This is a genomic window from Pseudomonas viridiflava (genome assembly GCF_900602065.1).
GTDB lineage: Bacteria > Pseudomonadota > Gammaproteobacteria > Pseudomonadales > Pseudomonadaceae > Aquipseudomonas.
In genome coordinates this window covers 169,893-226,864 of record NZ_UWFN01000091.1, presented here as the reverse complement: position 1 = coordinate 226,864, position 56,972 = coordinate 169,893, and the positions used below count along the sequence as shown (strand labels likewise).

Sequence of the window (56,972 nt, the reverse complement as noted above, 5' to 3'; positions counted from 1 at the left end):
GCAGGGATGATCTGCCTGCAAGGCACCAGCTTTGCCTTCCTCGGTGCAGTATTGTCCGCGGGTTTTCTGGTCAAGCAACGCGGCGGTAGCCCGGAGGACATTCTGGCAATGATCTTCGGCGTCTGTTTCTTTGGGGCACTGGTGCAGATTGTCTTGAGCCGCTTCATTGGCCAACTGCGCAGAGTCATCACGCCCCTGGTGACCGGCATCGTGATTACCCTGATCGGCGTCAGCCTGATCAAGGTCGGCGTGACCGACCTTGGCGGAGGCTTCAATGCGCCTGATTTTGGCGAACCACTGAACCTGGCACTTGGCGGCTTCGTGCTGGCCGTGATCATTCTGCTTAACCGCTCGAATATCCCATGGATCCGTTTGTCGGGAATTATCATCGGCCTCGCCGTTGGCAGCCTGGCGGCGTGGTTCAGCGGCAAGCTGGTCCCTCACTCAGTCAGCGACTTACCCCTGATCAGCGTCCCCGTCCCATTCCGGTTTGGCTTTGCCTTTGACTGGACCGCATTCCTGCCGGTCGCGCTTATCTACCTGATCAGTACCATCGAAACAGTGGGCGACCTGACAGCCAACTGCATGCTCGCCAAAAAGCCTATCAGCGGCCCGAGCTACATCGCCAGACTCAAAGGTGGAGTGCTGGGCGATGGAGTCAGCTGCATGATCGCCGCGACTTTCAGCGCATTTCCCAATACGACTTTCGCGCAGAACAACGGGGTCATTCAGCTCACCGGTGTGGCCAGCCGCTATGTCGGCCTGTACATCGGCGCAGTGCTGTTCATGCTCGGGCTGTTCCCGACTATTGGCGCATTGCTGCAGCAGATCCCCAAACCGGTTCTCGGCGGCGCGACGCTGGTGATGTTCGGAAGCGTTGCGGCTGCGGGCGTACGTATTCTGGCCCAGGCACCACTGGACCGACGCAGCATGCTGATTATCGCGACCTCCTTTGGTGTAGGCCTGGGTATCGCCGCACAACCGGCACTGCTGCATCATCTGCCTAAATTGGTACAGAACCTGTTTGACTCGGCGATTACCAGCGGAGGCATCACTGCCATTGTCATGTGCCTTCTACTGCCAGAGGACAAAACCAGTGCCGTCGGTACAAAATCTGCAACCGAAGGCGAACCATCGACGCACTGAATCCTGAAGATGCCGAACGCTTAATGCTTTCCCCTGCCGACACTTGTCGGATCAGCAGGGTTGCGCTATCTGTTCAGCATTGCACCCCATGATCTGTCCGGAACTGCCCCATGATCCTTGAAGTCCCAGCGCACAGTACTCACAGCATAAAGCCGGCCAGCCGCATTCGTCAGAAGAATGAAGAAGCCATTATCAAAGCTGCGGAAGATGAATTCGCCCGTCATGGTTTCAAAGGCACCAGCATGAATACCATCGCGCTGAACGCCGGGCTGCCCAAGGCCAATCTTCATTATTACTTCACTAACAAGCTGGGGCTGTACGTTGCGGTACTCAGCAACATCCTCGAACTGTGGGACAGCACCTTCAACAATCTTACCGTCGAGGACGACCCTGCGCTGGCGCTGAGCCAATACATAAGAGCCAAGATGGAGTTCTCTCGCCGCCAGCCTCAGGCTTCTCGAATCTTCGCGATGGAGATCATCAGCGGTGGCGAATGCCTTAACCAATACTTCAGCCAGGATTACCAAGCCTGGTTTCAAGGTCGAGCCTCGGTTTTCCAGGCGTGGATCGATGCAGGCAAAATGGACCCGGTGGATCCGGTCCACCTGATTTTCCTGCTGTGGGGCAGCACTCAACATTACGCCGACTTTGCCACGCAAATCTGCCAAGTGACCGGGCGCACTCGTTTGACCAAGCAAGATATGGAGGTTGCGGGCGATAATCTCATCCGCATCATTCTCAAGGGTTGCGGCCTCACGCCTCCAGGCGCTTAACTGGCGCAACTGTTTACAGCTGGAACCCACGCATGCCTTTTACTCTGGTTGGCCCTTGTGAATTTCGCGAAGAGATTCGCAAGAGCCGCTTCATTACCCTTGCCGCGCCGATCACCAGTGCCGCCGACGCACAAGCGTTTATCGAGCAGAACAGCGACCTCAACGCGACTCACAATTGCTGGGCCTGGAAACTGGCCGATCAATACCGCAGCAATGACGACGGCGAACCTGGCGGGACGGCAGGCCGACCGATTCTGGCGGCCATCGAGGCTCAGGAATTCGATCAGGTCGTGGTTCTGGTGATTCGATGGTACGGCGGCATTCAACTGGGTACCGGCGGCCTAGCCCGAGCCTACGGTGGCGGAGCGAACAAATGCCTGCAACAGGCTGAACGCCTGCCTCTGATCACTCGCGTACAACTCAATTTGTCCTGCAGCTTCAGCGAATTGGCCTTGGTAAAGCTGCGGCTTGCCGAGCTGAACGGATTGGTCCAGAACGAAGACTTCACCGCTAATGGAGTGGACCTTGCGATTGCGGTTGGACCTGAACAGGTTGAACTGCTGCAGCGGCAATTGGCGGATTTGAGCCGGGGGCGGATTGTTTTAAATACAGAACCTGACTGATACCGCGTTTTTACGCAGCAGAATTGGAGCACCACGGGATTTTCAGTGCTTGCCCGCAAGCTGATATGCGACGTAAATCCTGTGGGACCGAATTCATTCGGGAAGGCGGTATTTCAAACGATAAATAAGCTGCGGATGCGCTGGCCCCTTTCGCGAATGAATTCGCTTCCACCGGGATCAACGCTTGCAGGCAATCTCCCAGAGAGGCCCTACACACAATTACTGTGCATCCGGCTGTGGATAAGCTGAGCACATGCGGCTGAAAGCCTTATGAACTCAGGCTTTCAGCCTATCGATCATTTTTTATACAAATATGTCATATAGCGACAAAAGCCTCTTGAAAACAGCGTGTTACGGCCCGTTATCGCTGGTCGAAACTAACGAGTCGCGGCTTATATCAATGTTTTGACCTTGCGCACATTTACTGTGGAACAACCTGTGGATAACAGGTGCAAGGGTCTCGGCGAGGCCGAAGCAGCCTGACTGAATAGCAACTGTATGTTTTTCGCTCAATCCGGCTGAGCGATATTGCGCCATGTCTACCGAAACACGCCCCGATCTGGTGCTCAAAGAGACTTCGAATCCAGTTTCAATTCCCAACAAAAGTTGAGCTAGAGTCGTTACAACTCAGTAGTTACAAGCGATTGCGAACTGCCTCCCAAAAAACCTGACTGCCTGGCCAGGAAATTGCTATATCCACAAGCGATCCTCTTACCTTGAGCCTGTCATGCCAAACCCTGTGACGCCCGCACGCCTGCAACTTCGTGCCATCAGCAAACGCTATCCCGGTTGCCTGGCCAACGATGCCATTGACCTGAATATTCCGCCCGGAGAAATCCACGCCTTGCTCGGCGAAAACGGCGCAGGCAAAAGCACCCTGATGAAAATCATCTACGGCGTGACGCAGCCCGATTCAGGCGAAATCGTCTGGCAGGGGCAAGCTCTGAAAATGCGCAATCCAGCCCAGGCCCGAAGCTTGGGCATCGGCATGGTGTTCCAGCATTTCTCGTTGTTCGAAACCCTGACGGTCGCCCAGAACATCGCGCTGGCGATGGGCGGCGCGGCTGGCACACCCAAGCAACTGGAACCAAAAATTCGCGAAGTCTCGCAACGCTACGGCATGGCCGTCGAGCCGCAACGACTTGTCCACAGCCTGTCGATCGGCGAGCGGCAGAAAGTCGAGATCATTCGTTGCCTGATGCAGGACATCCGCCTGCTGATTCTTGATGAACCTACTTCGGTGTTGACGCCTCAGGAAGCTGACGAACTATTCGTCACCCTGCGCCGCCTGGCCGAGGAAGGCTGCAGCATTCTGTTTATCAGCCACAAACTGGGTGAGGTCAGGGCCTTATGTCACAGCGCGACCGTACTTCGAGGTGGCAAGGTGTCCGGGCATTGCATCCCGGCACAGTGCTCTGACCTGGAGCTCGCCCGGTTGATGGTCGGTGACGCTGAAGGCTTGACCGCACAGTATCCAAAAGTCACAGGTCAAAAGCCGTTTCTACAAGTGGAAAAGCTCTCTTGGCATAACCCCGATCCCTTCGGATGTTCTCTGGTCAACATCGACCTTGAAGTGCGTAGCGGCGAGATCGTCGGCATCGCAGGTGTGGCAGGTAACGGTCAGGACGAGCTGCTCGCACTGCTCAGCGGCGAACAAACGCTGAGCCATGCGCTGTCCGCGAGTATCCGGTTCGCGGAGGCGAACGTCGGTCATCTGCGTCCGGATGCGCGCCGTAGCAATGGTCTGGCCTTTGTTCCGGCAGAACGACTCGGGCACGGTGCCGTTCCAGATTTGAGCCTTAGTGATAACGCTCTGCTGACTGCCTTTCAACAGGGCCTGGTCAGTAATGGCCTGATCCAGCGCGACAAGGTCAGAAGTCTGGCTGATGAAATCATCAAACGCTTCGCAGTCAAGACACCCGACGCTCAAGCTCCGGCTCGCAGCCTGTCTGGCGGCAACTTGCAGAAATTTATTCTGGGCCGCGAAATCCTGCAGAACCCGAAGTTGTTGGTCGCCGCGCACCCGACCTGGGGAGTCGACGTGGGTGCCGCCGCAGCGATTCATCGTGCGCTGATTGCCTTGCGCGATGCTGGCGCCGCGATCCTGGTGATATCAGAAGACCTCGACGAACTGTTCCAGATCAGCGACCGCCTTGCCGCGCTGAGCAGTGGCAGGCTCTCCCCTCTTGTGCCGACCGGGCAGACCTCGCCCGTGCAGGTCGGCGGCTGGATGGCTGGTGAATTCGATGCACCGCCTGGCACTCAACCTCAATTCCAAGCCGCCGCGCTTAATTAACGGAGTTTCCGATGCTGCTTTCTCTGGAACCGCGCGGGCAACAATCACGAGCCATGTTGTGGTTTTCGCCACTGCTGGCCGCCGTATTGACCCTGATCTGCGGCTCATTACTGTTTCTTGCATTGGGCCTGGACCCTTTGCTTACTCTGCATACTTTGCTGATTGCACCAGTTAGCGACTGGTACGGCGTATCCGAATTAATGGTCAAGGCGCTGCCCATTCTGCTCTGCGCCCTGGGTTTGGCGGTCGCTTATCAAGCGCGGATCTGGAACATCGGTGCCGAAGGTCAGCTGTTGATGGGCGCACTGGCGGGTAGTGCATTGGCGGTCAACATCATTGACATGGAAAGCCGCTGGGCACTGGTGCTGATCCTGCTGGTTGGCACCCTCGGTGGCGCTGCTTGGGCGGGCCTGACCGCGTGGCTGCGCACCCACTTCAACGCCAATGAAATCCTGACCAGCATCATGCTCAATTACATCGCGCTGAACCTCCTTTTGTTTTTCGTGCATGGGCCGCTGAAGGACCCAGCCGGAATGAATTTTCCGGAGTCGGCAATGTTCGGTGACGCCAGCCGCTTACCCCTGCTCAGCGAAGATGGCCGCGTACATGCCGGTGTGTACTTCGCCTTGCTGGCACTGGTTGCCGTTTGGGTTTTGCTGCAACGCAGCTTTGTCGGTTTTCAGATCAAGGTGCTGGGTCTGGATAAACGCGCTGCAGGTTTCGTTGGGTTTCGGGAAAAACGTCTGGTCTGGCTTGCCTTGCTGATCAGCGGCGGCCTCGCAGGATTGGCCGGGGTCAGCGAAGTTGCAGGCCCGATTGGTCAACTGGTCCCGCAAGTGTCGCCGGGTTATGGCTACGCAGCGATTACCGTAGCGTTCCTTGGCCGCCTCAATCCAATCGGTATTTTGTTCGCCAGCTTGCTGATGGCGCTGCTGTACCTGGGCGGAGAAAACGCGCAGATGGCGCTGAATTTACCTCAGGCCATCACTCAGCTGTTTCAAGGGATGATGCTGTTCTTCCTGCTGGCTTGTGATGTGTTGATCCTTTATCGCCCACGCCTGAAAGCGCGCTGGGCAAAACGTCAGATGGCACCCGTTGCCACGGGAGCTGTGTGATGGATATCGATCTGCTGAGCAATATTTTCTTTGCCATGGTGCGCTGCGGAACGCCACTGCTGCTGGTTGCACTGGGCGAACTGATCTGTGAAAAAAGCGGCGTCCTCAATCTTGGGCAAGAAGGCATGATGCTGTTTGGGGCCGTGATCGGCTTCATTATTGCCCTGAGTACCGGCAATCTTTGGCTTGGGGTGTTACTCGCGATGATGGCGGGCATGCTGCTGTCGGGGTTATTCGCGGTGGTGGCGCTGGTCTTCAATGCCAATCAGGTCGCAACAGGGTTGGCGCTGACTATTTTTGGCGTAGGCCTGTCGAGCTTCGTTGGCGCTGCCTGGGTGGGTAAACCCCTGCAAGGTTTCGAGCCGATTCTGATCCCCTACCTGAGCGACATCCCGCTGATCGGCCGCATGCTGTTCGCTCAGGACATTCTGGTTTACCTGTCCTTTGCACTGTTTGCGCTGGTGGTCTGGGCACTGCTGAAAAGCCGCGTGGGCCTGATTATCCAGGCAGTCGGCGAAAACCCGGACGCGGCCAGCGCCATGGGTTTGCCCGTTTTGCGGGTGAGGACCCTGGCAGTATTGTTCGGCGGCGCGATGGCTGGCCTGGCGGGTGCCTATCTGTCGTTGGCGTACACACCGATGTGGGCAGAGAACATGAGCGCCGGCCGCGGCTGGATCGCCCTGGCTCTGGTTGTATTCGCCAGTTGGCGAGTATGGCGTCTGCTGTTGGGCGCGTACCTGTTTGGCCTCGCCAGCATCCTGCATTTGGTTGCACAAGGTATTGGCCTGGCGATCCCTTCCAACCTGCTGGCGATGCTCCCGTATGTAGCGACCATCCTGGTATTGGTGATGCTGTCGCGCAATGCCCTGCGCACCCGGCTGTATGCCCCGGTTTCGCTGGGGCAGCCCTGGCAGGCGGGGCATTAACACAGAGCTGAAAAAATGAGGCTGCAGGAGCGACCGGGGTGGCGCTCCTACAGTTGCTTGTTAATCGAGCGGACCGGTAATAACTGCAACACCGCCCACATCAACTCCATGATCAGAAATCCCGCCAGCAACCACGTCGCTCCTTGCATCAGGGCATATATCTGCCAGGTTGCGAACAGCAAGCGACCCACCGCATCGTAACGTCCGAAAACCCTTTGCGGATCGCGAATCCGTAACACTGACCAGACGCACACAATCGACCCCAGCAAGTTGGCCATCAACATATGCATGGGTTCGAACGGTGGCAGCGTGCCGGGCACATTCCAGGCCTGACTCAAGCTGGATAAAAGCCCATGCAGCGCGACAAAACTCCACGGCGTGACAAATGCTGCAGTAACAATAAGGTCGTACCAGCCGCTGGCCCGGACCACTTGGTGATAGTGTTGCGGTTGCCACATAAAGACGCTCCTGTTGATTGAATGTTTCAACAGGCTAAAGGCTGGAGTACGCTCCATGGTCAACCCCAAGGAACGGAAATATGCGCATTGGTGAACTGGCTCAAGCCACCGACGTCAGCCGCGACACGCTGAGGTTCTATGAGCAGCGCGGTTTGATTGCCGCGCAACGCAGCGCTAATGGCTATCGGCACTATCCTGCAGAGATGGTGCAGCTGGTGCAGTTCATCAAGACAGCACAGCGTCTGGGCTTCAGCCTGAACGAAATCGGCCATAGCGTTGCCGAACTCTGGAAAACACCGGCACCCGATCTGGCGATTACTCAGCTACTGCGGGACAAACTCGCACTGGTCGAAACCCGCATCGCCGAACTCGGCGAATTGCGTAACGAATTACAGGACCGGCTGGGCCAAAGCTGCCCGCTAAATCCCTCATAACGCTGTTCAGGAGAAAATTTTGTCCACTCAAAAAACTGCACTGATCATCGGCGCCTCTCGCGGCATTGGCCTGGGGCTGGTCAAACGACTGACCGAACAAAACTGGAACGTCACCGCAACCGTTCGTGATCCACAGAAAGCGACTGACCTCCAAGCAATCGCTGGCGTCCGTATCGAGACCCTCGATATGGATGACGTAGCGTCTCTCGATGCTTTGAAAAACACGCTGCAAGGACAGGCCTTTGATGTAGTGGTCATCAATGCCGGCATCATGGGACCAAGACCACAAAGCGCCGAGCAGATCACCACAGCTGAACTGACCCAGCTATTCCTCACCAACGCTATTGCCCCTATCCGGCTGGCTGAACGTCTCGTCCAGCAGATCCGTCCAACCACGGGTGTATTGGCTTTCATGAGCTCCAGATTTGGCAGCGTTACCTGTCCGGATGGGGCAGATGCTTCGCTGTACAAAGCGAGCAAAGCGGCCCTGAACTCCCTGACCAACAGCTTCGTGCTGCAGTTGCCGGAGCCTCGGCCAACCGTTTTGTCCTTGCACCCGGGCTGGGTGAAAACCGACATGGGTGGCGAAGCTGCGGCTATCGACGTCGAGACCAGCACTCGCGGGCTAGTGGAACAACTCGTGGCCTACGCGGGTAAAGGCGGGCATTACTTCGTGGACTACAAAGGCGAAACCATTCCGTGGTGAAATAACTATTAGAATCGGAATGTTCTTCTGTAGCAGAGGCCGGGGTGGCGCTCCACCGAGCACCGCGAGGCCTCGATAGCGGATTGCCTGATGCACCGCGTAGAACCTCTCGCCAACAAGTTGGCTCCTACCGGGATCACAGGTAGAATCTCGGCCTCGCCGGCGCTGCAAAGCGCCAGCGACCCTGGATCAGCAGACAGGGCAACACTGAGCTGGCTAACCTGAACCTGTCTTTCAGAGGAGCCGGCACAATGCCCGCGATCCGTATCTGGTTGAAAAATCCCCTTGCTGCTTTCACTGCCAACGACCTTGATACCCGAGGCGGCCTGGTCATTGAAAATGGCCTCATCGCCGAAGTACTCGGCGCTGGTCAGTTACCGTCGAGCCCTTGCGATCAAGTGTTCGACGCCCGCGAGCATGTGCTGCTACCGGGCTCGATCAACACTCATCACCATTTTTATCAAACCCTCACGCGGGCCTGGGCTCCAGTGGTCAACCAGCCATTATTCCCATGGCTGAAAACCTTGTATCCGGTCTGGGCGCGTTTGACTCCAGAGAAACTCGCACTGGCCAGCAAAGTTGCGTTGGTCGAGTTACTACTGTCGGGATGCACCACAGCGGCGGATCATCACTATCTGTTTCCCGACGGCCTGGAAAACGCCATCGATGTGCAGGTTGAGAGCGTCCGTGAATTGGGAATGCGCGCGATGCTCACCCGAGGCTCGATGAGCCTGGGTGTAGACGACGGAGGGTTACCACCGCAACAAACCGTACAGCAAGGTGAGGTCATCCTCGAAGACAGCCAGCGTTTGATCGACCGCTATCACCAGCGCGGCGCAGGCGCTCAGATTCAGATCGCCCTGGCACCCTGCTCCCCGTTTTCGGTCACGCCCGAGATCATGCGTGCAAGCGCTGATCTGGCAGAAAAACTGGATGTCCGCCTGCACACCCATCTGGCCGAAACTCTGGATGAAGAGGACTTCTGCCTGCAGCGCTTCGGCTTGCGCACTGTCGATTATCTGGACAGCGTCGGCTGGCTGGGGCCGCGCACCTGGCTCGCCCACGGCATTCATTTCAACCCTGACGAAATCACCCGACTGGGTTCGGCTGGCACAGGTGTCTGTCACTGCCCAAGCTCGAACATGCGTCTGGCCTCGGGCATTTGCCCGACACTGGATCTGATCTCAGCAGGCGCTCCGCTAGGGCTGGGTGTAGACGGCTCGGCCTCCAACGACGCCTCGAACATGATCCTCGAAACGCGACAGGCGCTGTATCTGCAACGCCTTCGTTACGGAGCAGAAAAAATCACCCCGGAGCTTGTGCTTGGCTGGGCCACAAAAGGATCTGCGCAGTTACTCGGCCGAACCGACATCGGCGAACTGGCAGTCGGCAAACAGGCGGATCTGGCGATGTTCAAACTGGACGAACTGCGTTTCTCCGGCAGCCATGATCCAGTATCGGCACTGCTGCTGTGCGGCGCCGATCGCGCCGATCGAGTCATGATTGGCGGGCAGTGGCGAGTGATTGATGGGCAGGTAGAAGGCCTTGATTTGAAGGGCCTGATTGCCGATCACAGCCAGGCAGCGCGAGCGTTGATTCGCGGTTGATGATTTCTGTACACACCGGCGGACCTTAAACACTGAACCTGTGGGACCGAATTCATCCGGGAAGGCGATATTCCTGACGAAGGTAATACGGCGGCTGTACCGGCCTCTCCCGAATGAATTCGGTCCCACACAGACTGTGTGAAAACGTAGCGAGCGACGGCAAGACAAGGCAAAAACAGGCGAAAAAGCGGAGTCTAGGTGTTCTAAATGAGCATTTTTCGCCTGTTTTTAACGCGGTATTGCCGAGCGCAGTAGTTTTCACACAGTCTGCACAGGTTCATCGTGCGCTTGAGATCATAAGCGGTGCTCCAGCTACAACCCCAACAACGACAACATGATGAATGTCGCAAACAGTACGAAGTGGGTCATGCCCTCTATCGCGTTGGTTTCACCGTCATTGAGGTTGATCGCGCAGACAAGCAAGGTGATGAAAATCATCACGGTCTGCACCGGGGTCATGGCCATCTGGAACGGCTGGCCGCTGTAAAGCGCCATGGCTTCCATGACGGGTACCGTCAGAATCACCGTCGACAGCGAAGCACCAAGAGCGATGTTCACCACTGACTGCATACGGTTTGCCAGCGCGGCACGCAAGGCCGTCAGAATTTCGGGCGCGGCTGAAATGGCTGCCACCAGAATCGCCGTCATGACCGGCGGTGCGCCAGTGCCTTCAAGGCCCAGGTCGACGGTTTTGGACATCACTTCGGCCAGTGCGCCAATGACAACCACACCCAGCACCAGCGTCCCAATCGAAAGCGTCAGATTGACCGGTTCGCTCTGCGCTTCAGGCTGATCCTTGCGCTTCTTTTTCTCTGGATAGCTGTAGCTGAAAAAGTAGCTGTGCGGCCCGACCTGCATACGCAGGAACAAGGTGTAGAGCAAGATCATCGCGCCAATGGTGAACGCCGAATACATCTTCCAGTCGCCTTCAGGGATGAACTCCGGCACGACCATGGAAACGCCCATCGCGGTCAGAATCATCACGCTGTAGGTGCGTGCCGAATCATCGTTGTAGGACTGTTCGCCGTGCTTGATACCGCCCATCAAGGCAGCCAGGCCCAGGATGCCATTGATATCGAGCATCACTGCCGAGTAAATCGTGTCGCGCACCAACGTTGGCGACGGTTCGTTACTCATCATGATCGCCAGGATGACCACTTCCACCAGCACAGCCGAAAGCGTGAGGATCATGGTGCCGTAGGGATCGCCGACTTTTTCAGCAAGCAACTCGGCGTGGTGAGCGACGCGCAAAGACGCGCAGACGATAAATCCAACCAGCGCGATGCCCGCTGTGAGCGCAATGCCCTGCCCGTTGTTGAGGAACCAGTGCTCAAACGGGTAAGCGACGAACGTTGCCAGAATCGCCAGCAGGAGAAATTTTTCTTGCTTGAGTATTGAGCCCATTACCTGCCTTTAAACCTTCACACATGAACCGTCCGGATAACGCGTTCAAGGCGTTGAGAGTGCTGAGTGTAAGCAAAGGTTTCAAAATGGGTGAGATCTGACGTCGCGCATTCCTGTAGGAGCTGCCGAAGGCTGCGAAGCGATCTGCCTGACACGCTGTCATTCGCAGCCTTCGGCAGCTCCTACAGATCATGGGCGCACCAGTTAGCAGCAACGTTGGGCTGGAATGCACCGTCCGGTGTCGTCTGTATCGCGGGAAAACCTATTACAGATGAAGCCCTGCCATTAACTGTCCAGTTGGTCAGTTTTTTGCATTGGTGGAGCAACCCGCTAAGACGGCAGTGCCAACAAGACCATAAGGAGCTAGACCCGATGCACTCCACCACTCACCCGCGTCGCCCCCTGAAAAAATTGCTGTGTGCCATGGCTGCGGTAGTCGGCCTGGGTTCGAGCCTGCTCGCATCGGCGGCAGACCCGTTGAAAGTCGGCTTCGTCTACATCGGTCCGATCGGCGACCACGGCTGGACCTATCAACATGAGCAAGGCCGCAAAGCCATGGTTGAAGCGCTGGGCGACAAGGTCACGACCAGCTATGTCGAGAACGTGCCGGAAGGCGCTGACGCTGAACGGGTGATCCGCAACATGGCCAAGGGTGGCTACGACCTGGTCTTCACCACTTCGTTTGGTTACATGAACCCAACGTTGAAAGTCGCCAAGCAGTTCCCGAAAGTGACTTTCGAACACGCGACCGGCTACAAGCAGGACAAGAACATGGGCACCTACCTGGCGCGCACCTATGAAGGTCGCTACGTCGGTGGGTTCCTGGCGGCAAAAATGACCAAGACCAAAAAGGTCGGTTACGTCGCCTCGTTCCCGATCCCGGAAGTACTGCGTGATATCGATGCCATCCAGTTGGCCTTGAACAAATACAACCCGGGCACCGAGATCAAAGTCGTGTGGGTCAACTCCTGGTTCGATCCGGGCAAAGAAGCTGATGCCGCCAACGCGTTGATCGATCAGGGTGTGGACGTCATGTTCCAGCACACCGACAGCCCGGCGCCGATCCAGACAGCTGAACGCCGCGGTGTCTATGCCGTGGGTTATGCGTCGGACATGGCTCACTTTGGTCCGAAAGCGGTGCTGACCTCCATCGTCAACAACTGGGGACCGCACTACATCCAGGCGACCGAAGGCGTGATCAACGGTACCTGGAAATCTCAGGATTACTGGGGTGGCCTGAAGGAAGGCACGGTTGAACTGCCGATCAGCGATATCGTCCCGGCGGACGTGAAGGCAGAAGCCGAGAAGATCATTGCCGACATCAAAAGTGGCGCATTCCACCCGTTCACCGGCCCGATCAAGGATCAGACCGGCGCAGTGAAAATCCCGGAAGGCAAGGTGGCGACCAATGCAGAACTGGCCTCGATGAACTATTACGTTGAAGGCATCAAGGCGGAATTGCCGAAGTAACCGGGGCGCACCATTGAAACCCTGTGGGACCGAATTTATTCGGGAAGGGGCCGGTACATTCGATAGATATTCATCGGCTGTGAAACCGCCTTCGCGAATGAATTCGCTCCTACAGTTAAAAAATCATAAGGACAGGACACCGTGAACCAACTCCCGATCATCGACATCGCCCCGCTCTACAGCGATGACCAAATCGCATGGCAAGACATTGCCCGGCAAATCGACCAGGCCTGTCGGGAGTGGGGTTTTTTCTATATCAAAGGCCATCCGCTCAGCACCACGCGGATCGAACAGGTGGTCGGCGCGGCGCAGCAATTCTTCGCCCTGCCCCAGGCAGAAAAGCTCAAGATCGACATAACTCAAAGCCGCCATCATCGCGGTTATGGCGCTATCGCGACCGAACAGTTGGACCCGAATATACCGAGCGATCTCAAGGAAACCTTCGACATGGGCTTTCACTTGCCCGCCGATCATCCCGAGGTCCTCGCAGAGAAACCGTTACGCGGCCCCAACCGGCATCCAGACATGCCGGGCTGGCAAGCTCTGATGGAGCAGCACTATCTGGACATGCAGGCGCTCGCACAGAAATTGCTTCAGGCGATCACTGTCGCGCTGGGCATCGAGCGTGACTTCTTCGACAAACGCTTTGTCGCCCCCGTCAGCGTGCTGCGTTTTATCCACTACCCGCCGCGCCATACTGCCACCAGCGCCGAACAACAAGGTGCAGGGGCACACACAGACTATGGCTGTATCACCCTTCTGCATCAGGACTCTGCGGGCGGACTGCAAGTGCGAGATGTGCGCGGCCAGTGGATCGACGCGCCACCCATCGACGGCACATTCGTGGTCAACATCGGCGACATGATGGCGCGCTGGAGTAACGACCGATATGTGTCCACGCCGCATCGAGTGGTCAGCCCACTGGGCGTTGATCGCTATTCGATGCCGTTTTTCGTAGAGCCCAACCCGGACACCGAAATTGAATGCCTGCCCGGATGCCAGAGCGAAACCGAGCCAGCACGCTACCCTGTAACTACTTGCGCCGCGTTCTTGCTGTCACGCTTTGCCGATACCTATGCCTATCGACGGGAGCAAGAGGCCGGGTAAATTGAACCGCTTGGTCAGGTTTTGCCCATCCCGAAGCATGACTCTGTAGAATGCCGGCCATCTGCACCTGATGAGAAAAGCACATGTACGATTGGTTGAACGCCCTGCCAAAGGCAGAACTGCACTTGCACCTGGAGGGTTCTCTGGAGCCCGAGTTGCTCTTCGCACTCGCCGAACGCAATAAGATCGCGCTGCCGTGGAATGACGTCGAAGCCCTGCGCGGAGCTTACGCCTTCAACAACCTGCAGGAATTCCTTGACCTTTATTACCAGGGCGCAGATGTACTGCGTACCGAGCAGGACTTCTACGACCTGACCTGGGCGTATCTGGAGCGCTGCAAGGCCCAGAACGTGATTCACACCGAGCCCTTCTTTGATCCGCAAACCCATACCGACCGGGGTATACCGTTTGAAGTCGTATTGAACGGCATCACTGGCGCACTCAAAGACGGTCAATCGAAACTGGGTATCAGCAGTGGTCTGATCCTCAGCTTCCTGCGTCATTTGAGCGAGGAGGAAGCGGAAAAAACCCTCGACCAGGCGCTACCGTTTCGCGATGCATTCGTCGCCGTGGGTCTGGACAGCTCGGAAATGGGCCATCCACCGAGCAAGTTCAAGCGCGTTTTCGATCGGGCGCGTAACGAAGGCTTCCTGACCGTAGCTCATGCTGGCGAAGAAGGGCCGCCGGAGTACATATGGGAAGCGCTGGACCTGCTTAAAATCCAGCGTATTGATCACGGTGTACGGGCAATCGAAGACGAACGTCTGATGCAGCGTATTATCGACGAGCAGATCCCGCTGACAGTCTGCCCGCTGTCGAACACCAAGCTCTGCGTCTTTGATGACATGGCAAAGCACAACATTCTCGACATGCTTGAGCGTGGTGTGAAGGTTACGGTGAACTCCGACGATCCAGCTTATTTCGGCGGCTACGTCACCGAGAACTTCCATGCGCTGTATACCCACTTGGGCATGACTGAAGACCAGGCAAAGCGTCTGGCGCAAAACAGTCTGGATGCACGTCTGATCAAGCCTTGAGCTGATCGCCCGTCAGGCGGCAGCCGCGATCTTGTCGATCTCGCGCTGCCCGCTGAACGACACCTGCAGGGTGCTGGACTCTTCAGTCGTGCGTAACCAGCCCATCTGAATGAAAAGCTGCAGCAACCCTGCCCCCAGCGCACCACCCAGGTGCGGAGTGAATTCGCCCCTGTCGGCACAGGCGCAGACCGTTTCGCGCTGACGAAGCGCAAGCGCAGGTATGTAAATCCCCCGCTCGGCAAACTTTGCCATACCTACGCTGGTGACCTCCACTCGCTGCTCCTGTTGTTCGATCCACCCCGCCCCCAGAAGCCGTTGATAAAGCTCGGCGGCCATATCGCCCCCCAAGTGATCACAGCAGATACGGGCCTCGCGCAATGGCATGGAAGACGAAGGTTGTGCCACATTCCGGTTGATCTGCGCGGCACTGACAACAGAGGCACATGCCAGCGCTTCAAGTGCTGTCGCCACTTGCGGCCCCGCCAGACGGAAAAAACGTTTGCGGCCTCGCACCTCCTGCTTCAACAGCCCGCCAGATGCCAGGCGCGCCAAATGGGCCCCAGCCGATGATGTCGTCAGGCCCGCAAGCAGAGCCAGTTCATTGGCGGGTCGAGCAGTTCCATCCATCAAGGCCCAAATCATTGCACTACGCTTCGGGTCAGCCAGCAGTGTTGCTACGTGACTGATGCAAGGTGCATATTCCATATGTTCACTCCCTGTTGAAACATCATCTATCGCGATGACATGGCGGCAGCAATCAAGTTGCAATCAAGAAGCCGCGCCGCCAAAGTCGAAGCCGTAATGAGCCAGTAAAACCGCAGCCGTCAAGTGACCAACAGCATCTAACTGCCCGCCCCTCCCGACATCAACTATGAATCCAGATTCGGATAGCCAGTATAAGCCTTGGAACCTTTCACCCGATCAGGCAAAAAACTCATTATCCCGCCGGGATCCAGTTCCTTTTGACTAACCTAGTCCAAGCTTTTACGGCTAGACAACTCCTGGAAAAATCACAAGGGACTCACTTGATCCCTAGATACAACGGCCTGTCGCCCCCTCAGGAGAAAATCCGCAATACTGCACACGGCATCTTCCTACAGCCAAGACACCCAAAAACGCTCAATAAAATAAGACAATTAGTAGAGCGCATGTTCGCAGCTAGTTACCATCAATCATATTTACACTCGTCACTTTCCGAAATATCCGTAGGATAAATCCACGAGGCATGTAGCCAATAACAGCAAATCATTGAAGGAATATGAACCTAGGCTGCCTGGCTTATTATTGACATCTGATAAATAGCTACGCCAACACTTAATGGGCAACAGGTTAATCAGAAGTTGCGGCGGGGGAGTATCTATCGGTGGGTAAACTCCCGCGAAATATTCGCGGGAGCTTCAACGTCAGGCCTGACGGCTCAGTGCATCGCGCTGGTTCTGCAAGCGGCGGGTCAGTACCGAAATGCTGACCGCCAGTGCACCACAGATGCTGATCACCAGCGCCATGGGTACGGCGGTGCCGTCGTGCAGCACGCCAACCATTGCAGCCGCACCCGCCGCCACACTGAACTGCAGGCAACCCAGCATCGCAGACGCACTTCCGGCGCGAGCCCATTGGCCGTTCATTGCGCAGGCCGAGGCATTGGGGATGATGCAGCCCAGGCTGGCAATGCAGATGAACAACGGCACCAGCAAGGGCCAGAGTTGTTCAGTACGCAACCCTGTTACCGCCAGCAGTACCAGAGCCGCGGCGAGGTAGATCCATATAGTCCGCGACAACAGAAACGCTGGCCCTCGCTTCCCTACCAGCCTTGCATTGAGCTGAGCGATCAAGATGAAGCCGGCCGCGTTGGTACCGAATAGCCACCCATAATGCTCTGCGGGTACGCCATAGAGCTTGATGAATACGAAAGGCGAACCTGCGATATAGGAAAACATGCCGGCCATGGCAATACCGCCCGTCAACGCATGCCCAAGGAAAATGCGATCCCCCAACAAACTGCGGTACTGAGTCAGGGCCCCTGCCAGCGGCTGACGTGGATGGCTGGCTGGCATGCTTTCCGGTAACCCGAGCGCCACGGCCAACGAGGCCAGTGCACTGAAGGCTGTGAGGCTGATAAAGATCGACTGCCAGCCATAGAGGTTGACCAGTAATCCGCCCAGCATGGGTGCGAGGATCGGAGCCAGGCCCATCACCAGCATCAATTGCGAGAAAACCTTGGCTGACTGCACGGCATCGCACTTGTCGCTGACAATTGCCCTGGCAATCACCATTCCCGCGCAACCGCCCAGAGCCTGAACGAAGCGCGCGCCGATCAACCATTCCAGATTAGGGGCGAATGCGCAGGCCAACGACGCCAGCGTAAACAGCGTCACACCGAACAGCAGAGGGATGCGCCTGCCGAAACGGTCAGCCACTGGCCCGTAAGCCAACTGGCCAATGGAGAGTCCCAGAAAGTAGGACGCCAGCGTGAGCTGAACGTGTTTCTCGTCAGTGCCAAACGCCAGGGCGATGGCCGGGAAACCAGGCAGGTAAAAATCGATGGCCAAAGGGCCGAAGGCGCTAAGCGCACCGAGAATCAGGATGGTACGAAGGTTCATGAGGCGTCCAGGCAGTGCTCGTGCAGCCAGACAGTTTAACCGCGCCTGTGGAGGCTGAGTGTCAGGAGAAGGTAATTACTTCAAAAAGTTTCAAGTGCTGACTTTGGGATCTCACCATTGACGCGATGTCGCAGAACCTGTGGGAGGCTCTATGCTGGCCTGCAAACACACGTCTCATGGGAGCGAATTCATTCGGGGCCGGTACATCCGCAGCCTGTGTATCGTCTGGAATGCCGCCTTCCCGAATAAATTCGGTCCCACTGGATCGCGGTGAGCCAAGGGCATGGAAATCCCGTGAGAGCTGAGCTTGCTTGCGATACAGGCACTGGGATTTGTCTGGGTAACCGGCGTGCATTTTTCGCGGGCACGCCCGGATTTCATCAAACAACATGCAACCTAATGGATTGAAATGCATTTTCTGTAGGAGCTGCCGAAGGCTGCGAGGCATTTATCCTGACACACCGCGATCGCAGCCTTCGGCAGCTCCTACAGGTCCTGTGCCATGGACACCGGGGCAGCGCCCGCGGGAATCCATGCAACCCCAGCGGTAGCGTTTCAGTGATTAGCCTTGAACCACTTGCGCCTGATACCCCTCCTCGCCAATCAGCCCCACGACTTCCTGAGCGGCCAGGTCGCTTTCGACAATCACCTCGCCAGTCGGCAAATCTATCTGCACCAGAGCACTCGGGTCCCGGTCCTTGATTGCACTGGTCACGGCTTTTACGCAGTGGCCGCAGGTCATGCCTTGAACGTTGAATCGTTGCATGTGCTACTCCTTCAAGCAGGGATGTGAATAACAATGAAGCCATGTTTCACCTTCCCATCGTGGCAAGGTCAAGTTTCTCTGTTCGCTGCCGGGCTGGTATTCGGCGCAAGGCTCGGCCAAGCTGCATCATCACCGTCTACATCAGGAGTATCAGCGATGCGCTGGTCAGCATTGAGCCTCTTCGGCATTCTCGGTCTGTTGGCTGCTTCCCCGGCGGTTCAGGCCGATCAGGATTACGGCGTTCTGATCATTTCCCGCGAGCGACTGGAAGTTGCCACGTCTTGCGAGATCGGCATCTATATTCAGGACCAACTCGCGGGCCGGGTGTTCCAGGAACAATCCGTATCCTTCAACCTGCCAGCCGGTAACGTCGCTATTCGCTTACGCGTGCTGCCGGGTGCGGTGTTCGGTTGCGATCCGGGCATGGAAGCGCAGAGCAACACCAACATTCGGATTCAAGCGGGCGATATCCTCAAGTATCGAATCGCAAGCAGCCTGAATGGTATGTATCTGAAACGCGCCGACCTGAATTATTGATCTGGACTTGACCTTGTCCTCGTGGAAAGGTTGATCCTTGCAGGTAAATGCCTTCAGGGAGAAAGAACATGCTTAACCCGCTCAACTTCGATCTGCCGATTTCCGGCATGACCTGCGCCAGCTGCGCAGGTCGGGTCGAACGTGCGCTGAACAAGGTGCAAGGGGTCAAGGCCGTCAGCGTCAACCTCGCCAATGAACAGGCGCATATCGAGACGGATGGCGGGCCGGATACCGCGACCCTGATCGCCGCAGTTGAAAAAGCCGGGTACGGCGCCACTGTCCTTCAAGACCCGACGGCCAAAGCCGACCAACAGCTACGCACGCTGACCCGCGAGCGCTGGACATTGATTCTGGCAATCATGCTGTCGATCCCGCTGATTCTGCCGATGCTGCTGCAACCTCTGGGCATGCACTGGATGCTGCCCGCCTGGGCACAGTTCGCGCTCGCCACGCCTGTTCAGTTTATTTTCGGCGCACGCTTTTACGTCGCCGCGTGGAAAGCCGTGCGCGTTGGCGCTGGCAACATGGACCTGCTGGTTGCGCTGGGGACCAGCGCCGGATACGGCTTGAGTGTTTACGAGTGGATGAATGCGGCGCCCGGCGAAATGCCCCATTTGTATTTCGAGGCTTCGGCCGTTGTCATTGCCTTGGTATTGCTGGGCAAGTACCTGGAAAGCCGCGCCAAACGCCAGACCGCAAGCGCCATTCGGGCGCTGGAGGCATTGCGCCCTGATCGCGCCCTGCAGGTCATTGACGGTCATGAGTACGACATTGCTATCAGCGCTTTGAATCTTGGCGACCTGGTGCTGGTAAAACCGGGCGAGCGCTTCCCGGTAGACGGTGAAGTGATCGAAGGTCAAAGCCATGCCGACGAGGCGCTGATCAGCGGCGAAAGCCTGCCAGTGCCGAAACAGACAGGCGACAAAGTCACCGGCGGCGCTATCAATGGCGAAGGCCGCCTGCTGGTCAAGACCACAGCACTGGGCACTGAAACGGTGCTGGCACGCATCATCCGGTTGGTAGAAGACGCTCAGGCAGGCAAGGCCCCCATCCAGAAGCTGGTGGACCGGGTCAGTCAGGTGTTCGTCCCTACGGTATTAGTCATCGCTGCGATCACATTCGCCGGTTGGCTGCTGGCAGGCGCCCCCATGGAGAGCGCGCTGATCAATGCAGTCGCTGTATTGGTCATCGCCTGCCCCTGTGCGCTGGGATTGGCGACGCCCACGGCAATCATGGCCGGAACCGGCGTCGCGGCGCGCTACGGCATTTTGATCAAGGACGCCGAGGCACTGGAACGTGCACACGAAGTGACGACGGTGGTGTTCGACAAGACCGGAACGCTGACCTCGGGCACTCCACAAATCGCCCATTTCTGCGCCAAGGGCGGCAATGAAGAACAGGTACTGGAGTGGGCTGGCGCTTTACAGCGAGGCAGCGAACATCCATTGGCCAAAGCCGTGCTGGATGCCTGCCGGGATTGGCATCTGAATCCGGTCAGCATTGAAAACAGTCATGCCCTCCCTGGCGTCGGTATTGCCGGAACGCTGGACGGACGCGACCTGGTCCTGGGCAACCGACGAATGCTTGAGCAGAGCGGCCTGCACATGGAAGAGCTCGCCGACGCAGCCCGTGCCTGGGAGGCCGAAGGCCGGACCTTGTCATGGTTGATCGAGCAAAGTCCGAATCCCGCTGTGCTCGGTCTGTTCGCCTTTGGCGACACACTCAAGCCCGGCGCGCGGCAAGCGGTCGAACAATTAGCGGCACGCAACATCAGCAGCCACTTGCTGACCGGTGATAACCACGGCAGCGCCAAAGTAGTTGCAGACGCACTGGGTATCCGTGACGTGCATTCCGAAGTGCTGCCTGCGGACAAAGCCGCGACAGTGGCAGACCTGAAGCGCTACGGCGTGGTCGCCATGGTCGGCGACGGCATCAACGATGCTCCGGCGTTGGCTGCTGCCGACATCGGCATCGCCATGGGTGGCGGCACCGACGTGGCCATGCATGCCGCCGGCATCACCTTGATGCGCGGCGATCCGGCGCTGATTCCAGCAGCGCTGGAGATCAGCCGCAAGACCTACGCCAAGATCCGTCAGAACCTGTTCTGGGCCTTCGTTTACAACCTGATCGGCATCCCGTTGGCGGCGTTCGGTTTTCTCAACCCGGTGTTGGCAGGCGCGGCCATGGCGCTGTCCAGCGTCAGCGTGGTGAGCAACGCGCTTCTGCTGAAGACATGGAAGCCCAAGGACTCAGGAACGCAGCCATGAATATCGGACAAGCCGCGAAACAGAGCGGATTGAGCGCCAAAATGATTCGCTATTACGAAGCCACGGGCCTGCTGCAAGCAGCGCACCGCAGTGAGAGCGGCTATCGCCTGTATGGCAAAGATGATCTGCACACACTCGCGTTCATCAAGCGCTCGCGGGATCTGGGGTTTTCCCTGGAGGAAGTCGGCAAGTTGCTGACGCTTTGGCAAGACCGACAACGCGCCAGCGCAGACGTCAAAGCCCTGGCTCGTCAGCATATCGGTGAACTGAACCAGAAAATCGAGGAGCTCGCGAGCCTGCGCGACACTTTGCAGGAACTGGTTGAACACTGCCACGGCGACGACCGCCCCGATTGCCCCATTCTCAAGGACCTGGCTTCGGGTGGGTGTTGTAGTTAAGTGATCTCGCAGGTGACACAAAACCCTGTGGGAGATTCTATGTTGGCCTGCAAATACAACCCCTGTGGGAGCGAATTCATTCGCGAAGAGGCCAGTACATCCGCAGCTTATGTATCGCCTGAACAAGCGCCTTCCCGAATAAATTCGGTCCCACAGGATGGAGCTGAACCAGTGACCGCATTCCAATCCAGACAAAAAACCCGGCCTGAGCCGGGTTTTTGTTAACTACTGATCACTGCATCCAGGGCGGAGGCGGTTCTTCAGCCGTTTTACTCGGTGGTGCATCGTCGGCAGCACGAGCAGCCTGGCGACGGTCTTCGTCCAGACGAGCCGCTTCGATTTCGCGAAGCACGCCGCCTACATCCGCCTCATCTTCCGGCTCATCAAACTCGCCGGTCAACACTGTCGCTGGCGACAAGGTACCGGCTTCGTAGTACGACCACATTTCCTTGGCGTACTTCGTTTTACGCAACTCCGGCGCAAAGCGGCCAAAGTAGGACGCCATGTTGCCCACATCACGCTCCAGCATGCTGAACGCATGGTTGTTGCCCGCCGCGTCGACAGCCTGAGGCAAATCGATGATGACCGGGCCAGTCGGGGTCAACAGCACGTTGAACTCGGAAAGGTCACCATGCACCAAACCGGTACATAGCATCAGCACAATCTGTTCGATCAGAAAGGCGTGATACTCCCGAGCCTGATCCGGCTCCAGGACCACATCATTCAATCGCGGTGCGGCGTCGCCATACTCGTCGGCAATCATCTCCATAAGCAACACGCCTTCCAGGAAGTCGTATGGCTTGGGGACCCGGACACCAGCGCTGGCCAACCGGAACAGCGCCGCGACTTCGGCGTTCTGCCAAGCGTCCTCTGTTTCCTTGCGACCAAACTTGGAGCCCTTGGCCATCGCTCGTGCCTGACGGCTGTTACGAACCTTGCGGCCTTCCTGATATTCAGAAGCCTGACGGAAACTGCGTTTATTCGCCTCCTTGTAAACCTTGGCACACCGCAGCTCATTGCCACAGCGCACCACATAAACAGCTGCCTCTTTACCGCTCATTAGCGGGCGCAGCACCTCGTCCACCAGACCGTCCTCGATCAGGGGTTCAATGCGTTTAGGAGTTTTCATCAGCTTTTATTGTGGGTCCTTCGTTGCCAAACACGCGATTGTTGCCCGTTATACGGCAATCCTCTGCCAGCGAGTAGTAGGAGCTGACGTTTGATGTGGATAGTTTCTGTCGGAAAATCCTTCATCATCCCGGTACAAAGCAGCTTTCATGCCGTAAGAGCGCAAAAAACAAACCGTGTTCACAGGGTAAGAAACTTCATCGACTGCATGCATCGCGTAAGACAATCAGGGCCAATCATTGCTTGAACAGCTCACCTGGAGTGAACCCGAACAGGCCCTTGAAAGCCGCAATGAATGCAGAGGTGGAGTCGTAGCCACAGGCCAACGCCGTATTGGTCACGCTGTCGCCATTTTCCAGAGCACCGAGAGAGGACAGCAGCCGCGCTCTCTGCCGCCAGCCGCGAAAGCTCAACCCCGTTTCGCGCTGAAACAGACGCATCAGGGTTTTCTCCGAAGCACCCAGACGCACCGCCCAGTCATGCAGGGTGATCAGTTGGCCGGGCTCTTCAATCAATTCGTTGCACAGTTCCAACAGACGAGGATGGCGAGGCAGCGGCAGCGAGAAACCTACCTCCGGAAGATGCGCCAATTGATCCATCAACACCTGCACCAATCGCGCTTCGCTGCTGTTACCCAGCGGGTATTCAGCCGGTAACTGACAGAAACTCTTGATCAACTCACGAGCCAGCGGCGTCACCTCAAGCACCCGACAGCGTTGCGGCGCCCATGCGGAGTCCTCTTTTCGCACGTAAAGGCTGCGCATTTCCGCACGCATTGAGGTCACCACTTCGTGCTCCAGACCGGCAGGTATCCAGACGCCCCACTGCGGCGGGGCGAAGAAACTGCCTTCGGCGGTATGCACCCCGAGCACCCCACTGATCGCGTAGGAAAACTGCACCCACTCGTGACGATGCGGAGGTGTCCAGGAACCGGCGCTCAGACTTTCCGCGCGGGCATACAACGGGCGCGGTAGTTGGCTCAGGGCGGGGATCTGTCGCTCGCTACCTTGACGATGCATGGGATTTTGTCCGTTAGTCGCTATCAAATGGCCTTATGTCGCAAGACGGCAGTGTACGAGTGAGTTAGCCTGCAGACATCTATTTTTACAATCAGCCGAGCCCCCAATGTCTGTCCTTAAACATCTCAAACGCGTCGTCACCGACTGGTTCCTTTGCGGGATGGTCCTGGCCACGGTGCTGGCTTACTTTTTCCCGGGCTTTGGCGCAACTGGCGGCTTAATGCACGCCGAATACGTGATCAACATTGGCGTGTTCGTGGTGTTCTTCCTGCACGGCGTCAATCTTTCCAGCGAACAGATCAGGCATGGCCTGAAAAACTGGCGCCTGCACATCATGGTGCAGGTCTTCACGTTTTTAGTGTTCCCAATCATCTGGGTGATCTGCGACAAGACCTTTGGCGCCTACGTTCCTGCGCTGTTGATGCTGGGCTTCCTGTATCTGTGCGCACTGCCGTCGACCATTTCCTCGTCGGTGGCGCTGACTGGTAGCGCAGGTGGCAACGTCCCGGCAGCGATCCTCAATGCGAGCATGTCCAGCGTATTCGGTATCTTCCTGACGCCGTGGCTGGTGAGCCTGGTGATTGGCACCGGGTCCGGAGGGATCGATCTGGGTTCCACTCTGCTGGACTTGAGCCTGATGTTGCTGCTGCCACTCATCCTGGGCCAGTTGGTGCGTCCGTTGGTGGGCAAGTTTTTCGCCAGGCACAAGAAGTACACCAACCTGATCGACAAGATCGTGATCCTGTTGCTGGTCTACGCAGCGTTCTGTAACTCCATGGTGTCGGGGCTGTGGCAAACCCAGGGCAACTCGGTCATCGCCATGGCCTTCGTTGGAAGCGCGGTGTTGCTGGTGGTGATCCTGCTTCTGACCACCGGTACCGCTCGCGTTCTGAAATTCAACCACGCAGATAAAGTTGCAGCAGTGTTCTGCGCGACCAAGAAGTCCCTGGCGGCCGGAGCACCGATGGCAGCGTTGATCTTCGGCAACAACCCAGGCCTGGGTCTGATCTTGCTGCCGATAATGATCTACCACCCTCTCCAGTTGATTGTGTGTTCGGTGATGGCGGAGAACTACGCCAACCGGCACAAGCAGCAATTGTCGAAAGAAGCGCTGGAAGAAGCCCGCGCGGCTTGAGCCTGGTGTGATCTTTGTAGGAGCTGCCGAAGGCTGCGAATCAATCTATCTGATACATCGATTCGCAGCCTTCGGCAGCTCCTACAAATTAAATCACCGCTCAAGAATCGCCGTAACCCCCTGCCCGCCCGCCGCGCAGATGGATATCAATCCGCGCCCCTGACCTGCAACGCTTAACAACTTGGCCAGGTTGGCGACGATACGCCCGCCTGTTGCAGCAAACGGATGGCCGGCCGCCAATGAGCTGCCTTTGACGTTCATCTTGCTGCGATCAATCGACCCCAGAGGCGCGTCCAGCCCAAGCCGGGTCTGGCAATAATCCGCGTCTTCCCAGGCCTTTAGCGTGCATAACACCTGAGCCGCAAAGGCTTCGTGAATCTCGTAGTAGTCGAAGTCCTGCAACGTCAGACCATTGCGCGCCAATAGCCGAGGCACGGCATAGGCAGGCGCCATCAGCAGACCTTCATTACCGTTGACGAAATCCACTGCCGCCGACTCGCCATCGCGCAGATACGCCAACACCGGCAGACCACGTTCCCTGGCCCACTCTTCACTGGCCAACAGGACCAAGGAGGCTCCATCGGTCAGTGGTGTGGAGTTGCCCGCTGTCAGCGTTCCTTTGGCACTGCGCTCGAACGCCGGTTTCAGGCTGGCGAGCTTTTCAAGCGTCAGGTCAGGGCGCAGGTTGTTGTCACGGGTCAGCCCCAGAAACGGCGTCATCAAATCGTTCTGCCAGCCTTCGGTGTAGGCCGCGGCCATTTTCAGATGGCTTTCCAGCGCCAACTGGTCTTGGGCGTCGCGAGGAATGTTCCAGCGCTGCGCCATCAATTCGCAATGCTGCCCCATGGACAGACCTGTACGCGGCTCGCCGTTACGCGGCAGTTCTGGCTTGAGATTATGTGGACGCAACTTCAACAAAAGCTTGAGTTTGTCGCCCATGGACTTGGTGCGATTGACCCGCAGCAAAATGTTACGCAATTCTTCATTAACGCCAATTGGCGCATCGGAAGTCGTGTCCACGCCGCCCGCAATGCCGCATTCGATCTGCCCCAGTGCAATCTTGTTGGCCACCAGCAACGCCGCCTCCAGGCCAGTACCGCAGGCCTGCTGTAGATCGTAGGCAGGCGTTTGCGGCGACAAGCGCGAGCCCAACACGCATTCGCGGGTCAGATTAAAGTCCCGGGAATGCTTGAGCACAGCACCGGCAACGACCTCGCCCATGCGCAAGCCATGCAGGTTGAAGCGCTCGATCAAACCCTCCAGCGCGGCGGTCAGCATCTCCTGATTGCTCGCGGTGGCGTAAGGGCCATTGGAGCGAGCGAATGGAATACGGTTACCGCCGACAATGGCGACCCGGCGTGGCTGATTCATTGAAAACTCCCTTTATTGATACGGATTCGCTGATGAGCAGCGTAGGGGATACTCGAACGAACGTCGCTTGAGTGTGGTCAACTCCTTTGAACCCCGACTCAAGGAGAGTGTTCCATGCCGTCTGATCGCTACATAGATTTTGCCAACTCCGACCTGGGCAGCCGCCTGGTTGGCGCTATTGGCCTGCCAAAACCGGTCAGACTGGAACGCTGGCAGGCCGGGCGTCTGCGACCTGTCGAGGGAACGCTGCTGATCAGCGCCGGGCCATTGGCGGATCAAGTCAGACTTTTTGCGCAACGCTTGACCGAATCAATCTACAGCTTTGGCTCAGAAGTCCCGGGCGCAGCGGCCTGGGTTGCCGACCAAGGGCCGAAAATAAAAGCCGTGGTGTTTGACGCCAGCGCTTTCACGCGTACCGAAGACCTCAAGCAATTGCGGGAATTCTTTCAGCCACTGCTGAAAAATCTGGATAACAGCGCGCATGTGGTGATTCTTGGCCACGCCCCCGCTAGCTTGCAGGAACCACTGGCCGCCAGCACCCAGCAAGCACTCGAAGGCTTCAGCCGCTCGCTGGCCAAAGAGATGCGCAATGGCGGCACCGTGCAATTGCTGCAAGTGGACAGCGGTGCCGAGGATCAGCTTGAAGGTGCATTGAGGTTTTTCCTGTCGCCCAAGAGCGCGTTTATCTCAGGTCAGGTCATCCGCCTGAGTCCTTGCCCAGCCCAGGTGCAGGACTGGAGCCGTCCGCTCAGTGGCCGCAAAGCGCTGGTTACCGGCGCTGCGCGTGGCATCGGTGCGGCGATTGCCGAAACACTGGCTCGCGACGGTGCTGAAGTAGTCCTGCTTGATGTGCCGCAAGCCAAGTCTGATCTGGAAGCTCTGGCGGCGAGACTGGGCGGCAAGGCGCTGACACTGGACATCGGCGCCGCTGATGCAGGCGCGCAGTTGATCGAACACCTGCAAGGCGGCATCGATATCCTGGTCCATAACGCTGGCATTACTCGCGACAAGACGCTGGTCAATATGTCTGCCGATTTCTGGGACTCGGTGCTGGCGGTCAACCTCAACGCCCCCCAAGTGTTGACCGAAGCGCTGCTGGACAGTGGCACGTTGCGAGATAACGGGCGCGTCATCCTCCTCGCCTCAATCAGCGGACTTGCAGGTAATCGAGGCCAAACCAATTACACCACCAGTAAAGCAGGCCTGATCGGGCTGGCTCGCGCCCTTGCCCCGGTCCTTAACGAGCGCGGCATCAGCATCAACGCCGTCGCACCTGGCTTCATCGAAACCAAAATGACCACAAGTATGCCGTTCGCCCTGCGAGAAGCCGGGCGGCGCATGAGTTCTCTGGGTCAAGGGGGCTTGCCACAAGATGTGGCAGAGGCTGTTGCCTGGCTGGCTCAACCAGGCGCTGGCGCCGTCAGTGGCCAGGTGTTGCGGGTCTGTGGTCAAAGCGTCATTGGCGCGTGATCAGAGACGATAATCAGAGCAAGGAGATGCACGATGAGCGCTCATTGGCGATACCTGGATTCCCTGCCCACTCTGCCGAATCTATTCGTGCAGGCGGCATTGCGGCGCAAGGTGACCGGTACTGAACTCCCCGAGATCGGGCTACGCTGCTGGACTTCAGTAGATGCGCAAAAACTGACCCAATACCGCGAAGTGTGCGGTTTCAGTGAAAACAGCCTGCTGCCTCCAACCTATCCACATGTGCTGGCATTCAACCTTCAAATGCAGCTGATGACTGCCAAGGATTTCCCCTTCCCTTTATTGGGGCTGATACATCTGAGTAACCGCATCAAGATTCATCGGCCTCTCGGCAGCGTGAGCAAGGTCTACGTGGGTGTGCAGGCCGAGAACCTGCAGCCCCATGAGAAAGGTGCGACCTTCAGCCTGATCACTCAGGTTGAAGACTCAATGGGCCTGTTATGGGAAGAGGAAAGCACGATGCTGTGCCGCGGCGTAAACCTCGAAGGCGCAGCCATCGGTGAATTCGAACCCGCTCCATTACCCGTCACGGAAGTAGCACGCTGGCAAGCAACAGCAGAGATTGGTCGGCGTTACGCCAAGGTGTCCGGTGATTACAACCCGATTCACCTGAGTGGTCCCAGCGCCAAGCTATTCGGCTTCCCGAAGGCGATTGCCCATGGCATGTGGCTCAAGGCTAGAACGCTGGCCTTTCTGGCCAATCATCTCCCGGCGTCCAATGTGGATATCAGCGTGCAGTTCCAGAAACCCGTCCGCTTGCCCAGCGAGATAGTGCTGTCCGCCAGCGCCGCCGGGTCTCATGGCCAATTCCGCCTGGAAGGTGCGCCAGAGTTGGTGCACATGGTGGGAAGCTGGCAGCCAATTACCGAATGACAGCGCAGCTTACATACCTGACGCCACGCTATCGCGCAGCGAGGATGGTTCCATGTGGGAGCGGTGCTTGCCCGCGATAAATTCGACGCGGTTTGAAAGATAAACCGCAGTGTTCTTATCGCGGGCAAGCACCGCTCCCACAGGTACGGCGTCGCTCATACACGCCTTTTACATCAAGGCTTTTTCTTGCGCGGGCCGGTGTTAAAGACCGGGACTTTACGCACCGGCTTGGCCGATGGCGCTTCCGGTGCAGCGTCGCCACTGTCGATCCATTTACCCAGATTGCGCTTGCCGCCAGATACCTTGGGTTTCTTCGGCTTTTTCGGCTTCTTCAGAATCTGGCCGCTGGCATCAGTCGTCGGTACGCGATGCTCTGGCTCGAAATCCGGTTCTTCTTCACGACGCAATGTCTGGCGGGTCAGGGTTTCAATCGCTGACAGCAATTCCACTTCGTCAGCGCACACCAGCGAAATAGCTTCACCCGTCAGACCTGCACGACCGGTACGGCCAATGCGATGGATGTAATCTTCGGCGACGATGGGCAGGTCGAAGTTGACCACTGTCGGCAAGTCATCAATATCAAGACCGCGCGCGGCAACATCAGTCGCCACCAGAATCTGTACTTCACTTGCCTTGAAACGATCCAGCGCCCGCTGACGTGTAGCCTGCGGCTTGTCGCCGTGAATACCATCAGAACTGATGCCCAGGCCTTGCAGGCGATCCACCAGTTGATCAACGCCAACGCGGGTCTTGGCGAATACCAGAACCTGGGACCAGCGCAGTTTCTTCAGCAGATGGATGAACAACTCAGGCTTGCGCTTCTTGTCGACCGTCACCACCCATTGCTTGACCGAAGACGCCGCCACGTTGCGCGGGCTGACTTCGATGGTCAGTGGGTCGTCGAGCATTTGTGCAGCCAACTGACGGATGGCGTCGGAGAAGGTCGCGGAGAACAGCAGAGTCTGACGCTTTTTGGGCAGCGCCTTGTAGATGTCGCGCAATTCTTCGGAGAAGCCCAGATCGAGCATGCGATCCGCTTCGTCGAGGATCAGGGTTTGCAGCTGGGAGAACTTCACCGCGTTCTGGCGGTAGAGGTCGAGCAAGCGCCCCGGTGTGGCAACCAGCACATCGACGCCCTTGCGCAGTTTCATCATCTGCGGGTTGATGCTCACGCCGCCGTAGACGGCATACGTGCTCAACGGCAGGTGTTCGGCGTACTGGCGAATGTTCTCATGAACCTGCTCGGCCAGCTCACGGGTCGGCACCAGCACCAGCGCACGCACCGAGTTGGGCGTGACTTTCGGGCCTTCCATGGTCAGCCGTTGCAGCAGTGGCAAGGCGAAACCGGCAGTTTTGCCAGTACCAGTCTGGGCGGCGGCCATCAGGTCACGCCCGGCCAGGACCGGTGGAATCGCCTGCGCCTGAACAGGCGTCGGGGTCTGGTAGCCGAGCGCTTCAAGCGCGCGCAGCAGGGGTTCGATCAGGCCGAGTGTGGCGAATGTCATTTGAATACCGTAGATAAATCACGCGAGATGGCGCGCAGTTTACCCTGTCCGGACTATTCCGGCCTGCACCGCCTGCGGCTTTCGCAAACGGCGTCAGATTAATCAGTTGTAGAGACTGGAGGCGAGGCGCTAACGACCGTCGTTAAAACCCGCGCTGACGCTTGATCGCTTCGCTGATTTTCGCCGCAGGCACTTTCTGCAGGGTGCAGAGTAATTGGTGGGATATCGTGGACAGACCGTGAGTGTGGCGCAGTTCGTTAGTGAGGTGCGCAGTCAGGTTGGCGGCCATCTCAGCGTCGGCCATGGCCCGGTGAGCCTTACCGGTATTGGGCAGACGCGCATAGCTGGTCAGGGTGCCAAGCTTGTGATTGGGCGCAGTCGGCATCAGGCGTCGCGCCAACAGCAGGGAGCAAGCAAAGCTTTGTTGGCGGCTGCGCTCGATGCGCGACAGCTCGTAATCCCAGAACTTTTGGTCGAACGACGCGTTATGCGCCACCAACGGGATCGTGCCCACGAAGTCTGCCACGTCGCTCATGACTCGTTCAGCCGACGGTGCAGTGCGGATCATGCTGTTGCTGATGCCGGTCAGCGACTCAATGAAGCCCGGAATTCGTACACCAGCGTTCATCAGGCTTTGAAAACGATCAACGATGCGCCCCTGCTCCATGATCACCACAGCAATCTCCGTGGCACGGCAGCCTTGGCCGGGAGATATACCGGTGGTTTCAAAGTCGATGACCGCTACACGTTCCAACACTTGCCTGAATCCTTAAAAAATCAACGTAAAAGTAACGCGCCTTCAATAGGCACGTAACGACTGGCGGCGCGGATCAGCGAGTTGGCGGTCAGCCCCGGCACGCCATAGGCAACCGCTTCGACACCATGTTTGCTGATGATGCGCTCAAGCAACAAATCGAAATCGCCATCGCCGGAAGCCAGTACCACTTCGTCGACCTGCGGCGCCACGTCCATGATATCGATGGTGATGCCCACGTCCCAGTCACCCTTGGCCGAGCCATCGCTGCGCTGGATGTACGGTTTGAGTTTGACGGTGAAACCGAGGTTGCGGAGGATTTGCTGGAATTGCTGCTGTTTGCTGTCGCCACGGTCGATGGCATAGGCATACGCCTCGACGATTTGCCCACGCTTACTGATGTCCGCCCACAACGCCGCATAGTTGAAATGGCAACCATGGGCCTGACGGACGGTGTAATAGAGGTTCTGTACATCGGCGAACACAGCGATTTTCTTCACCGGTAATCCTCATGACGCAGCAGCGCAGCCAAACGACAACGCCGATTCGGAGTGAATCGGCGCTTAGTATGCCAGTTTCGTGGGTGCCCCGGGCATTGGCGCCAACGCCCGATTGTTGTAGGAGCTGCCGCAGGCTGCGAACAGCGGTGTATCAGGGGGAATGGCTATCGCAGCCTTCGGCAGCTCCTACAAGTATTCATCAACGCTTGAATCAAACAAACGAATCATCATCCCCGCCATCAAAGCCACCGTCATCCCAGCCGCCTTGATCGTTGCCGTATGAATCGTTGCTGCTCACGCTCTCCTGACCATCGTTCCAGCCGCCACCTGAATCCTGAGGGCTATGATCAGCAACCTGAGCAGGCTCTTCTTTGATGACTTCCACAACTTCTTCAGGCTGATTGTGACTGCCGAACATGCTGCTCAGTCCCTGCGCCAGCATGACACCACCGGCTACACCGGCCGCAGTCTGCAACGCACCGCCGAGAAATCCAGTGCCGCGCGGAGCCTGCTGCTGTGGTGCGGCATAGTTACCCTGCGGCGCGTTGTAAGGCGGCGGGCTGGCCGGGCCATCACGCCAGCCACCACCCGACGACGCTGGCGGCTGAGAGAACGACTGCTGCGGTTGTGTTTGCGGCTGCGGACGGTTACCGCCGCCACCGAAGATGCTCGACAAGAATCCGCCACCGCCCTGCGCCGGAGCCGAGGAACCTTGAGCCTTCGCCTGCTGGAGTTCAGCCTGCAGGCGCTGGATTTGCTCGTCGCGCTCTTTGACCTGTTGGTTGAGCTGATTGACTGCCGCTTCCTGCACCAGAATCGCCTGCGCCATGTAATAAGGCGCGGCCGGTTGCTGGTTGAGATGCTCCTTGATCCTGGCTTCAGCCTCCACGTCGCGGGGGGCTGAACCGGTTTCGGCACTTTTCAGCTTGGTGAAAAGACCGTCGATCAGGGTTTGCTCTTCGCTGTTCATGGCGACCTCGTTAGATTGCCGTTAAAAATCTTCGCCTGGCCGGATAGCCAGCGCGTAGCAAGGTAATGGGGCTAATCCAGGGCGTTTCAATAGACTGTCGCAAATGTTAAGAAGGCTCTGGCCGGTGCCTGGTTAGCCAGCTAAAGTGACCGCCTGCTTTTTTCTGCGACCTGATCCTAATGAACCCGCTGACCATTCTTACCGACTCCCTGTATTTTTTCCGGCGCAACCTGACAAGTATCCTCGCGCTGTGCCTGCCGCTGGTGATCGTTGAAGCGCTGGCCAAGCAGGCGCTGAGCGGTTCGCTGACGACCAACGCCTCATCGGGTTACGAGCTATTGATCGGCCTGTTGTTCTACCCGCTCTACACCTGCGCACTGATTCTGTTTCTGGACGCCCGCAGCCGTGGCGGTGATCAACCGCGACCACGCGACCTGCTGGCCATGGCTTTACGCATGTGGCCAACATTCGCCGTACTCTCGGCGCTGAGCACGCTGTTAATCATGTTTGGCCTGTCGCTGTTCATCATTCCGGGCATCTGGGTGATGGTAAAACTGGTGTTCGCTGAATACCTGCTGGTGCTGCGCGGCCTGACGCCATTGATGGCAATGCGCGCAAGCTTTGAGATGACCAAAGGGCATTTCGTACGCATCCTGACGTGCGTGCTGTGCATCTACATTCCGCTGTCGCTGCTGGAAGGCATCGCTTACTTTCTACTGCCTGAGCCGCAGAACGCTGCAGCCACGTTGCTGATTAATGTCGTGAGCAGCTTCCTGCAGTTGTTCACCAGCGTGGTGATGTTCCGCTTGTTCATGCTCCTTAACGAACCACCTGCACAACGCGAAGAGCTGGAGTAGCCGAGACGGAGGCTGTCAATCAGGTTCCAGTCGGCTATGCTCGGGCTGCACTTTGTTTCAAAAGCCCTGCAACGCGAACTTCTGACTGAACGCAACGCGTTCTAAGCCGAGCCGATGAGTCGTTTGACCCGTTTCATTCTGATTCTTCTATTGCTGGCCGGCGTAGTGCTGGGGCTGATCTACACCCTGACCTGGCGCCCCGCTCAACGTGAAGAGCTGCCCGTCATCTGCAGCCCTGCAGGCCAGGCTCAGCGTCTGGTGCCCGGCCAAGCGCTCAAAGTCATGACCTGGAACATCCAGTATCTGGCGGGCAAGCGTTACGTGTTCTGGTACGACATGGCCGATGGTAGCGGTCAGGATGAGCGACCAACGCCAGAAGATGTCGCCTTCAATCTCGATGAAGTCGCCCGGGTGATTCGTGACGAGCAGCCGGACATCGTCCTGTTACAAGAGGTGAACGACGGCGCGAAGAACACCGGTTACGACGATCAACTGGCGTTGCTACAGGAGCGCGTGATCGACCTGTACCCGTGCAGCACCGAGGCGTTCTACTGGAAAGCCGATTTCGTGCCGAACCCGCATATCGCAGGCAGCGTCGGCATGAAGCTAGCGACCCTGAGCCGCTTCGAGATCGACCGGGCGGAACGCATCCAGCTGCCGATTCGCGATGCCAACCTGATCAGTCGTCAATTCCAGCGCAAACCCGCTCTTCTGGTCAGTTATCTGCCATTACGGGACGGCGGCCATCTGGCGGTCATCAACACGCATCTGGACACCTTTGTCGAAGGCGACGACGCCATGCAGCGTCAGGTGCAGGTCACCAGCAAGCTGCTGGACAAGTTCGAAGCCAGTGGCACGCCATGGTTAATCGGCGGGGATTTTAATCTGCTACCGCTGGGTCAGTATCAGCGTCTGCCTGCCGAACAGCGCTCGCTGTATCAGCCGGACAGCCAACTGCACGTGCTGTGGGACAAATACCCGATGATCCCCAATAACGTCGAAGCGAGCGGCATTGATCGTTCGAAATGGCTAACGCATTTCCCCAATGACCCACGCATCAACGGCCCGGACCGAACCGTCGACTACCTGTTTTTCAGCCCGCGCCTCAAACGCGTCGGCGCTGCCGTGCGCCAGGAAGACACGCTACTGATCTCCAATCACTTGCCAGTGATTGGGCGGTTTTTGTTGCCGGTATTGCCCTGAAAACTCTGTCGCGCAGAAATCGAGGTACCTGTGGGATGTCGTGGGACGGGCCGCTGGCCTCTACTTCCTCGGCTTGATCCGCGCCGTAGGCTCGGCTATCAGCGGGTCATCCGGCCAATAGTGCTTCGGGTATCGGCCCTTCAAATCCTTCTTCACCTCGGCATAGGTACTGCGCCAGAAGTTGGCCAGGTCTTGCGTGACCTGCACCGGACGGCGGGCCGGGGACAGCAGGTGCAATTTGACGATCTGTCGTCCATTGGCGATGCGCGGCGTATCCGCCAGACCAAACAGCTCTTGCAGACGCACGGCGAGAATCGGCGGGTGTTCGCTGTAATCCAGCCGCACCGATGACCCGGATGGCACGCTCAAGTGATGCGGTGCGAGTTCGTCCAGGCGCTGGGGCAGCGGCCATGGCAGCGCGTTATGCAGGATGGAAGACAGGTCCAGGTTACTGAAGTGGCTAAGCCGCGACACCTTGCCCAGATACGGCAGGAGCCAGATTTCCAGCCGCTCAAGCAAACCGGCATTGCTGACATCGGGCCATTCGCTGCTGTCTTTCTGCTGCAGATCCAGCGAGCGCAACAAGCCAACGCGCGCTTGCCATTGGCGCAGTTCGGGCGTCCATGGCAACAACTCCAGACCTTTGCGCCGCACCAGTGCCAGCAACGCCTGACCTTTGGCGGACTCATCCAGCCCGGTCAGCGGCTCGCGGCTGAGGATCAGTTCTCCCACCTTGCGCTGGCGTTCGGCACGGAATACACCCTCGCGTTCGTCCCAATCCAGTTGATCGAGCTCGGTCACCTGATCAGCAAGCACTGAGTCAAACAAGGCTGGATCAAATTCGGCCGCCAGATAGATACGCTCTTCGCGCTGCCCTTGACGGCTGCCCAGATCAGCGACCACCAGCCAAGGTTGCTTCATCAATGCATCAACCTCGGCAAACAGCGCAGCGCGGCCATTGGCAAGTCGATACTCGGCACCGCCAGCCTTGCGTTGTTGCGCAACACGGTCGGGATACGCCAGCGCCAGCAGCGCGCCAAGCCAGCGCGGATGGTCTGGATCGCTGACGGGTTCAGACGCAGAACCGCGCAAATAGCCGCGATATTGGCGAGCCAGTTGTTTGGCCCGTTGTACGCCGCCCTGGGCGCCGCGAGCTGCACGTTCAGTACCTTCAAGCAGGCTCAAGCGACTGTGCAAATCCGCCCCCGCACCACGCAGAATGTCGCGTTCGCCAAGTAAAGCGGCAACATCGCAGGCCAGACTGCCAAGCCCCAGCGCCTGACCGCGCAACAGCAAATGGCCGATACGTGGGTGCGCGGGCAACTCAGCCATGGCCTGACCGTGAGTCGTAAGTTTGGGTTCGTCACCCGGCTGGCGGCTCAAGGCGCCGAGGCGTCGCAGCAAATCCTGAGCCTGGCCGTAAGCCGCGGCAGGCGGCACGTCGAGCCAGACCAGTTGGGCTGGGGTCACGCCCCAGCGCGCCAGTTGCAAGGCTAAACCGGCAAGATCTGCCTGCAGGATTTCTGCCGCGCCATAAGCAGCGAGTTGTTCGTGTTGAGCTTCGGACCACAGCCGATAACACACGCCTGGCTCCAAACGCCCCGCTCGACCGGCACGCTGGGTAGCGCTGGCCCTGGAAATGCGCTGGGTATCAAGCCGGGTCATGCCGCTGCCCGGATCAAATCGCGGCACTCGCGCCAGACCGGCGTCGATCACCACGCGTACGCCATCAATGGTCAAACTGGTTTCGGCAATATTCGTTGCCAGAACGACTTTGCGAATGCCTTTCGGTGCAGGTTCTATTGCCGCGCGCTGGGCGTTCAGGTCGAGTTCGCCATGCAAAGGGCACAGCAAAATATCGGCCCGCGCCCCCAAAACATCGCCCAGTTGCTGATTGACCCGCCGAATTTCCGCCTGCCCTGGCAAGAACACCAACAGGCTACCGCTTTGATCGTTGATCGCGTCCAGAACCGTCTGCACCACACGCGGCTCAATGAATTCGCCGGGCTGAAACGGTCGCCCCCACTGCATCTGCACCGGGAACATGCGACCGTCACTGCGCACCACCGGTGCGTTTTCCAGCAGACTGGAAAGCCGCTCGCCCTCCAGAGTGGCCGACATCAGCAGGATTTTCAAAGGCTGCTCGTCGCGGAATAATTCCCTGCCGTTGAGGCTCAGGGCCAAGGCCAGATCAGCATCCAGACTGCGCTCATGAAATTCATCAAAAATCAGCAAGCCCACGCCTTCCAGCGCCGGATCATCCTGCAAACGTCGGGTCAGAATGCCTTCGGTGACGACTTCAATACGGGTGTTGGGGCCTACCCTGCTTTCCAGACGGATCCGGTAGCCGACCGTTTCACCCACCATTTCACCCAGCTCACTGGCCAGTCGCTCAGCCGCTGCCCGTGCCGCCAGCCGACGCGGCTCAAGCATCAGAATGGTTTGCCCGGCCAGCCAGGTTTCCTCAAGCAGCGCCAACGGCACCCGAGTGGTTTTGCCTGCACCGGGCGGCGCTTCGAGCACCGCTTCATGGCGCTCGGACAGCACTTGGCGCAGGTCGGGAATAACGGCATCAATGGGCAGGGAAATCATGGCGGCTCCAGAACAGGCCGCCGATTATACGTGCCGAAGGCTATTTGAGCTTGAAACGAGCGTCGCCTGTCAGCCGGTACAACAATTCGATACCTTCCGGCCAAGGTCCGTATCCGGATTGGCCATTGATGTGACCAGCATTCTCCAGCCAGATCAACTCACTGCCCCACGCCTCGCTGAAGAAGCGTGCTCGCTCTTGAGTGACATAGGGATCATCCGTGCTCGCCACTGTGATGGTCGGGAATGGCAGGCGTTGCGTCGACATCGGTGTGAAACCGCGAGTGCCTGGTGGATAGCTGTCTGCTTCGGTATCACTGGGTGCGACCAGCAAGGCGCCGCGTACCTTTTGCGCTTCTGGGTATTGCTCGGCCCAACGGGTGATCAATGTGCAGGCCAGACTGTGGCCGACCAGCACGACCTCACCGTCGGTTGCCATGATGTCCTGATTGAGACGTTCAACCCAATCCGCTGCGACCGGCGTTTCCCAGTCCTGTTGCTCAACCCTATGCAATTCGGGGAACTGCCGCTCCCAGTGAGATTGCCAGTGGGTTTCCCCAGAATTGAACAGCCCCGGCAAAATCAAAACCCTGACTGACATCATTCGTCTCCTTTGGATGTGTCAGCAATATGCAGTGGATTCGCTGGCGGGTAAATCCCGGATGCTCTAGGCAGCTCCTCCCCGAAAAATGCAAATATCTGATTTGAATGTTTTTTACCTGTAGGAGCGCGCTTGCCCGCGATCACGTCAGTGCAGGCGATGTATTCATCGACGGAAAGACCGAATCGCGGGCAAGCGCGCTTCTACAGATACGTGTCTACTGCGAGCCAGTGCGGTGTCAGGAACACGTGGCAGCTCCAGGAAAGTGCATTCAATTCATTGTTCTGCATGTTGGCCACTAATGAGTTACGCCAGCGAACCGCAGACCCACGTAATAGTCTTAGCTCTGCGTTATTTGCCTTGTATAGTTGCCACTTCACTTGATGGAGATGTTCATGCGCATTCCTACTCGTTTCATCGGCGGCGTTGTGGTCGCTACTCTGCTGACTCAACTCACCGCATGCGGCAGTATTTTCTACCCTGATCGACGCGGACAGATCGACGGCAAGATTGACCCGGCAATCGCCGTGCTCGACGCCGTCGGCCTGCTGTTCTATGTGATCCCCGGCCTGATCGCCTTTGGTGTCGACTTCGCTACCGGTGCGATTTATTTCCCGCACGGCCAGAGCGCGCAGATTGATCCGCAAAAGTTGCAACCAGCCGTTAATGCTGATGGCAGTGTCGATAACAGCAAGCTGCAGGCCATTCTGGAAACCGAACTGGGCCGCTCGCTGCCACTCAACGATCCACGCCTGATCCAGCATCGTGGCAGTGTGCAACAACTGGCGTCACTGGGCCTTGCACCGTCGGCTTGAAGGTAACGTGAAGGAAGCACGATGAGCACCAGCCTCGAACACGCCCGCCTGTTGCGCCTCGCAACCCGGGCATCGCTGGCGGTTGCCAGTATCCTGATCGTCGCCAAGGCAGTAGCGTGGTGGCTCAGTGGTTCGGTCAGCCTGCTGGCCGGGCTGACCGACTCCTTGCTTGATGGAGCGGCATCGTTTCTCAATCTGCTGGCAGTGCATTACGCCCTGCGCCCTGCCGATGATGATCATCGTTATGGGCATGGCAAGGCGGAAGCGCTGTCGGGGATGGCTCAGGCACTGTTCATTGCCGTCAGCGCCTGCCTGATCGGCTTTCAGGCCGTGGAGCGGATTCAGAACCCGGAACCGATTGGTGCGCCGGGCCTGGGCATCGCGGTCATGCTGCTTTCTCTGGCGCTGACCTTCGCCCTGCTGGCGTTTCAGCACAAGGTGATCAAGGAAACCGGCTCAGCCGCGATTCGCGCCGACTCGTTGCACTACCGCTCAGATATGTTGCTGAACATGGGCATCCTGCTGGCGCTGGTTCTGGCGTGGTTTGGCTGGCAGCAGCTGGACGCCTGGTTCGGCCTGGGCATTTCCCTGTACATCCTGTGGAGCGCGTTCCAGATCGCTCGGGAAACCATTTCGGTGCTGATGGACGAGGAATTGCCCGTGGATGTCAGCGCCCGCATGCTCGAACTGGCGTGCAGCGTGCCCGGCGTGCTCGGTGCGCATGACTTGCGCACCCGTATTTCCGGCAACCACTGGTTCGTGCAATTACACCTGGAGTTGCCCGGCAGCCTGACCTTGTCGGTCGCGCATGCCCTATGCGATCAGGTTGAGGCCGCAATCAACAGCGAATACCCGAAGGCCGAAGTGCTGGTGCACGCCGACCCGCAGGAAGTCGTGCGACCCGCAACCGTCTGACTCAGTTGCTGCGTCAGTTGATGGTATAGCCGCGTCCCATCAGGCAAGCCACCATGGAACGACGGTAGACCTGGATCATCGCCGGGGCATTGGGCGAATTCGGGTCATTTGGGTCGAAGCTGCTCTGCTCTACCGACCAGCGATAACAATCGTACTTGTCCTGCGCGACCTGCTCAGCATTCTGGCCATTGTTCGGGTACGCAATCGGGTCATACGGGCTGGATGCAGGCATTTGTGGCGTATAAACAGGCTCGACGTTTTGCGGCGGATAGGCCACCACGTAATCCTGCGTGTCGTTCTGATAGGTGTAGTAGGTTCCTGCCGCCACGAAGTACAGCGAGCTGCCCATCCAGACTTCCTGAGAATAAGCAGGCAAGCTGCGCACCCGTACCCCATATGGCGGCGTGACAATCACGTAGCGTGGGCCTTGTGGGCGATACCAATAGCCATCTGAGTAAAAGTAATCCAGCCCACGGTACGGAACGCGCGAGTAGTTACCCGGGACTCGATCGATGACATGCCCCGGACGATATTGCGGGCCAGGGCCCCAGCCATTGCCGTGACCATCCGGGCGACCGGTCCAGTGATCGTTCGGGCGGTTGTCGCCCCGGCTGCCGCGATAACCATTGTCCTGATAGTAGCCTTGGCGCGGCGGCTGAGTCTGACGCGCCTCACCTGGGCCACTCTGAATCGGCAGATTGTTCTGGCGCTGATCCAGTTGCTGACGATCTATCTGCCGCTGTTGAATCTGTTGCTGCTGGATTTGCTGCTGTTGCTGCCGTTCGGCCTGACGCTGCTGAATTTGTTGTTGCTGTATCTGCTGCTGTTGCTGGCGGTCAACGTCACGAATCTGTTGCTGCTGTTGACGCTCGACCTGCCGTTGCTGGTTTTGCTGTTGTTGAATCTGCTGCTGTTGTTGGCGATCAGCATTACGAATCTGCTGATCCTGCTGACGCTCGACGCCGCGTTGTTGATCACGCTGCTGCTGAATCTGTTGCTGATTCTGGCGCTGCTGGTTTTGCAGTTGTTGCGAAGCATTGGGTTGCTCGCGCTGCTGCCCACCCGAGCTGCCACGGATCTGATCACGTGGTGCGTCATCCCCGGCCAAAGCCTGGGTACTGATGCTTACACATAACAGGCTCAAGCCTGCCAAATGCCAGATACGCGATTTCATGCTTTCCTCACAGGGGCGCCGGATGTATGTGGTTAAGACTGCATTATTGATGCGCCGTTCGCCGCATGCTATCAGGACGCTACTAGCGGCGAACACCTCTGAGCACAAAGGAGATGACCGTTAAAACGGTGCACAAAGAAAAGGGGGACCTTGCGGCCCCCCTTCGGGAATTTCGTCCTGGCTCAACGCTTGTGGCGTCGGCTCACCTCATGCCGTCTTCTGGACAGTATGTAGCCCGGGGGCCGTGCCAACCCTTTGGGGCTGGAGGCCGCAGCTGGCCTGATTGGGCGAGCCGCGCTGGACGCTATGTCCGGGCAGTGATTCTGTTTAAAAGAATAGGCCTGAGGCATCAGCACAGGATTGCTAATGTTGCTGGATAAAACATTACTTGCGCAATTTTTAGCTTCGGATGAATAATTCAGCGCAATCGAACCTAGGAAGGTGAACCTCGTGAGCAAACTCGACAGATATGACCTGAGTATTTTGGCGGAATTGCAGCGCGACGCGCGCATCTCCAATCAGGAACTGGCTGAACGCATCGGTCTGTCCCCTTCGCCCTGCTCACGACGCGTCAAACAACTGGAAGACGACGGTTATATCGTCAGGCAGGTTGCACTGCTGGACCGAAAGAAACTCGGCCTGAACCTGACGGCCTATGTGCTGATTGGCATGGATCGACATACGCCAGACCGCTTCGAGAACTTCGAGGCGCAAATTCGCAACCTGCCACAAGTGCTCGAATGCAGCCTGGTGACCGGTATGGATGCAGACTATCAGTTGAAAGTGGTGGTGGCTGACATGGATCACTACCAGAAATTGCTATTAGGGCACCTTACCCGCATCGACGGTGTGACCAGCGTGAAGTCGAGCTTTGTGCTCAATCAGGTTCTGGCCAGCACCGAACTGCCCCTGGTACACCTGCGCAACTGATGGTCTGGAGATAAGTCATGGAGCCTGAAGTTTTCGAACAATGGATGATGACGATCCTCATCACCCTGCTGGTCGGCTTCATGGGTTTCATCGTCTGGGACCTGGCGAAAAAATCCAAAGCCGGACGGTTTGGCACCCTTATTCTGTTCTTCGTGCTGGGCCTGGGAATCATGGCATTCGTGATCAAGACCGTTGTGATTGCTTATCTTGAGAGCTAAAGCAATTTCATGTGGGAGCAGAGCTTGCTCGCGATAGGGCTGCACGCGATTCACTATAGACCGCGTTGCCTGCATCGCGAGCAAGCTCTGCTCCCACAAGGTCTAGACCCGCTCACAATTTCGCAGGCACTTCCCGCCATTGCCCCTGATCCAGGCCTTCGATTGTCCAGTCGCCAATCCTCACCCGGACCAGCCTTAACGTCGGCAGACCTACCGCAGCGGTCATGCGCCGAACCTGTCGGTTGCGGCCTTCCTTGATGATCAACTCCAGCCAACTGGTCGGCACACTTTTACGAAAGCGCACCGGTGGGTCGCGCGGCCAGAGTTGTGGTTCATCCAGTTGCCGTGCCTGAGCGGGCAAGGTCGGGCCATCATTGAGCTGTACGCCGTCACGCAATTGCTGCAACTGTTCGGCACTAGGCTCGCCTTCGACCTGCACCCAGTAGGTCTTGGGCAATTTGTGTTTCGGATCGGCGATACGTGCCTGAAGCTGGCCGTCATTGGTCAGCAGCAACAAACCTTCGCTGTCCCGATCCAGTCGTCCAGCCGGATAGATGCCAGGGATCTCGATGAAATCCTTGAGTGTCGCTCGCCCTTCACCATCACTGAACTGGGTCAGAACGTCGAATGGCTTGTTGAACAGGATCAGTTTTGGCTCGGCAGGCGGCGCCTTGGCGACACGGCGGTTTGCACCGGCATTGGCAGGTGATGGGCGACGAGCAGGAGGACGCTGGGTACGGGGCATGAAAGTTTCGGTATTCGGAAAACAGAAAGGGCCACTTTAATGGCCCTTTCGTTCATCACCTAATTAATCAACGGAACGGCGGCTCATCAAAACTGCGCAATTTGCGTGAGTGCAGCGAGTTGAGCTGAGTACGCATCAGGTCCAGCGCGGCGATTCCGATCTTCAAATGCTGGCTGACCGCACGTTCGTAGAACGCGTTGGCAGAGCCAGGCAGTTTGATTTCACTGTGCAGCGGTTTGTCCGAGACGCAGAGCAACGTGCCGTACGGAACCCGCAAGCGATAACCCTGAGCGGCGATGGTGCCGCTTTCCATGTCCACGGCAACCGCACGGGACAGGTTGATCAGCGGCCGCTCCTGCGCCCAGCGCAATTCCCAGTTACGGTCGTCATAAGTCAGAACCGTACCGGTGCGCAGGCGTTTTTTCAGGTCATCGCCACGCTCGCCGGTGATTTGCGCCGCAGACTCCTGAAGAGCCAACTGCACTTCGGCCAGGGCCGGGATCGGAATATGAGGTGGCAGGACGCGATCGAGAATACCGTCGCGACGCATGTAAGCGTGAGCCAGCACGTAATCGCCGATGGTCTGGGACTGGCGAAGGCCGCCGCAGTGACCAATCATCAACCAGCAATGCGGACGCAATACCGCAAGGTGATCGGTGATGTTCTTGGCGTTGGACGGGCCCACACCGATGTTGACCAGCGTCACACCATGACCGTCTTCGGCGATCAAGTGATAAGCCGGCATCTGATAACGATGCCAGACCACGCTGGCGACAATGGCCTGCGCTTCACCGTGATCCATGCTCTTTTCGACGATGACGTTACCTGGCAACACCATGCGCACAAAGCGCGGGTCTTCGCGCAGCTTTTCCAGACCGTGAACGATGAACTGGTCAACGTAGCGGTGATAGTTGGTCAGCAGGATCCAGGGCTGAACATGGCGCCAGTCGCTACCGGTGTAATGCACCAGACGACGCAACGAAAAATCCACCCGGGCCGCATCGAACAAGGCCAGCGGCAGTGGATCAGTGTTGGCCCAGTCGTACAGGCCGTCCGCAATACCGTCAGTGGCAGCGGACAAGTCAGTGCTGGGGAAAACCCGCGCCAGCGCTGCAGCCGTTACGCCAGAACCGGCCAGTTCGTCGCCCTGCTCAACCACATAGGGATATGGAATGTTTTGCTCACTGACGCCAACTTCCACGGTAATCGTGAAGTCATTCATCAACGGCCCGAGTTGTTCGAGCAGGTATTTGCGGAAGGCGGCCGGGTGGGTCACGGTCACGCTGTAGTTGCCGGGCAACTGCACCTTGGCGTAAGCGCGGGTGGTCAGCGGCACTTCGCCCTGGCAGTGATAAGTCAGGCGTAATTCTGGATAGCGGAACAGCGCACGCTGATCGGCATCAGGCTCGATCCGGTCTTTCAGATACTGTTTGAGAGCCTTACTCAACGCACTGGTCGCGCGTTCATGAAGTTCAGCAAGGCGATCCACGGCTTGTTCGGGCGTTTCGACGACGATAAAGGTTTCAGTCACGATAGGTATCCTTCTGATCTTGCAGTGGCCCATCTTGCCTGCATCGTGAAGGGAAGGCACTAGTGGCGATGTATGCAAGATCAAGCTTGCGGACTTGTCGTATGACCGGCTTTAGCCGGGAGGGCAATATTCTGGCGGAAACAGACCTATCGGACGACACACATAGAGTGACTGTACCTACCCCCTCCCGGCTAAAGCCGGTCTCTGTGGGAGCGAGGCTTGCCCGCGATATGGGCGACTTGTTCTATCTGATACACCGCAGCGCCTGTATCGCGGGCAAGCCTCGCTCCCACAAGGATCCAGGCAATCCCGGCGGGTTATGCGCCTCACCCAACCATCGGGGTAGACCGCGCAACCAGCGCCTGCACATCAACACCTCTTGGCAAGGTGCCGTAAACCGAGCTTCGAGAAGCCAGACGACTGGCGATAAACGCGTCGCTGACCGCCGCATTACCTGCCTCAAGCAGTAACTTGGCCTGCAGAGCCAGCGCGATGTCCTCAGTCAATTGCCGGGCGCGGTACTGGATATCGCTGGTATCTCGGAAGGCGGCTTTCAGGCCGTCGATCTGTACGGCCAGATCCTGATCGCCATGGCCATCACCCAACTCGGCAAACAAGGTATCGAGCACGCCCGGCTCTTTGGACAATGCGCGCAACACGTCCAGACACTGCACGTTGCCGGAGCCTTCCCACGTAGAGTTGACGGGTGCTTCGCGATACAGCCGCGGCAGGATGCTGTCCTCTACATAACCCGCGCCACCCATGCATTCAGCGGCCTCGTTAATCATGGCCGGCGCCCGTTTGCAGATCCAGTACTTGCCCACTGCCGTGACCAGTCGGGCAAAACGCGCCTCGTGCGGATCATCCAGATGGTCCAGCGCGCGCCCCATCCGCATGCTCAGGGCCAGCGCCGCTTCGCTCTCCAGTGCCAGATCAGCCAGAACGTTCTGCATGAGTGGCTGGTCAGCCAACACCCGTCCGCCAACACTGCGATGAGCGCAATGATGCGCGGCCTGGCTCAAGGCCTGACGCATCAGGGCGCTGGAGCCGACCATGCAGTCAAAGCGAGTCATGGCAACCATTTCGATGATCGTCGGCACGCCACGCCCCTCTTCACCGATCATCCAGGCGAGTGCGCCGCGAAACTCGACTTCGCTGGAAGCGTTGGACCAATTGCCCAGCTTGTTCTTCAATCGCTGTATGTAAAACTCGTTACGGGTGTCGTCCGGGCGATGGCGCGGCAGCAGGAAACAGGTCAGCCCCTTGTCGGTCTGCGCCAGCGTCAGGAACGCATCGCACATCGGCGCCGAACAGAACCACTTGTGTCCGACCAGTTCATAAGCCTGCCCCGGACCCGAAGCACCGATAGGATAAGCCCGGGTGGTGTTGGCCCGAACATCGGTACCGCCCTGCTTTTCGGTCATGGCCATGCCAATCGTCACACCCGCCTTGTGTGCCATGCCGATATTTCGTGGGTCATATTCACGGGCGAGGATCTTCGGTAGCCACTGCTCGGCCAGCCCCGGCTGCAAGTTCAACGCAGGCACACTGGCAAAGGTCATGGTCAATGGGCATCCGCTACCGGCTTCGGCCTGGCTGTGCAGGTAGCTCATGGCCGCGCGCGCTACGTGAGCACCGGGCTGAGGGTCAGTCCACGGCAATGACGGAATACCGTGTTCAACCGCCGTACGCATCAGTTGGTGATAAGCGGGGTGAAACTCCACCAGGTCGATGCGGTGCCCATACCGGTCATGACTGGCGAACACCGGTTTATTTTGATTGGCAAGAAAACCGGCTCCCATCAGAGGGCCACCCGCCAATGCACCGTAAGCATCAATTTGCGCCTCAGCCCAACCCGCACCGAAGCGCTCCGACCACTGTTGCAATGGCAGATCCAGACGGTAGAGGTTGGCGCCATCGAGCGTGGGCGGTTGATTGGTGACTTCGTGGGTTTCGGCGAACTGATGCAGGTTCATGGCGATTTCCTCTCTGTCGGGCGCGCTTCAAACACAGCCAGACACGAAGTGAATCACGCACTCAGCCCATTAAAAAGCGCCATATACGACGAATTTGCGGCGCTTTTGCCTTGCTTGCTCAATGATCACTGCGCAGCCTTACAGGCCGTTCAGCGAGCGCCGACGTTTGCGCTGAAACGCCGAACTTCACTTTAAGCGCAAAGCAACTGCCCTCGCCGGGTGCAGAGTGGTGGCTAAGTCGTCCGCCCTGCAACTCAATCAACTGCCGACAAATCGCCAGGCCGATGCCCAGCCCACCATATTGGCGAGTCAAAGAGCCATCTACTTGAAAGAAGTGCTGATAGAGCGTTGACTCGTCCAGTCGGGTAAAGCCTATGCCGCTGTCGATTATCTCGATCAGCAGTTGAACCTGTTCCTCATTGTGCCCCAGCGCCTGAACGCGAATTCTGACCGAGCCGGACTGAGTGAACTTGATGGCGTTGTCCAACAGGCATTCCAGACATTGGCGCAGCTTGTATACATCCCCCACCAGGTCACTTCGCAGTGGCTCAACCCAATCGACGACCAGCCTGAGCCCTTTGCTCCGCGCGGCTGCGTTGTAGTGCCCCTTGAGTGCCATGATGAGGCAGCGTAAGTCGAACGGTTCAGGCACGACGTGCAGCCGCCCGGCCTGCAACTCCGTGAGGGTCAGAATGCCGTTCACCATCCCCATCATGTCCTGTGCAGAACTGGCGGCCGTCTGATGGTAAGAGGCAAGCTCAGGGTTCAGGTCTACGGTTTGCATCAGCTCCAACGAGCCGATCACGCCGTTCATGGGAGTGCGCAACTCATGAGTGAGGGTGGCGAGAAACTCGTCCTTGAGCCGGTTGCTTGCCGCCAGTGCCTGGTTGGCCCGCTCCAGATTTTCCCCGGCCTGACGCATGATCTGCGCATGCTCCTCACGGCTTTGGTTGATCCGAACAGCCAATGCCATGGAAACAAGGGCCGCTTCCATGGCTGAGCCGATCTGATTGGCGTACATGGTGAAGAACGTGTGCGGCAAGTAGCCCGACAACATGCCGACGTGAATCACACTGCCCAGCAAAAACGCAGTCCAGGCAAGGACAAAATACCGGGCCTCGCGTACCCCATGACACATCGCAGTGATACCCGCGACAAAGATCATCGCGGTAAATACCAGCATCAACCCACCGTACAAGCGAAACGCCAGATTGAGGTTAGGCGACAAGCTCAGCAACATCACCACGCCAGCAGCTGCCATTACCAGCACAAGTGAATGATCAATCCAGGCTCCGATGCTTTTTGTCTGCAGGAAAGAGCGGGCAAACTGGCAAGCGAACAGAACCGACATCATCAGCAGGAACAAGGGCGCGACATTGGCGAGCCAGGGACTCTCTGGCCACAGAAACTCGACGCCAATGCCGTTAAGCGCCAGTTGATAAAGCCCAAGAGGTGCGATGTAGAGAACGTAGTACAGGTAGCTGACGTCACGCACACCAAGATAGATGCACAGGTTGTAAATCAGCATCACCAGAAGTACGCCATACAACACGCCCAGCACGTACATGCGCGGCGGTTGCTCCTCCAGATAGGCACTGCTGTCCCACAGGCTCAACGGGACCTGGATCGAGCCAGCGCTTTTCACGCGCAAGTAAATGGTCTTGCTTTGGCCGGGCTCCAGGCTGACCTCGAACAGGTAATTGGCCTGTTTGATCTGTCGGCTGGAGAACGGCAGCATGTCCCCCGTTTGCCAGGCAAGGTGCTGAGTGCCGAGAGCATCAGGTAGATAGAAATCCACGTAATCCATGGGCGGATAGGCCAGTTCCACCATCCAGTCACGGTGAGCGGTGACGTCTCTGGGTAAATAGCGCAAATCAACCCTGAGCCAAAAGGCAGAGTTGGAAAAGCCTGCGTTCAGGGTGTCGCTGTCGAGGTTGCGGAAGCTGGCCGACATCGCCGCCGAGCTGACATCACTGATCGTCGCCTCGCCGCTGACATCTTCAAACACCTGAACTGCTCGGCCCAACGCAAGGCTGCGAGTGCTCTCGTCAAAATCGACGGCACTGGCTAGCTGCGACAACAAGGCGACCAGCATGATCAACAAATAGCGCATAAAGCCCCGGATAGATCCGTCAGTTGACGTCGCTAGCCCCCTTCCATTGGAGCGACGCGTTCTGCGGTTCCTGATTTTTTTGGAGTAGCTCCAGACAGCCTGAAACAACTATCTCAATGTGGACCTGTTTACACAGGCTCGCTCACTTCACACAGCCGTACCGGGTTCGTGCCATCACTATTTCATGCCAACGCTCTAAAGCATAGCTGCCAAAAGGTCTGATGCACTATTTTCTAAAATCGTTTAAAAGGCTCTAAATCAACACTTACAGACAGACCGTGAATTTATGAACTAAATTCATCGCCTGAATATCTGCCCAGAATCTCTATCGGCTGTATGAAAATTCCGAGCCTGCTGAGCGGTGCCAAAAAAAGTTTAGTGGTAAGCTCGCGCACCATGAATATCTATAGCTCCCGCCCTGTTGTCCTCTGCCTGTCCGGTCACGATCCAAGTGGTGGTGCCGGTCTGCAAGCAGATATCGAAGCATTGCTCGCCCAGGGTTGCCATGCGGCCCCGGCAGTTACCGCACTGACCATACAAGACACTGTGAATGTCACTGACTTCAGGGTGCTGGATCGCGAGTGGGTACTGGCGCAAGCCAATGCAGTACTCAACGACTCGACCGTGGCGGCGGTAAAGCTAGGGATGCTCGGCTCTCTGGAAATGGTCGACACCGTCGTGGGGCTGCTTGAAGCGAACCCGCACCTGCCGATGGTCTGCGATCCAGTGCTGCGCGCTGGCGGTGGTGGGCGTCTGGGCAAGGATGAAGTCGGCTATGCCATGCGTGAACGCTTGCTGCCGCTGGCTACCATCGCGACGCCGAATCTGCCGGAAGCCCGTATTCTGGCCGAATTACCGGAAGGCACGGCTGACGAATGTGCTGAAAAACTGCTGCCATTCTGCGAACACCTGCTGATCACCGGCGGGCATGGTGACGAGGTGGAGGTCCACAACCGTTTATATAGCCGTGGCGGTGAAACACGCACCTTTATCTGTCAGCGCCTCCCCGGCAGTTATCACGGCTCTGGCTGCACACTGGCCAGCGCTCTGGCAGGTCGTCTGGCGCAAGGCGAAAACCTGGTCAGCGCTGTGCAGACCGCTCTGGACTACACTTGGCGCACGCTGCGCGATGCTGAACAGCTGGGCAAAGGACAATTCGTTCCCCGGCGCCTGCCCCTGGATTTCTGTTCGTAACGCCACGTGATGAGGCTCTATCTATGAAACTACGTGGCTTGTATGCCGTCACCGACAGTCGCCTGTTGGCTGGCAAATTCCTGTCTTACGTCGAGGCCGCCCTTGATGGCGGTGTCACTCTGCTGCAATACCGTGACAAGTCTGGCGATGAATCCAGACGCCTGCGTGAAGCCACGGCCCTGCTAAAGCTGTGCCAGCAGTACAAGACCCATCTGATCATCAACGATGATGCTGACCTGGCTGCGCGTCTGGATGTAGGTGTGCACATGGGCCAGACTGACGGCTCGCTCACTGATGCCCGCGCGCTGCTCGGGCACAAGGCAATTGTTGGCGCCACGTGTCACGGCAGCCTGGAAATGGCCGAAAAGGCGAAAGCAGATGGCGCCACTTACATTGCCTTCGGACGCTTTTTCAACTCCACGACCAAGCCTGACGCTCCTGCCATCGAGCTGGACGTGCTGACCCACGCTCGCGCCCGCTTCAACATGCCGATTGCTGTCATCGGTGGCGTTACCCTGGAAAACGCTCCGCAACTGGTTGAGCACGGCGCCGACCTGCTGGCCGTGGTGCACGGCCTGTTCGGCGCAGAAAACACCCAGGAAGTCACTCGCCGCGCCCGCGCCTTCAATGCATTGCTCAACAGAGCCTGACGCGCCCGGCCCTATTTCGATTAAGTCAGAGACCTACTCATGTCCCGTTCTGAAACCCTGTTCGCCAATGCTCAAAAACATATTCCCGGTGGCGTTAACTCGCCTGTACGTGCATTCAAGAGCGTCGGCGGCACACCGTTGTTCTTCAAGCATGCGGCCGGTGCCTATGTCACCGACGAAGATGACAAGCGCTATGTCGACTACGTGGGTTCGTGGGGACCGATGATCCTCGGCCATAGCCACCCGGAAGTGCTGGATGCCGTGCGTAGCCAACTGGAACACGGTCTGTCCTACGGCGCGCCCACTGCCATGGAAACCGAGATGGCCGATCTGGTCTGCTCGATCGTTCCGTCGATGGAAATGGTCCGCATGGTCAGCTCGGGCACTGAGGCAACCATGAGCGCCATTCGTCTGGCCCGTGGCTTCACCGGCCGCGACAGCATCATCAAGTTCGAAGGCTGCTATCACGGTCACTCTGACAGCCTGTTGGTCAAGGCCGGTTCCGGCGCACTGACCCTGGGCGTACCGAGCTCACCGGGCGTACCCGCCGCATTCGCCAAACACACGCTGACCGTACCGTTTAACGATCTGAACGCCGTTAAAGAATTGCTGGCAGAAGTGGGCCAGGAAGTTGCGTGCATCATCGTTGAGCCGGTTGCAGGCAACATGAACTGCGTTCCACCTGCCCCGGGCTACCTGCAAGGTTTGCGTGCACTGTGCGATGAACATGGCGTGGTGCTGATTTTTGACGAAGTCATGACCGGTTTCCGGGTAGCCCTTGGCGGCGCGCAGGCTTACTACGGCGTGACACCGGACCTGAGCACCTTCGGCAAGATCATTGGCGGCGGCATGCCGGTTGGCTGCTTCGGCGGCAAACGCGAAATCATGTCTCACATCGCGCCACTCGGGCCGGTTTATCAGGCAGGCACGCTCTCGGGTAACCCATTGGCCATGGCGGCCGGGTTGACCACCTTGCGCCTGATCAGCCGCCCGGGCTTCCACGACGAACTCAGCGACTTTACTCGCCGCCTGCTCGAAGGCCTGCAACAACGCGCTGATGCAGCGGGCATCCCCTTCGTGACCACCCAGGCGGGCGGCATGTTTGGTCTGTATTTCAGCGAAGCCAAGGAAATTGTGACCTTCAATGACGTCATGACCAGCGACGCTGATCGCTTCAAGCGCTTCTTCCACCTGATGCTTGAGGGCGGCGTTTACCTGGCTCCGAGCGCATTCGAAGCAGGTTTCACGTCCATTGCCCATGGCGATGAAGAGTTGAAGCTGACGCTGGATGCCGCCGAGAAGGCATTTGCTGCGTTGAAATAAGGGCAGCACATGACCAACTGTGGGGGCAAATTCATTCGCGAAGGTGGTTTACAAACGATGATTTTCTGTCGGATGTGCCGGCGCCTTCGCGAATGAATTCGCTCCCACAGGATTTAGTTGTGTCGTCCCCCCCGCAAAACCGGGCTTTTCAGCCCCGCGCAGCAGAAAAACAGTAAAGACTTTGTAAGGTTGGCCTCGCTTATTTCATAATGCGCAGCCAGCACGTTTAGCTGGACGGGCCCGCCCGCACCTTTTTCAGAGGTAAGTCGATTCCCATGAACCGCACCGGCCGCACCCTTGCATTGGGCTGCCTGTTGCTTATTCATCCCCTGCTGGCGAATGCAGGCGGCAACTCGTTGTTAATCCCAGCGGTGGGTCGTTGCACTCTAAATACCCAGCCAGACAACCTGCCAGCAGCGCTTTCCGCGTGTCAGCAGGCCGCGCAGTCCGGGGATGCACAGGCACAATACGAGTTGGGCGAGTTTTACTACGACGGTAAACACGCACCACGTGACTTGCCCAAAGCACTGGGTTATTTCGAGCAGGCTTCGCTGCAGGGTCACGCGCAGGCGCAGTACCAGCTCGGCCTGATGTTCTCGAAGGGTGAAGGTGTGCAGGCCAATAATATTCAGGCGTATATCGTCCTGAAGATGGCCTCGGTGAACGGCTCCGAAGACGCACTGGACGCCGCCGATGAAGTCTCCGAGCACATGCAGCGCGACGAGCTTGAAGTCGCCACTCAGGTGCTGGGCCAGATCTTCCGCAAGTATCTGCTGGAATTGCAGACGGCTGAAGGGCGCACGCCGTTTGCTCCGCTGCCGTAGATATTACGGCAGCTTCGTCATTCATCCTTTCTGCGTTACTTATCCGGCATCGGCATCGGAAACGGCATCACGTTGCTGGTGCCACGGGCTTCGCTGATCTTCGGCGTGCCGATTCGCTCGACTTCGTCGATACGCACAATCGAATGCATGGGCACAAAGCTGCGCACTACGCCTTCGAACTGCGCCTTGAGCTTTTCTTCGCTGGGATCCACCACAACCGTCGTGCGCTCGCCAAAGACGAATTCCTCAACTTCAAGGAAACCCCACAGATCACTTTGATAGATCTGCTTGGCGTACATCTCGAACACCTGGCCTTGATTGAGGAAAATCACTTTGTAGATTGGAGCTTCGCGTTTGGTCATAAAGGGCGGGTAAGAATCGGGGACATAAAAGAGGGCGCGAACTATAGCATGCCCGTTCGGTAGAGGACGCTAGGAAGCAGAGACCGTCACCACTATAATGCGCGGTTCTTTGAACCACCTGATGACGGACGCATGGCCAAGAAGCTTTATATCGAAACCCACGGTTGCCAGATGAACGAGTACGACAGCTCGCGCATGGTCGATCTGCTGGGCGAACATCAGGCCCTGGAAGTCACCGCTCGTGCGGAAGATGCCGACGTCATCCTGCTCAACACCTGTTCAATCCGCGAGCGCGCCCAAGACCGGGTTTACTCTCAGTTGGGTCGCTGGCGCGAGCTGAAACTGGCCAACCCAGAGATGGTGATCGCCGTTGGCGGTTGCGTCGCCAGCCAGGAAGGCGCGGCCATTCGTGATCGCGCGCCCTACGTGGACGTGGTGTTTGGCCCGCAAACCCTGCACCGCCTGCCGGAAATGATCGACGCAGCCCGCTTTACGCGCCTGCCGCAGGTCGACGTTTCTTTCCCGGAAATCGAAAAGTTCGACCATTTGCCCGAGCCTCGCGTCGATGGCCCGAGTGCCTACGTGTCCGTGATGGAAGGCTGCAGCAAATACTGCACGTTCTGTGTTGTGCCCTATACCCGGGGCGAAGAGGTCAGCCGGCCTTTCGATGACGTGATCGCCGAGGTCATTCACCTGGCCGAAAACGGTGTGCGCGAAGTGACCCTGCTCGGGCAGAACGTCAACGGTTATCGCGGCACCACCCATGATGGACGCGCCGCCGACCTGGCCGATCTGATCCGGGTTGTCGCTGCGGTGGATGGTATCGACCGCATTCGCTACACCACCTCGCACCCGCTGGAGTTCTCTGACAGCCTGATCCAGGCCCACGCCGAAGTGCCGGAGCTAGTCAAGCACCTGCACTTGCCGGTGCAGTCGGGGTCGGACCGCATTCTGGCCGCCATGAAACGCAACCACACTACGCTTGAATACAAGTCCAGAATCCGCAAACTCAAGGCTGCCGTGCCAGGGATCAGCATCAGTTCGGACTTCATCGTCGGCTTCCCGGGCGAAACTGAAAAAGACCATGAAAACACCATGAAGCTCATCGCCGACGTCGGCTTTGACTTCTCGTTTTCCTTCATCTACAGCCCGCGCCCCGGCACTCCGGCAGCGGATCTGACAGATGAAACGCCCGAAGCGCTGAAAAAAGAGCGTTTAGCCGCCTTGCAGCACCGCCTGAACCAGCAGGGCTTCGAGATCAGCCGACAAATGGTCGGCAGCACCCAGCGCATCCTGGTGACCGACTACTCGAAAAAAGACCCGGGCGAACTGCAGGGCCGTACCGAGAACAACCGGATTGTCAATTTCCGCTGCGACAACCCCAAGCTGATCGGCCAGTTTGCCGACGTACACATCGACGACGCCCAGCCGCACTCGTTGCGTGGGTCGTTGCTGAATTGACTGTGAGCGTATTGCTGGAATGAATTCTGTGGGAGCGAACTCATTCGCGAAGGCATTCTGTCCGGCAATGATTAGTCGGACGTACCGCCCCTTCGCGGATGAATCCGCTCCCACGGGTTTTGCGCTCCTCATGACGTTGCGCAACCTTTCTCAAGTCAAAGCTTTCGCACACTGGTCACAGGGTTTATCCTTCGTATCACCTAAATTGCAGGGCAGCTAAAAACGACCTTGAACGTACAAGTCGAACCACATCGTTTTACCCTCGAACCTTTCGAGGCCTATCGCTTCGCAAATCTCTGCGGGCAACTCGACGAGAACCTGCGTCTCATCGAACAGCGCCTGAATATCGAGATCCGCAATCGCGGCAATCAGTTCGAGCTGATTGGCGAACCCAAGCAAACCACCTCAGCCGAAAACCTGTTGCGCCGCCTGTATCGGGAAGCCAAAAGCTCCGAACTGTCGCCTGACATGGTCCACCTGTTCCTGCAGGAATCCGGCGTGGAAGAGCTGGATAACCATCCGGCTGCCGACCCAGGCGTGGCCCTGCGTACCAAAAAAGGCATGATTCGCCCGCGTGGCTTGAATCAGCAGCGTTACGTCAAAGAAATCCTCGGCAACGACATCAACTTCGGTATCGGCCCAGCCGGGACCGGCAAGACCTATCTTGCCGTGGCCTGTGCGGTGGATGCGCTGGAGCGTGAGCAGATTCGACGCATCCTGTTGGTGCGACCGGCCGTTGAAGCGGGCGAAAAGCTCGGCTTCCTGCCGGGTGATCTGGCACAGAAAATCGACCCTTACCTGCGCCCGCTGTATGACGCGCTTTACGAAATGCTGGGCTTCGAATACGTCGCCAAGCTGATCGAAAAGCAGGTTATTGAAGTCGCACCGCTGGCCTACATGCGCGGGCGTACGCTCAATAACAGCTTCATTATCCTCGACGAAAGCCAGAACACCACGGTCGAGCAGATGAAGATGTTTCTGACCCGGATCGGCTTCGGCTCCACAGCCGTGATTACCGGCGACATCACTCAGGTCGACCTGCCCAAGGGCACGAAGTCTGGCCTGACGCATGTCATCGACGTGCTCAAGGATGTGCCGGGCATCAGCTTCACGCACTTCAAGCCCAAGGACGTGGTCCGTCACCCACTGGTGCAGCGCATCGTCGAAGCCTACGAGCGCTTCGAAGACCGCAACAGCGACGCGCCGCCAGCGACGACTAATTCCTCACGGGAATACCGCCGCGATGCTTGAGCTGGACTTGCAACTGGCGAGTGAAGCAACTGTCCCAAGCGAAGCCCAGTTCCGCCTTTGGTGCGAAATGGGCTTACGCCAGCGCAGTGCCGACTCCGAATTGACCATCCGGCTGGTGGATGAAACCGAAGGCCGCGAGCTCAATCACACATGGCGCCACAAGGATTACGCGACTAATGTCCTGTCGTTCCCTGCTGACGTGCCCGACGATATGCTGGATATACCGCTGCTCGGTGACCTGGTCATCTGCGTGCCGGTAATCGCCCGGGAAGCACAGGAACAAGGCAAGGCGATTGACGCACATTGGGCGCACATGGTCATTCACGGTTGTCTGCATCTGTTGGGTTACGACCACATAGACGATGACGAAGCCGAGGAAATGGAAGCGCTGGAACGAACGTTGCTTGGAGAGTTGGGCTATCCCGATCCCTATGCAGACGACGAACACGACGAACCTCCACATTCAGCAATACCAAGCAAGGACAACGAGTAAGGGCTATGAGCGAAGATCGATCGAGCAACGGGCAAAAGTCATGGCTGGGTAAGCTCACCCAAGCTTTTGCCCATGAGCCGAAAAACCGCCAGGAGCTCCTTGAGCTGCTGCGCGAAGCCCACCAGAACAAGCTGCTGGACAGCGAAGCGCTGGCCATCGTCGAAGGCGCCATTCAGGTAGCTGATCTGCAAGTGCGCGACATCATGGTGCCGCGCTCGCAGATGATCAGCATTAAGGCCAGCCAGACGCCACGGGAGTTTCTCCCGGCAGTCATCGACGCCGCGCACTCGCGCTACCCTGTCATTGGCGAAAGCCATGACGACGTGCTCGGCGTATTGCTGGCCAAGGATCTACTGCCACTGATCCTCAAGGAGGATGGCGGCGAAGGCGACATCAAGAACTTGCTGCGCCCTGCTACATTCGTGCCCGAATCCAAGCGCCTGAACGTACTGCTGCGTGAGTTTCGCGCCAACCACAACCACATGGCCATCGTCATCGACGAATACGGCGGCGTGGCCGGGCTGGTGACTATCGAAGACGTTCTGGAGCAGATCGTCGGCGATATCGAAGACGAGCACGACGTTGAGGAAGACAGCTACATCAAGCCTCTGCCGAGTGGCGACTTTCTGGTCAAGGCGCTCACGCCCATCGAAAGCTTCAACGAGTTTTTCGACAGCGAGTTCTCTGATGATGAATTCGATACGGTTGGCGGTCTGGTGATGAGCGCGTTCGGGCATCTGCCCAAGCGTAATGAAATCACCGAAATCGGCGCGTACCGTTTCCGGATTCTCAACGCTGACAGCCGTCGTATTCACTTGCTGCGCTTGAGCCCAATTTCACGTTCGTAACGCCACCCCGTTCTAAGGAATGTAAATGCGCTGGATCTCCCGCCCCGGCTGGCCCGGTAACCTGCTGGCTGTGGTGGCTGGCGCGCTTACCACCTTCGCTTTAGCCCCCTACGATATCTGGCCGCTGGCCCTGGTCGCGCTGGCCTTGTTCTATCTCGGTCTGCGCGACCTGCGTCCACGTCAGGCGCTGGGGCGCGGCTGGTGCTTTGGCTTTGGCCTGTTCGGGGCTGGCACCAGCTGGATCTATGTCAGCATTCATAACTTCGGCGGCGCATCGGTGCTGCTCGCCGGGTTCCTGATGCTACTGTTTATCGCCTGTATTGCCTGGTTCTTTGCCCTGCCCGCCTGGGTGTGGGCACGCTGGATCCGCCGCAACGAAGCCCCGCTAGCCGACGCACTCGCTTTTGCAGCCCTGTGGCTGGTTCAAGAAGCGTTCCGCGGCTGGTTTCTCACCGGCTTCCCATGGCTCTACTCCGGTTACAGTCA

The 56,972-nt window shown here is 57.9% G+C and carries 54 protein-coding genes (2 of these 54 cut by a window edge); 33 read left to right on the top strand and 21 right to left on the bottom strand.

The annotated features are described in order from the left end of the window. The 6 genes from EE949_RS02585 to EE949_RS02560 all read left to right on the top strand — a co-directional run. A protein-coding gene (locus EE949_RS02585; protein ID WP_122662584.1) for a uracil-xanthine permease family protein crosses the window boundary here: on the top strand, positions 1-1,146 show its 3' portion. Its footprint begins 246 nt before the window's first position; only the last 1,146 of its 1,392 coding nucleotides appear in the window; its start codon lies off the left edge, out of view; its stop codon occupies positions 1,144-1,146. A gap of 110 nt (positions 1,147-1,256) precedes the next feature. Further along, positions 1,257-1,919 carry a TetR/AcrR family transcriptional regulator gene (locus EE949_RS02580; protein ID WP_122662582.1) on the top strand — a complete coding sequence of 221 codons (663 nt, stop codon included), beginning with the start codon at positions 1,257-1,259 and terminating at the stop codon, positions 1,917-1,919. 32 nt (positions 1,920-1,951) lie between these two features. Then, positions 1,952-2,542: an IMPACT family protein gene (locus tag EE949_RS02575; RefSeq protein ID WP_122662580.1), complete on the top strand. Its 591-nt coding sequence runs from the start codon at positions 1,952-1,954 to the stop codon at positions 2,540-2,542. Positions 2,543-3,269: 727 nt separating this feature from the next. Then, positions 3,270-4,838, top strand: a complete 1,569-nt coding sequence (locus EE949_RS02570; protein ID WP_122662578.1) for an ABC transporter ATP-binding protein — start codon at positions 3,270-3,272, stop codon at positions 4,836-4,838. 11 nt (positions 4,839-4,849) lie between these two features. Next, positions 4,850-5,953, top strand: coding sequence for an ABC transporter permease (locus EE949_RS02565; protein ID WP_122662576.1), 1,104 nt, complete (start codon positions 4,850-4,852; stop codon positions 5,951-5,953). After that, positions 5,953-6,879, top strand: a complete 927-nt coding sequence (locus EE949_RS02560) for an ABC transporter permease (protein ID WP_122662574.1) — start codon at positions 5,953-5,955, stop codon at positions 6,877-6,879. The genes EE949_RS02565 and EE949_RS02560 overlap by 1 nt, the downstream gene beginning before the upstream one ends. Before the next feature lie 47 nt (positions 6,880-6,926). On the opposite strand, the gene EE949_RS02555 is transcribed toward EE949_RS02560, so the two are convergent. Then, entirely contained in the window at positions 6,927-7,337 is a 411-nt protein-coding gene (locus EE949_RS02555; protein WP_122662571.1) for a hypothetical protein, read from the bottom strand. A gap of 80 nt (positions 7,338-7,417) precedes the next feature. On the opposite strand from EE949_RS02555, the gene EE949_RS02550 reads away from it, so the two are divergent. From EE949_RS02550 to EE949_RS02540, 3 genes are all read left to right on the top strand, one after another. Beyond that, positions 7,418-7,771, top strand: a complete 354-nt coding sequence (locus tag EE949_RS02550) for a MerR family transcriptional regulator (protein ID WP_122662569.1) — start codon at positions 7,418-7,420, stop codon at positions 7,769-7,771. Between the two features lie 16 nt (positions 7,772-7,787). Next, positions 7,788-8,477 carry an SDR family oxidoreductase gene (locus EE949_RS02545; protein ID WP_122662566.1) on the top strand — a complete coding sequence of 230 codons (690 nt, stop codon included), beginning with the start codon at positions 7,788-7,790 and terminating at the stop codon, positions 8,475-8,477. Positions 8,478-8,728: 251 nt separating this feature from the next. Next, positions 8,729-10,084, top strand: coding sequence for an 8-oxoguanine deaminase (locus tag EE949_RS02540; RefSeq protein ID WP_122662564.1), 1,356 nt, complete (start codon positions 8,729-8,731; stop codon positions 10,082-10,084). 312 nt (positions 10,085-10,396) lie between these two features. Here EE949_RS02540 and EE949_RS02530 read toward each other — a convergent pair whose 3' ends face one another. Continuing rightward, positions 10,397-11,488 (bottom strand): calcium:proton antiporter, encoded by a 1,092-nt coding sequence (locus EE949_RS02530; RefSeq protein ID WP_122662562.1) that lies wholly within the window; start codon positions 11,486-11,488, stop codon positions 10,397-10,399. Between the two features lie 372 nt (positions 11,489-11,860). On the opposite strand from EE949_RS02530, the gene EE949_RS02525 reads away from it, so the two are divergent. The 3 genes from EE949_RS02525 (at position 11,861) to EE949_RS02515 (ending at position 15,102) form a co-directional block, all read left to right on the top strand. Continuing rightward, positions 11,861-12,958, top strand: coding sequence for a BMP family ABC transporter substrate-binding protein (locus EE949_RS02525; RefSeq protein WP_087267790.1), 1,098 nt, complete (start codon positions 11,861-11,863; stop codon positions 12,956-12,958). Between the two features lie 141 nt (positions 12,959-13,099). Next, complete coding sequence (locus EE949_RS02520; protein ID WP_122662559.1) at positions 13,100-14,065, top strand: isopenicillin N synthase family dioxygenase; 966 nt, start codon at positions 13,100-13,102, stop codon at positions 14,063-14,065. A gap of 83 nt (positions 14,066-14,148) precedes the next feature. Continuing rightward, positions 14,149-15,102, top strand: a complete 954-nt coding sequence (locus EE949_RS02515) for an adenosine deaminase (protein ID WP_122662557.1) — start codon at positions 14,149-14,151, stop codon at positions 15,100-15,102. A 12-nt stretch (positions 15,103-15,114) separates the two neighbouring features. Here the strand turns inward: EE949_RS02515 and EE949_RS02510 are convergent, their stop codons facing one another. The 3 genes from EE949_RS02510 to EE949_RS02495 all read right to left on the bottom strand — a co-directional run bounded on the left by EE949_RS02510 (position 15,115) and on the right by EE949_RS02495 (position 18,468). Further along, positions 15,115-15,807 (bottom strand): ArsR/SmtB family transcription factor, encoded by a 693-nt coding sequence (locus EE949_RS02510; protein ID WP_122662555.1) that lies wholly within the window; start codon positions 15,805-15,807, stop codon positions 15,115-15,117. 698 nt (positions 15,808-16,505) lie between these two features. Beyond that, positions 16,506-17,702 carry a multidrug effflux MFS transporter gene (locus EE949_RS02505; RefSeq protein WP_122662552.1) on the bottom strand — a complete coding sequence of 399 codons (1,197 nt, stop codon included), beginning with the start codon at positions 17,700-17,702 and terminating at the stop codon, positions 16,506-16,508. Positions 17,703-18,264: 562 nt separating this feature from the next. Beyond that, positions 18,265-18,468 (bottom strand): heavy-metal-associated domain-containing protein, encoded by a 204-nt coding sequence (locus EE949_RS02495; RefSeq protein WP_122662547.1) that lies wholly within the window; start codon positions 18,466-18,468, stop codon positions 18,265-18,267. 156 nt (positions 18,469-18,624) lie between these two features. On the opposite strand from EE949_RS02495, the gene EE949_RS02490 reads away from it, so the two are divergent. The 3 genes from EE949_RS02490 (at position 18,625) to cueR (ending at position 21,670) form a co-directional block, all read left to right on the top strand. Beyond that, positions 18,625-19,005 (top strand): hypothetical protein, encoded by a 381-nt coding sequence (locus tag EE949_RS02490; RefSeq protein WP_122662545.1) that lies wholly within the window; start codon positions 18,625-18,627, stop codon positions 19,003-19,005. A 68-nt stretch (positions 19,006-19,073) separates the two neighbouring features. Continuing rightward, positions 19,074-21,272: a heavy metal translocating P-type ATPase gene (locus EE949_RS02485; protein WP_122662543.1), complete on the top strand. Its 2,199-nt coding sequence runs from the start codon at positions 19,074-19,076 to the stop codon at positions 21,270-21,272. After that, a complete protein-coding gene (gene cueR, locus EE949_RS02480) occupies positions 21,269-21,670 on the top strand; it encodes a Cu(I)-responsive transcriptional regulator (RefSeq protein ID WP_122662541.1) in 402 nt (133 codons plus the stop codon). The genes EE949_RS02485 and cueR overlap by 4 nt, the downstream gene beginning before the upstream one ends. A 232-nt stretch (positions 21,671-21,902) precedes the next feature. Here the strand turns inward: cueR and EE949_RS02475 are convergent, their stop codons facing one another. Both EE949_RS02475 and EE949_RS02470 read right to left on the bottom strand, forming a co-directional pair. Continuing rightward, positions 21,903-22,799 (bottom strand): PA4780 family RIO1-like protein kinase, encoded by an 897-nt coding sequence (locus EE949_RS02475; RefSeq protein ID WP_122662539.1) that lies wholly within the window; start codon positions 22,797-22,799, stop codon positions 21,903-21,905. A 235-nt stretch (positions 22,800-23,034) separates the two neighbouring features. Then, positions 23,035-23,817, bottom strand: a complete 783-nt coding sequence (locus EE949_RS02470; protein ID WP_122662537.1) for an AraC family transcriptional regulator — start codon at positions 23,815-23,817, stop codon at positions 23,035-23,037. Between the two features lie 106 nt (positions 23,818-23,923). Here EE949_RS02470 and EE949_RS02465 point away from each other — a divergent pair, with 106 nt between their 5' ends. Next, a complete protein-coding gene (locus tag EE949_RS02465; RefSeq protein WP_122662535.1) occupies positions 23,924-24,952 on the top strand; it encodes a bile acid:sodium symporter family protein in 1,029 nt (342 codons plus the stop codon). Between the two features lie 93 nt (positions 24,953-25,045). On the opposite strand, the gene EE949_RS02460 is transcribed toward EE949_RS02465, so the two are convergent. After that, positions 25,046-26,323 carry an acetyl-CoA C-acetyltransferase gene (locus EE949_RS02460; RefSeq protein ID WP_122662533.1) on the bottom strand — a complete coding sequence of 426 codons (1,278 nt, stop codon included), beginning with the start codon at positions 26,321-26,323 and terminating at the stop codon, positions 25,046-25,048. A 114-nt stretch (positions 26,324-26,437) separates the two neighbouring features. Here EE949_RS02460 and EE949_RS02455 point away from each other — a divergent pair, with 114 nt between their 5' ends. Next, positions 26,438-27,793 (top strand): 3-oxoacyl-ACP reductase, encoded by a 1,356-nt coding sequence (locus EE949_RS02455; protein ID WP_122662531.1) that lies wholly within the window; start codon positions 26,438-26,440, stop codon positions 27,791-27,793. A gap of 33 nt (positions 27,794-27,826) precedes the next feature. Then, positions 27,827-28,684, top strand: coding sequence for a MaoC family dehydratase (locus EE949_RS02450; protein WP_122662529.1), 858 nt, complete (start codon positions 27,827-27,829; stop codon positions 28,682-28,684). A 9-nt stretch (positions 28,685-28,693) separates the two neighbouring features. On the opposite strand, the gene EE949_RS29625 is transcribed toward EE949_RS02450, so the two are convergent. From EE949_RS29625 to EE949_RS02430, 5 genes are all read right to left on the bottom strand, one after another. Then, positions 28,694-28,843: a hypothetical protein gene (locus EE949_RS29625; protein WP_206335689.1), complete on the bottom strand. Its 150-nt coding sequence runs from the start codon at positions 28,841-28,843 to the stop codon at positions 28,694-28,696. 14 nt (positions 28,844-28,857) lie between these two features. Next, positions 28,858-30,189: a DEAD/DEAH box helicase gene (locus tag EE949_RS02445; RefSeq protein WP_122662526.1), complete on the bottom strand. Its 1,332-nt coding sequence runs from the start codon at positions 30,187-30,189 to the stop codon at positions 28,858-28,860. Positions 30,190-30,331: 142 nt separating this feature from the next. Beyond that, positions 30,332-30,943 carry a 3'-5' exonuclease gene (locus tag EE949_RS02440; protein WP_162874183.1) on the bottom strand — a complete coding sequence of 204 codons (612 nt, stop codon included), beginning with the start codon at positions 30,941-30,943 and terminating at the stop codon, positions 30,332-30,334. A 23-nt stretch (positions 30,944-30,966) separates the two neighbouring features. Further along, on the bottom strand, positions 30,967-31,443 hold the full coding sequence (locus EE949_RS02435) for an NYN domain-containing protein (RefSeq protein ID WP_111758285.1): 477 nt from the start codon (positions 31,441-31,443) through the stop codon (positions 30,967-30,969). 211 nt (positions 31,444-31,654) lie between these two features. Next, positions 31,655-32,413, bottom strand: a complete 759-nt coding sequence (locus EE949_RS02430; RefSeq protein WP_122662522.1) for a DUF2076 domain-containing protein — start codon at positions 32,411-32,413, stop codon at positions 31,655-31,657. A 179-nt stretch (positions 32,414-32,592) separates the two neighbouring features. On the opposite strand from EE949_RS02430, the gene EE949_RS02425 reads away from it, so the two are divergent. Next, positions 32,593-33,270 (top strand): YciC family protein, encoded by a 678-nt coding sequence (locus EE949_RS02425; protein WP_122662520.1) that lies wholly within the window; start codon positions 32,593-32,595, stop codon positions 33,268-33,270. Between the two features lie 114 nt (positions 33,271-33,384). Then, positions 33,385-34,473: an endonuclease/exonuclease/phosphatase family protein gene (locus EE949_RS02420; protein WP_122662518.1), complete on the top strand. Its 1,089-nt coding sequence runs from the start codon at positions 33,385-33,387 to the stop codon at positions 34,471-34,473. A 60-nt stretch (positions 34,474-34,533) separates the two neighbouring features. On the opposite strand, the gene hrpB is transcribed toward EE949_RS02420, so the two are convergent. Both hrpB and EE949_RS02410 read right to left on the bottom strand, forming a co-directional pair. After that, positions 34,534-37,065 carry an ATP-dependent helicase HrpB gene (gene hrpB / locus EE949_RS02415; protein ID WP_122662516.1) on the bottom strand — a complete coding sequence of 844 codons (2,532 nt, stop codon included), beginning with the start codon at positions 37,063-37,065 and terminating at the stop codon, positions 34,534-34,536. Between the two features lie 40 nt (positions 37,066-37,105). Continuing rightward, the gene (locus EE949_RS02410) at positions 37,106-37,663 is read right to left on the bottom strand and encodes an RBBP9/YdeN family alpha/beta hydrolase (RefSeq protein WP_122662514.1); all 558 of its coding nucleotides are present in this window, start codon (positions 37,661-37,663) and stop codon (positions 37,106-37,108) included. A gap of 395 nt (positions 37,664-38,058) precedes the next feature. Between EE949_RS02410 and EE949_RS02405 the strand changes: the two genes are divergently transcribed. Next, the gene (locus tag EE949_RS02405) at positions 38,059-38,478 is read left to right on the top strand and encodes a polyribonucleotide nucleotidyltransferase (protein ID WP_122662512.1); all 420 of its coding nucleotides are present in this window, start codon (positions 38,059-38,061) and stop codon (positions 38,476-38,478) included. A gap of 21 nt (positions 38,479-38,499) precedes the next feature. Beyond that, entirely contained in the window at positions 38,500-39,393 is an 894-nt protein-coding gene (locus EE949_RS02400; protein ID WP_122662511.1) for a cation diffusion facilitator family transporter, read from the top strand. Positions 39,394-39,406: 13 nt separating this feature from the next. Here the strand turns inward: EE949_RS02400 and EE949_RS29760 are convergent, their stop codons facing one another. After that, positions 39,407-40,567 (bottom strand): DUF6515 family protein, encoded by a 1,161-nt coding sequence (locus tag EE949_RS29760; protein WP_122662509.1) that lies wholly within the window; start codon positions 40,565-40,567, stop codon positions 39,407-39,409. Positions 40,568-41,017: 450 nt separating this feature from the next. Here EE949_RS29760 and EE949_RS02390 point away from each other — a divergent pair, with 450 nt between their 5' ends. Further along, positions 41,018-41,497, top strand: a complete 480-nt coding sequence (locus EE949_RS02390) for an Lrp/AsnC family transcriptional regulator (RefSeq protein WP_027901835.1) — start codon at positions 41,018-41,020, stop codon at positions 41,495-41,497. A gap of 17 nt (positions 41,498-41,514) precedes the next feature. Continuing rightward, a complete protein-coding gene (locus EE949_RS02385; RefSeq protein ID WP_122662507.1) occupies positions 41,515-41,715 on the top strand; it encodes a DUF2788 domain-containing protein in 201 nt (66 codons plus the stop codon). A 112-nt stretch (positions 41,716-41,827) separates the two neighbouring features. On the opposite strand, the gene EE949_RS02380 is transcribed toward EE949_RS02385, so the two are convergent. The 4 genes from EE949_RS02380 to EE949_RS02365 form a co-directional block, all read right to left on the bottom strand. Beyond that, positions 41,828-42,460 carry a pseudouridine synthase gene (locus tag EE949_RS02380; RefSeq protein ID WP_122662505.1) on the bottom strand — a complete coding sequence of 211 codons (633 nt, stop codon included), beginning with the start codon at positions 42,458-42,460 and terminating at the stop codon, positions 41,828-41,830. 67 nt (positions 42,461-42,527) lie between these two features. After that, positions 42,528-44,024, bottom strand: coding sequence for an AMP nucleosidase (gene amn / locus EE949_RS02375; protein ID WP_162874172.1), 1,497 nt, complete (start codon positions 44,022-44,024; stop codon positions 42,528-42,530). Between the two features lie 293 nt (positions 44,025-44,317). After that, entirely contained in the window at positions 44,318-45,967 is a 1,650-nt protein-coding gene (locus EE949_RS02370; protein ID WP_122662503.1) for an acyl-CoA dehydrogenase family protein, read from the bottom strand. 118 nt (positions 45,968-46,085) lie between these two features. Next, entirely contained in the window at positions 46,086-48,080 is a 1,995-nt protein-coding gene (locus EE949_RS02365; protein WP_122662501.1) for a sensor histidine kinase, read from the bottom strand. 396 nt (positions 48,081-48,476) lie between these two features. Here EE949_RS02365 and EE949_RS02360 point away from each other — a divergent pair, with 396 nt between their 5' ends. From EE949_RS02360 to EE949_RS02345, 4 genes are all read left to right on the top strand, one after another. Further along, positions 48,477-49,274, top strand: a complete 798-nt coding sequence (locus EE949_RS02360) for a hydroxymethylpyrimidine/phosphomethylpyrimidine kinase (RefSeq protein WP_122662618.1) — start codon at positions 48,477-48,479, stop codon at positions 49,272-49,274. A gap of 23 nt (positions 49,275-49,297) precedes the next feature. Continuing rightward, positions 49,298-49,924: a thiamine phosphate synthase gene (gene thiE / locus EE949_RS02355; RefSeq protein WP_122662499.1), complete on the top strand. Its 627-nt coding sequence runs from the start codon at positions 49,298-49,300 to the stop codon at positions 49,922-49,924. Positions 49,925-49,963: 39 nt separating this feature from the next. Beyond that, the gene (gene hemL, locus EE949_RS02350) at positions 49,964-51,247 is read left to right on the top strand and encodes a glutamate-1-semialdehyde 2,1-aminomutase (RefSeq protein WP_122662497.1); all 1,284 of its coding nucleotides are present in this window, start codon (positions 49,964-49,966) and stop codon (positions 51,245-51,247) included. Between the two features lie 275 nt (positions 51,248-51,522). Further along, positions 51,523-52,071: a tetratricopeptide repeat protein gene (locus EE949_RS02345; RefSeq protein WP_122662495.1), complete on the top strand. Its 549-nt coding sequence runs from the start codon at positions 51,523-51,525 to the stop codon at positions 52,069-52,071. A 35-nt stretch (positions 52,072-52,106) separates the two neighbouring features. On the opposite strand, the gene EE949_RS02340 is transcribed toward EE949_RS02345, so the two are convergent. Continuing rightward, positions 52,107-52,433 carry a DUF1820 family protein gene (locus tag EE949_RS02340; RefSeq protein ID WP_087267690.1) on the bottom strand — a complete coding sequence of 109 codons (327 nt, stop codon included), beginning with the start codon at positions 52,431-52,433 and terminating at the stop codon, positions 52,107-52,109. Between the two features lie 132 nt (positions 52,434-52,565). On the opposite strand from EE949_RS02340, the gene miaB reads away from it, so the two are divergent. The 5 genes from miaB to lnt form a co-directional block, all read left to right on the top strand. Continuing rightward, positions 52,566-53,894 carry a tRNA (N6-isopentenyl adenosine(37)-C2)-methylthiotransferase MiaB gene (gene miaB / locus EE949_RS02335; protein ID WP_122662493.1) on the top strand — a complete coding sequence of 443 codons (1,329 nt, stop codon included), beginning with the start codon at positions 52,566-52,568 and terminating at the stop codon, positions 53,892-53,894. Between the two features lie 228 nt (positions 53,895-54,122). Next, positions 54,123-55,145 (top strand): PhoH family protein, encoded by a 1,023-nt coding sequence (locus tag EE949_RS02330; protein ID WP_122662491.1) that lies wholly within the window; start codon positions 54,123-54,125, stop codon positions 55,143-55,145. Then, complete coding sequence (gene ybeY / locus EE949_RS02325; RefSeq protein ID WP_122662489.1) at positions 55,138-55,638, top strand: rRNA maturation RNase YbeY; 501 nt, start codon at positions 55,138-55,140, stop codon at positions 55,636-55,638. The genes EE949_RS02330 and ybeY overlap by 8 nt, the downstream gene beginning before the upstream one ends. 5 nt (positions 55,639-55,643) lie before the next feature. Continuing rightward, on the top strand, positions 55,644-56,486 hold the full coding sequence (locus EE949_RS02320) for an HlyC/CorC family transporter (protein ID WP_122662487.1): 843 nt from the start codon (positions 55,644-55,646) through the stop codon (positions 56,484-56,486). Positions 56,487-56,511: 25 nt separating this feature from the next. Continuing rightward, positions 56,512-56,972 carry the beginning of an apolipoprotein N-acyltransferase gene (lnt, locus tag EE949_RS02315; RefSeq protein ID WP_122662485.1) on the top strand. 1,060 nt of this gene lie beyond the right edge of the window, so the window shows 461 of its 1,521 coding nt (coding positions 1-461); its start codon is at positions 56,512-56,514; its stop codon lies beyond the right edge, outside the window.

Bases quoted from the DNA above. Each gene is read 5' to 3' on its own strand.
- EE949_RS02580 (WP_122662582.1), top strand. From the start codon at position 1,257: ATGATCCTTGAAGTCCCAGCGCACAGTACTCACAGCATAAAGCCGGCC.
- EE949_RS02575 (WP_122662580.1), top strand. From the start codon at position 1,952: ATGCCTTTTACTCTGGTTGGCCCTTGTGAATTTCGCGAAGAGATTCGC.
- EE949_RS02570 (WP_122662578.1), top strand. From the start codon at position 3,270: ATGCCAAACCCTGTGACGCCCGCACGCCTGCAACTTCGTGCCATCAGC.
- EE949_RS02565 (WP_122662576.1), top strand. From the start codon at position 4,850: ATGCTGCTTTCTCTGGAACCGCGCGGGCAACAATCACGAGCCATGTTG.
- EE949_RS02560 (WP_122662574.1), top strand. From the start codon at position 5,953: ATGGATATCGATCTGCTGAGCAATATTTTCTTTGCCATGGTGCGCTGC.
- EE949_RS02555 (WP_122662571.1), bottom strand. From the start codon at position 7,337: ATGTGGCAACCGCAACACTATCACCAAGTGGTCCGGGCCAGCGGCTGG.
- EE949_RS02550 (WP_122662569.1), top strand. From the start codon at position 7,418: ATGCGCATTGGTGAACTGGCTCAAGCCACCGACGTCAGCCGCGACACG.
- EE949_RS02540 (WP_122662564.1), top strand. From the start codon at position 8,729: ATGCCCGCGATCCGTATCTGGTTGAAAAATCCCCTTGCTGCTTTCACT.
- EE949_RS02530 (WP_122662562.1), bottom strand. From the start codon at position 11,488: ATGGGCTCAATACTCAAGCAAGAAAAATTTCTCCTGCTGGCGATTCTG.
- EE949_RS02525 (WP_087267790.1), top strand. From the start codon at position 11,861: ATGCACTCCACCACTCACCCGCGTCGCCCCCTGAAAAAATTGCTGTGT.
- EE949_RS02515 (WP_122662557.1), top strand. From the start codon at position 14,149: ATGTACGATTGGTTGAACGCCCTGCCAAAGGCAGAACTGCACTTGCAC.
- EE949_RS02510 (WP_122662555.1), bottom strand. From the start codon at position 15,807: ATGGAATATGCACCTTGCATCAGTCACGTAGCAACACTGCTGGCTGAC.
- EE949_RS02505 (WP_122662552.1), bottom strand. From the start codon at position 17,702: ATGAACCTTCGTACCATCCTGATTCTCGGTGCGCTTAGCGCCTTCGGC.
- EE949_RS02495 (WP_122662547.1), bottom strand. From the start codon at position 18,468: ATGCAACGATTCAACGTTCAAGGCATGACCTGCGGCCACTGCGTAAAA.
- EE949_RS02490 (WP_122662545.1), top strand. From the start codon at position 18,625: ATGCGCTGGTCAGCATTGAGCCTCTTCGGCATTCTCGGTCTGTTGGCT.
- EE949_RS02485 (WP_122662543.1), top strand. From the start codon at position 19,074: ATGCTTAACCCGCTCAACTTCGATCTGCCGATTTCCGGCATGACCTGC.
- cueR (WP_122662541.1), top strand. From the start codon at position 21,269: ATGAATATCGGACAAGCCGCGAAACAGAGCGGATTGAGCGCCAAAATG.
- EE949_RS02475 (WP_122662539.1), bottom strand. From the start codon at position 22,799: ATGAAAACTCCTAAACGCATTGAACCCCTGATCGAGGACGGTCTGGTG.
- EE949_RS02470 (WP_122662537.1), bottom strand. From the start codon at position 23,817: ATGCATCGTCAAGGTAGCGAGCGACAGATCCCCGCCCTGAGCCAACTA.
- EE949_RS02465 (WP_122662535.1), top strand. From the start codon at position 23,924: ATGTCTGTCCTTAAACATCTCAAACGCGTCGTCACCGACTGGTTCCTT.
- EE949_RS02460 (WP_122662533.1), bottom strand. From the start codon at position 26,323: ATGAATCAGCCACGCCGGGTCGCCATTGTCGGCGGTAACCGTATTCCA.
- EE949_RS02455 (WP_122662531.1), top strand. From the start codon at position 26,438: ATGCCGTCTGATCGCTACATAGATTTTGCCAACTCCGACCTGGGCAGC.
- EE949_RS02450 (WP_122662529.1), top strand. From the start codon at position 27,827: ATGAGCGCTCATTGGCGATACCTGGATTCCCTGCCCACTCTGCCGAAT.
- EE949_RS29625 (WP_206335689.1), bottom strand. From the start codon at position 28,843: ATGAGCGACGCCGTACCTGTGGGAGCGGTGCTTGCCCGCGATAAGAAC.
- EE949_RS02445 (WP_122662526.1), bottom strand. From the start codon at position 30,189: ATGACATTCGCCACACTCGGCCTGATCGAACCCCTGCTGCGCGCGCTT.
- EE949_RS02430 (WP_122662522.1), bottom strand. From the start codon at position 32,413: ATGAACAGCGAAGAGCAAACCCTGATCGACGGTCTTTTCACCAAGCTG.
- EE949_RS02425 (WP_122662520.1), top strand. From the start codon at position 32,593: ATGAACCCGCTGACCATTCTTACCGACTCCCTGTATTTTTTCCGGCGC.
- EE949_RS02420 (WP_122662518.1), top strand. From the start codon at position 33,385: ATGAGTCGTTTGACCCGTTTCATTCTGATTCTTCTATTGCTGGCCGGC.
- hrpB (WP_122662516.1), bottom strand. From the start codon at position 37,065: ATGATTTCCCTGCCCATTGATGCCGTTATTCCCGACCTGCGCCAAGTG.
- EE949_RS02410 (WP_122662514.1), bottom strand. From the start codon at position 37,663: ATGTCAGTCAGGGTTTTGATTTTGCCGGGGCTGTTCAATTCTGGGGAA.
- EE949_RS02405 (WP_122662512.1), top strand. From the start codon at position 38,059: ATGCGCATTCCTACTCGTTTCATCGGCGGCGTTGTGGTCGCTACTCTG.
- EE949_RS02400 (WP_122662511.1), top strand. From the start codon at position 38,500: ATGAGCACCAGCCTCGAACACGCCCGCCTGTTGCGCCTCGCAACCCGG.
- EE949_RS29760 (WP_122662509.1), bottom strand. From the start codon at position 40,567: ATGAAATCGCGTATCTGGCATTTGGCAGGCTTGAGCCTGTTATGTGTA.
- EE949_RS02385 (WP_122662507.1), top strand. From the start codon at position 41,515: ATGGAGCCTGAAGTTTTCGAACAATGGATGATGACGATCCTCATCACC.
- EE949_RS02380 (WP_122662505.1), bottom strand. From the start codon at position 42,460: ATGCCCCGTACCCAGCGTCCTCCTGCTCGTCGCCCATCACCTGCCAAT.
- amn (WP_162874172.1), bottom strand. From the start codon at position 44,024: ATGGGCCACTGCAAGATCAGAAGGATACCTATCGTGACTGAAACCTTT.
- EE949_RS02370 (WP_122662503.1), bottom strand. From the start codon at position 45,967: ATGAACCTGCATCAGTTCGCCGAAACCCACGAAGTCACCAATCAACCG.
- EE949_RS02365 (WP_122662501.1), bottom strand. From the start codon at position 48,080: ATGCGCTATTTGTTGATCATGCTGGTCGCCTTGTTGTCGCAGCTAGCC.
- EE949_RS02360 (WP_122662618.1), top strand. From the start codon at position 48,477: ATGAATATCTATAGCTCCCGCCCTGTTGTCCTCTGCCTGTCCGGTCAC.
- thiE (WP_122662499.1), top strand. From the start codon at position 49,298: ATGAAACTACGTGGCTTGTATGCCGTCACCGACAGTCGCCTGTTGGCT.
- hemL (WP_122662497.1), top strand. From the start codon at position 49,964: ATGTCCCGTTCTGAAACCCTGTTCGCCAATGCTCAAAAACATATTCCC.
- EE949_RS02345 (WP_122662495.1), top strand. From the start codon at position 51,523: ATGAACCGCACCGGCCGCACCCTTGCATTGGGCTGCCTGTTGCTTATT.
- EE949_RS02340 (WP_087267690.1), bottom strand. From the start codon at position 52,433: ATGACCAAACGCGAAGCTCCAATCTACAAAGTGATTTTCCTCAATCAA.
- miaB (WP_122662493.1), top strand. From the start codon at position 52,566: ATGGCCAAGAAGCTTTATATCGAAACCCACGGTTGCCAGATGAACGAG.
- ybeY (WP_122662489.1), top strand. From the start codon at position 55,138: ATGCTTGAGCTGGACTTGCAACTGGCGAGTGAAGCAACTGTCCCAAGC.
- EE949_RS02320 (WP_122662487.1), top strand. From the start codon at position 55,644: ATGAGCGAAGATCGATCGAGCAACGGGCAAAAGTCATGGCTGGGTAAG.